We start from the raw sequence: 47,721 nt of genomic DNA, 5'->3' as shown, positions 1-47,721 counted from the left end.
GCCGGCTTCAAATCGGAATGGTGGCCGGTCTTTGATCGGAATGGCGGCCGGCTTCACGTCGGAATCCGCACCGAAGTAAAATTCCCCAGTTTCGCCGCTCAGACTGTCGCGGAGGGGTGTCCATTTTTCGGTGGCCGGCCGCGCGGCCGCGATGGTGGATTTAATGTCGGCGGCGTGATGGAGGCTTTTGATCGCAAGTGTTCGGGCATGAGCTCGGCGTGCTGGCGGAGCCGATAACTCGATCCTTCGATCTGGACGACGACCGCATGGTGAAGCAGGCGATCGAGAAGTGCGGTTGCGACGACAGGATCGCCGAAGACCTCGCCCCATTCGGCGAAGCCGCGATTTGAGGTGAGAATCATTGCGCCCTTCTCGTAGTGTCAAGCGAAGTGAGGATTTGACCCCCTGGGCGAAACGAAGAACTGACCCCCTCATTGTTTTGCAGTTTCGTTGGTCTCGAGCGTCGTTCCGGCCTTCTGCAATAGGTCGGAACGACGCTTCTCGCGAGGCCAGTAGCTGTCACCGCGGATGGTGATCACTGCCGAATGATGAAGCAGGCGATCAAGGATCGCGGTTGCCACCATGGGATCGCCAAACACGCTGCCCCATTCGCCCACCGAGCGATTGGAGGTGATCAGGATCGATCCCCGCTCATAACGCCGCGACACCAGCTGGAAGAACAGATGCGCGGCATTGGCTTCGAACGGGAGATAGCCGAGCTCGTCGATGATCAACAGTTTCGGCCGCGACAGGGTCGTCAGCTGCTTTTCGAGGCAACCGTCGTCATGGGCCTTGGCCAGCATCGCCACGAGCGTGGCGGCGGTGACGAACTGGACGCTATGGTTCTGCCGGATCGCCTCGCGCCCGAGAGCCACCGCCAGATGTGTCTTGCCCGTACCCGGAGGTCCAAGGAACAGGACCGTGTCGCCATGAGCATCCAGCGGCAGGTCGCCAGTTCCCGGATTTGGCGCTGATCCAGCGACGGCTGCGCGTCGAAGTCGAAGCCATCGAGTTCGCGCACAAACGGGAACTGCGCGATCTTGCCTTGCGCCGGTCACGATGCTGCTTGAGATCAAAGGACTTCCGTGCGGAATTCGCCAACACCCTTTGAGCCGCTATGAAAAACGCATAACACGTCCACCACTTCATCTTTCTGAAATCTACCGGGGCCTCATGAACCCCGGCGGATCCAGGTGACGACCAAGTGAGCGTTTGGCAAAAATGCCGTTTCACAGAATGGTCTCGTCATCCTGGGCTCAGCCCGCCGAGCGCGGGATATTGGTGCGACCGGAATAAACGGCGACCGAATGTGAGTTGGATCAGGCTCGGCAAAGCGAGCCGTGTCATGTAGTTTGGGCCCAAGCTTGGAACCGTAGAACCGCATGTAATGAGGGGGAGATCGACTTTGGTTCTATGCTTAAATCGACTTGACACCTAATCCTCCATGTGGACGCTCACCGCCTTCAACTCACCGGAGAAAGCATGCGAAAGCCGCAAACACCTGAATCAAAAACAGGTCGGTCGAAGCGGCCGCTCATGATGCGTGAAATAGCTGCTCACGATCAAATGAAATGAGGGATCACCATCGCGTGAAATGCCTGCTCACAATCAGCGAAATGCGCAATGAGCCGATGGGGCAACGTCTGGGAGGATGCCGCGATGGAGAGCTTTTTCTCGTCGGTCAAGACCGAGCGGACAGCCCGCAAGGTCTACACGACGAGGGATGACGCCAGGGCGGACGTGTTCGACTATATCGAGAGCTTCTACGACGCTCGGCGGAGGCACTCGACACATGTGAGCCCGTCGAATTCGAGGAGAAAGCTATGTTAGAGCTTAACTGCGTGTCCGAGAAACCGGCAGCAGGCCATAGTGCTCCAACAAATTTTCAGGAAGGCAACGGCCCTGAACCAAGGCTCTGAACGTGCGCTCGCACTCACACTAGCGCCTTCTCGGCCGCCGTGGCCATCGATCGAAACTCATGAGCGGTGTGTTCACCAATGAGCTCGAGCAACCTTGACCACGCGGAAAGTCCTTCCGCCAATGAGGCCAACCGGAAGAATTCGTTGGGCGCATGAATATCCTCATCGGGAAGGGCGAAGCCGAACATCAGCGTGTGAACACCCAGCATTTCTTGGAACATCGCGGTGATAGGAATGGACGAGCCCAGCCGCACAAACACCGGCTCTTGGCCGGTCGCCTCGGATAAAACTTTTTTGGCCGCAAGCACGAGGGGGTGCCCGGTAGGCAAGTTGAAGGCGCGGCTCCCAGCTACTAAGTCTGCGATAGCGAGCTCGACATCGGGGGGGCAAACAGCACGGAGATGAATCTTAAGCGCGCTTGATACTTGGATAGGGTCCTGTCCGGGTACCGTTCTCACCGACAGCTTAGCGTGGGCAGTACTTGGGATCACTGTCTTGCTGCCTAACCCGGTGTAACCTCCCCAAATTCCGTTTACGTCCAAGGCCGGTCGAAGCGTCAGCTGCTCACGTATCGAAAAGCCATGTTCTCCGTGGGCGCGCCCTCCAACGTCCTTAACGAAGGCGGCGTCATCGAAGGGAAATCTGGCCGTCTCAGCTCGTGCGTCTACAGAGACGGAAGGTGGGGCCGGTAACAATCCCGGTATCGCGATTGCGCCATCTTCGTGGTGTAACGAAGCGATGATCCTCGCCATCTCATGTGCGGCGTTCCGGATCGCGCCGCCGTACCGACCGGAATGCAAATCTTTGTCAGCGGTGCGGATTGAGCATTCGATTTCAACTACGCCGCGGCAGCCCACATTGATCGTGGGGAACGCCGGGCTCAACCGTCCTCCATCTGCCGAAATCATCCCATCGGCGGCAAGCAATGGGCCGTGTCGTCGGACGATCTCGCAGAGGCTTGCGCTCCCACTCTCCTCTTCGCCTTCAAGAAAAATCTTTATGTTCACCGGACAGTTGCCACGCAAGCGCAAAAAGGCTTCGACGGCATACAGCGCAATGATTGTGGGGCCCTTTACGTCCGAAGCTCCACGCGCATAAAGCTTGCCGTCACGGATCGTGGGTTCGAACGGTGGGGAAACCCACTCATCCAGGGGATCCGGAGGCATCACATCGTAATGGCCATAAATGAGGATGGTCGGCTTGCTAGGAGCTCCGTTCCAAGCTGCATAAACAGCGGGATGGCCGCCGCCGTCGAGAAGCTGGACATCGATCAAGCCCATGTGCTTCAGCCAGTCTAATAGAAACGTTTGCGCGTCACGCATCCCTTCAGGGAAAGCCGGGTCTGTGCTGACGCTCGGCATGCGCAAGAAAGCGCAAAGCCTATCCACAATCTCGTCCTGGCGACCGAGAAGGTCTTGAACGATTGCATCTAATTGCATGGTCATTCTCCCGGAACCGCTAAGACGATTTGTCCTAGAGGTAGATAAAACGTCGCTACGACTGCCTAGCCTCCAAGCAAGATCCACATTTTATATCAAAATATATCTAGTGCAAAGTCTATCCCCCTTAGTGTGGCCAGGATAGATCGCGTTGGGCCGCTCTATGCTCAAAATGTGTCAAGAGCTTGAAGAAGCCGGGCAATGCCGGCACAGTCTATAATCCAATTATTTGACGAATAGCCTGCGTGGCGTCATCGTTAAAGCCTCAAAGCCGCGATCGGTAACGGCGAAGCTCTGAGTGATAGTGATTCCGACATCATCGAGCCATAAGCCTGGCATCAGGTGAAAAACCATCCCCGGCTGAAGAACAGTCTCATCTCCTTTGCGAATGCTGGCGGTACGTTCTCCTGATGCCGGCGGAAACCCGATACCAGTCGGATATCCGATTCGGGAATTCTTTTCGATCCGATGACGAGCGAGTGCTAGACTAAATGCGCTGTATACCTCTGAACACCTTCGGCCAGGACGAATACTTTCCAGGCCGATGTTCAGAGCTTCGACAGCAATTTCCGAGAGATCATGGAAAGCTGTTGACGGTTTACCTACGGCAATCGTACGAGCCAGGTTGACTTGATATCGGTGCCGGCATCCCGACAGTTCAAGATTTACTATAGTGGAATCTTGAACCGGCTCGTCGGTCCAGGCAGCGTGAGGAGCTATCGAACGGTCCCCAATGCACAGATCGGGAGGGCAGCAGGGATAGTCACCCCCAAAATCGGGCGTGCCAGACACTTGTTGGTGATAGATCGCCGCAGCGATATCGCATTCACGCACGCCGGCTTCCACGGTGTCGATCACACGTTGCATCGCCGCATCTGCAAGTTGGCCAGCTTGGCGCATGATTGAGATTTCAGAGTGGCTCTTTACGAGTCGGATCCATCCGACTAGCAGGTCGGCATCGACGAATTCGGCAAATGGCAACGCTCGAGTAAGATCGGCGTGAGCTCGCGCAGAATAGTAATATCCTCCCATCTCAACGCCAATCCGCGCCTTTTCACCGCCAACTTCCTTCACAATACCGGCCATAAAGTCGTATGCTGAAAGGATTGTCGATTGAACATACGTGTCGGGATAACCTCTGATGCTCTCTTCGGTCAGATAGGTGGTCATTGTTGCCGAAACATGGTCTATTAAGCGACCAATCCATATCGGTTCTTTGCGATCAACTGCGACAACCACCATTTGGGGCGTATAGTATGAATACGCATTGTACCCGGTGAGATAATTTTGGTTAGGCGGCTCCGAAAGAAGGAGTATATCGATCCCCCTCTTCGACATTTCATTTTTTACCGCTGCCAATCGAGCATCGAACTCGGCAACGTCGAAATGCAGTTCTTTTATCATGCTGATCTGCGCTCCACCATGGCTTCTTCCCTTAGTAGGCGTCGCCCATCGCAGTTCCTGGCATGGAAAACCTCTCCCTTCCCTCGTTTGAAATTGGCGACACCATTCTGTTTCCGCGCATGACCTCTCGAGTTGGGCCACACCGTTATGGGCTGGCGGATTCAAAGGATGTGGTAGCCCGGAAGTATGCGTCGCATGGATTTGATGGTCCAATATAATGCCCCGAAGGCAGTCATCGCTTTTTAAGATATACGCTGGCGCGGCTTTCCAGATGAAAAGTTGCGGGTCGGCATTGTATTCGCGGATGAAGCGGTTGATCGCATGTGAAGATCGATAACCGAATGGAAGAGCCATGATTGAGCCTGCGCGGCGTGAGTATGGCAAGAAGCCTCGACGGCGATGAGCCAGGAGCAGGATGTTGGAATGAAATGAAAGCTCCAGCGCGGGTGGCGGTCGAGCCAGGCGCGGATCTTGTATTTTGTTGTGCGTGCTTAGTTGCCGGGCTTGCAGGCGATCGATCGACGGCCGTCGCGAGACAATGAGTGCTGGGATCGGTGCCGATCGTGGGCAAGGTCTCAGCGGCGGCGCGGAAGAGCAGGCCGTAGACGAGAGCCTTGGACGGCGGCAATGGGCTCCGGCAGCGTGGAGACGATTGAAAGTATTGCGTGTCGGAAGTTCGGCGCGACGGTCCTCCAGCTATTGCCCTGACCAGCGATTGGCAGCGGGGGCAATGCCTGTCTCGGCAGCTGTTGAAGGCAATGCGCCGGTGACCGCATTGATAACATGCTTCGACGTGTCCGCCGAGCGCGGCGGTCCGGCACAGTTCAATCGTTCAATCGCCGTCATGACGCGGCGCTAGGCGGTCGACAGCGACCCGCCATGCTGGACACGATAGGCCTCGCCGTAGCAGCGGAAGATGTCCGCCACTTCCGGCCCTGAGCGGGCCATGGCCGCGAGCTCAGAAGTATTGCGCTTGGCGGGCGGCGGCAGGGTAGGCGCCGGACGCGGCAAGAGCTCGAAGGGGCTCGAGGTGGCGCAGACTTTGTTGGTGGCAATTCGCAGGTAATGGGCGGTGGTCGCGAGGCTGCGGCGACCGAGCAGCAGTTGAACGGTCCGCAGGTCGGCCCCAACAAATGGACAGCGAAGGCGTGCCTCAAACTGTGCGGCGTGAAGGTTTGGACAATCCGGAGCAGGCCTGTCCCACCGCATCCCTGGTGATCGGCTGGCCGACGCGATCGCCGGGGAGCCACGCCTTTGGCCGCAGTGCCCTGCTCGATGCGAATGACCATTCTCTGGCTGTCGATGTTCGTGGGCTTGAGTTGCACCGCTTCCGAGATGCGCAAGCCGGCGGCATAGCAAGTGGTCAGAATGGCGTGGTGTTTGACGTCGAGGAGGCAACCGAGGAACCGCTGAACTTCCTGGCGACTGAGGACGATCGGCAGCCTCTGCGGCTTCTTGGGAAGCGGGAGGACCTCTTCAGGCGCCCAGTCCCTTTCGAGCGTTGCATTGTAGAGAAAGCGCACCGCCGCAATGGTGGTGTGAATCGAGCCGGGCGACAGTTTCTTTTCGTTGGCCAAATAAACCTGATAGGTCCGAGTATCCTCTGGCCCGAGCAAGTCCGGCGACTTGCCGAAGTGGCGGGCGAGCAGCGACTCGTGTTGCAGATACGACAGCTGGGTGTTGAGCGCGAACTTGCGCACCTGCATGTCTGTGACCCGCACTCCGATCGACCGATGTGTCTTTCCCCGACCTGTCGGCCGCGCGGGAACGCCTTGCGGTGAGGGTTCGCTTCGCCGTTGCCTGTGACCCGAGAAGGGCCTGATTATCCGGTCACGTGACTGGCCTGTCCATACAGCTGGTTCTGGCGAAGCCGTTCGGTCGAGCCAAAGAGCGCGCATGAACATCAGTAGAGGCAACAGCCGCCGTTGTCGCGGCGTCGACACCCGCAAGGATCTCCACGTCGCGGCTGTCGTCGACAAGTCAGGATCGCGTCCTGGGAACGCGCTCGTTCGCGACCACCCGCCAAGGCCACCGGCAGATGCTCGCCTGGATGCGATCCTTCGGCGATCTGCAGCGCGTCGGGGTCGAGTCTACCGGCAGCACAGGCCTCTTTGCGGTTCCTGCAGCCAGTCGGACGTAAAGGTGCTCGAAGTTACAACCCGGACAAGCAGGGCCGCCGTAAACGCGGAGGAACGACGATGTGGATGCGCAGACGCCGCACATGCCGCCTTCGCCGGCAAGCGCACCGTCACGCCCCCAGCCGCGACGGCATGATTGAGGCGCTACGCGTGCTCCTTGCCTGCCGGAAGAGGGCGGTTGACCGCACGGCGCATCACCGTGCAGATGATCCACAATACCATCTTGTCGGCTCCCGAAGGCGTGCGTGAGCAGCTGCGCATCATGACCTGGATGCAGTTGGTGCGGACGCTCGCGGCATGGCGTCCCGACTTGACCGCATACCGGAACGTTGAGGCAGCTTACCGGATCACTCTTAAGTCCCTTGGCCGGCGCTACCTCGAACTGAACGACGATATCTCGATCTGGACACCTGATCGCTGCCATCGTCAGGAACTGGCGCCCAACCTGATCGCGCGCGCAACTCGATCAGCCATGTCGGCTGCGCGCAGCTCCTGCTCACAGCCGCCGGCAATCCCGAACTCATGAGATCAGAAGCCAGCTTCGCCGCCAAGCTCGAAGCCGTCCGCTCCCTCAAACGCTTCTCGCTCGCGAGGTCTTCGCTCTCATCGTGCAGCGCCAGAGGAGATCAACGCCTCAAGCATCGCCGCTTGACAAACACAAGGGCGTCCAGGGTTCGCAATACATCAGCGAGCAGTTCCAGCACCTCATGGCCGATTACGGCATCACCTGTTCGATGAACCGCTCGGGCAACGTCTGGGACAATGCTGCGATGGAGAGCTTCTTCTCGTCGGTCGAGACCGAGCGGACAACCCGCAGGTCTACAGGACGAGGGATGACGCCGGGGCGGACGTGTTCGACTATATCGAGAACTTCTACGACCCTCGGCGGAGGCCTTCGACACATCTGAGCTCGTCGAATTCGAGGAGAAATCTATGTTATACCGTATGTCCGCCACGCAGCGAGACCCAAGTTGCTCGTCGGGGAATACCTGGATGGGCTGGGTTAGTCCTCGTTGCTCGAGGATTGTCAATGACACTTGCAGTAAGGGCCTACGTCGGCATCGAAGTCGCGAAGCAGCGTAACGCGATGGCCATTGCTGATGCAGATCGCGGTGGGGAAGTCCGGTTCTTCGGAGAGGTAGATGCCACAGACGAATCCATGCGCCGTATCATCAGAAAGATCGCCTCAAGACATGCCGATCCCCATTTTTGCTACGGAGCCGGCTCGACGGATTATGGCTTGGATCGATTGATCACCTCGATGGGCTACAGTTGCAGCGTCATCAATGGACGGTGAGCTGCGGTTCTCGGTGAAAATTTTAACCGGTTTCGCTTGAGCCCACTGCTAATGTTTGAAACGCGCGATTGTGCTGCCACTCTTTAGTAAGTTGGCGGAGTGATCGCACTTAGGATTTCGCTTTGCCCGTCGTGAACATTCCGAAATCGATGGGGCAAACGGCTGTCGAAATAGTAGCCATCGCCGGACTGGAGGATTCGCTTTTGATTTCCCACGGACACCTCGATCATACCAGATAGAACCATGCCGGCTTCTTGCGCTGCATGAGTGAATTCCTCCCCGCTATCCGCCCCGGGAGTATACCGTTCGTGCAGCACGAGTAGTTGGCGGTTCGGATGATCAAGCCCGATGACCCGATAGGAAATCGTATTGACCTTTCCAATCTCAACGAGGTCTGCCGACGCGTAGAAAGGTGAATACGGGAGGATCGATTGCAGGTCAGAAAAGAAACCAGTAAGCGTTGTACCAAGCGCATCGAGGACGGCACCCAAAGTATCAATCGAAGGGCTCATTCGATCTCGCTCGATGAGAGATATTGTCGAATGTGATATGCCCGAACGAGCCGCCAACTCTCTAACCCCAAGGTCGCGTCGGCGACGCAACTCACGCAGTTTGCTCCCAATCTTCGGCATTCATCAGCTCCCTGTATGACTTGGTCTGAAGACCATCACACCGTCACAACGAAGGCACCACCAGGAGCCTAACGGCTGACTGAGTGGTGATTATAGTCAACACTTGGTTGGCGGGCAATTGCCGGCTTGCTCGTGTTGTACGATGCTAACTCCATCATCACAAAGAGGTTTTTAATGACGTCGCGTCTTGAAGCACTGAACGGCAGATTTGCCCAGATCAAGCACCCGTGTCGGGGCGCTGTCTCAGATACAGCCCCGGTCGAGAAAACTGTCAGGGACATCATTGCGAACGTCCGCGAGCGTGGAGACGCCGCAGTTCGCGATTACTCGCTTGCCTTCGACAAGTCTGACATCACTAACTTCGAGGTCACAGAGGAAGAGAAGCGGCGGGCCGCTGCCGATCTCGATCCTCAGACCCGCCAAGACACTGAATTTGCCATCGCCAATGTCCGCCGCTTTGCGGAAGCTCAGTTAGGTTCCATTCTGCCGCTCGAAATCGAGAGCCTCCCGGGGGTTCACCTCGGTCACCGGGTCATCCCGATCGAGACTGTCGGCTGCTATGTGCCGGGCGGACGTTACCCGCTTCTATCTGCACCTGTAATGACCATTGTGCCAGCAAAGGTCGCAGGCTGCGACCAGGTCATCGCCTGCCTTCCGCCAAATGCCCATCCAGCGATGATCGCAGGCTGCCACCTTGCCGGCGCAGACCGTATCTTTCGCGTTGGCGGAGCCCAAGCAATCGCCGCGATGGCGTACGGTACTGAGACCATTCCGGCAGTCGACAAGATCGTTGGTCCGGGCAACGCTTTCGTCAACGAAGCAAAGCGCCAAGTGTTCGGCCAGGTCGGCATCGACCAGCTCGCAGGTCCCAGCGAAATCTTCATCGTTGCTGACGAAACCGGCAACGCAGCCACCATCGCAACGGATCTGCTGGCGCAGGCCGAACACGACGTTCGCACCCGTGTTGGCGTTGTGACTACTGATCGTAAACTTGCTGAAGACGTTCTCAAGGAAGTCGAACGGCAGTTGGAAGATCTGCCGACGGCTCAGGTAGCTGGCGCCGCATGGAAAGATTACGGCGAGATCACTGTCGTTGAAGACGAAGCCGCGATGATTGCGTACGCTGATTACATCGCTACGGAGCATCTGCAGATCCATACCCGCGATCCGCATTCTACTGCCAAGAAGGTTCGAAACTATGGCTCGCTCTTCATCGGCGAACTGGCTAGCGTTGTTTACTCAGACAAGTGTTGCGGGACGAACCACACGTTGCCGACCATGGCCGCGGGTCGGTACACGGGCGGTCTTTGGGTGGGCTCCTATGTGAAGATCGTAACTCACCAGTGGCTGGACGAGCGCGGTGTTGCTGCTGTGGCTCCGGCCGCTATGCGCCAGAGTGCGACCGAAAAACTGGAGGGCCACCGCCGTGCTGCCGCGCTGCGGCTTAGCCCGAAGCAACTAGCCCCAGCGGCCTGATGACCGCTTGGGCGATTGGCCATCGCTTCAATAGCGAGCGAGCCACCGCATGCTAAGTTGGACGACCTAGGAGAGGCACAGAGGCAGATGATCTTCACTGCCTCGTTTCAAGAGGAGGCATGCCGTGACTCGCACGCTCGACTTTTCAAAGCAGCCCTACAGCATGCCACAACCACGGGGCATGCGCCCTGACCTGTTCTTGTCCGGAGCTCTTGATCTGGATGCCGACCAAGATGCTTGGGTCCCTCAGGCTGACGGGATCTGGTTCAGACCGCTTCTGCTTTCCGTCAGCGAAGGATATTACGTCAATCTACTTCGAGTGACCAAATCCGGAGTTCTTTCTCGGCACCGCCACAGTGGCCCTGTTCACGCGATGGTGCTTCGTGGAACATGGCGATATCTGGAACACAATTGGACAGCCACGGCCGGCGACTATGCTTTCGAGCCGCCGGGCGAAACTCATACACTCGTCGTGCCTGACGATTGCAGCGAAATGATCACGTTATTCCATGTAAGCGGTGGCTACGTCTACGTCGATCCTCAGGGCGTTCTCCTGGGGTACGAGGACGTGTTCACCAAGCTCGCTTCTGCTTCGCGCCACTACGAAGCGCTCGGCCTGGGTGAGCGCTTCGTAGAGCAGTTTGTTCGTTAGCAACGGCGTCTTCCGCAGAAAATGCGCTATAACTGGGAGAGACCAAAATGAGAATTATGCAATATGGCGTAGGCGCCATGGGTGGGTTGATGCTTGGCCTGCTCGCGAAGCGCAACGACGTATCCATCGTCGGCGTGATTGACAACGACCCGAACAAAATCGGCCGAGACCTTGGCAACCTGCTTCAGGAACCGGCTTTGAGTGGTATTCAGGTATCGTCTCCGGAGGCGACGGACCAAATGAAGGCAGATGTTGCTCTGCACGCGACTACTGCTTTCGCAGCCGAGGCATATCCTATCGTAGCATCGTTGGCTGCAAGAGGCATCAACGTTGTCACTATAACGCAAGAGCTGTTCTTCCCACTCGGATGCAACATCGGCGTGGCGGAGGAAATCGATCGTCAGGCGAAGGCGGGAGGTGCCCGCGTTACCGCTGTTGGTATTAACCCCGGTTTCATACTGGATATTCTCCCGATCTCGGCGTCCTCTCCCTGCTGGGAAATCAACCGAGTAGATGGACGACGCGTGGTCGACTTTTCTCCATACGGGCCGGACGAGATGAGGCACATTGGTGCAGGACTTACCGAGTCCGAGTTTGTACGAGGAGCCGAAGATGGCACTATTGGTCACATCGGACTCTTAGAAACCGCTGGCATGGTCGCGGTTTCCCTGGGTCTTGAAGTTGACGAACTTCAGCAAACCAAGTCAGCAATCATTACTTCGCGCCGCCGGTGTACGTCATTTATCGAAATCGAGCCAGGTCGGGTGTGCGGGTTTCGTCAAGCGGTGGTTGGATTTTCAAAGGGCGATGAAAAACTCCGTTTTGAAATGGTCGGCATATTGGATCCTGACGACCGCGACGAAGCCCTAGGAGACCAAGTTCGCATTAGCGGAATTCCCGCGGTGGACTTGGTAGTGAAGGAGCAAATCTCTCAGCTTGGCGGCCTTGGTACAGCCGCCGTTGCCGTGAACACAATTCCGAGATTGCTGGACGCCACCCCAGGGTTTCACACCTCCCAGCAGTTGCGCACACCGTCAATCTGGTCGAAGTCCGAAATCCATTCGGCCGCGATCCGAACGAATACGATGATCGTTAAGAGCAGTGAGAGGCGGCGATAACGAATCTCACTTGGGAATGGCCCTGCAGCGACGAGACCCTTGAGTGCGCGAACGGCGTTGCCCTGCGGTTCCCCTAGTCTAAAATGTAGCACTCATCGCAGTCCACTGTGTGGACACTTTGCAGCCCGCGGCAGTATTGCCCGAAGAGCGTGACTGTAATGGAAACATAGACCTCACCAATTCGGAGGTGTTCAGCGAGCACTTGCGCCCTTGTCGATGTCCGCGCGCCATGGGAGGGCCACCACACCGTTTTCGGCGTTCTTTCGCCAGTACCTTGTCGAAATCGGCGTTTCCCAGTTCGCCGCTACGCATTGCATCTGCCGAGCCGTGGCTAGCACACTTTGGCAGTTTAGGTTTGACGGCCTCTGCGAGCAGCTTCTCACAGTGAGGACATCTGCGGGGTGGCGGCCGCGTGAAGAGGTCAAGAATGGCTTGTCTAACAGCTGGCCTGCTTGGTTGTTGCGGTGGTCCGCCGACTCTTTTTTTCCGTCCTGCTGTTTTGAGGCGGCGGGCAAGGCGTAGGCGATCAGGGTCATCAAGGCGTGCCGATTCGATCGGCCTTCGAAGTGGTCGAGGCCGAGTTCCGCCTTCGATTGCTGATGTGCCTGCTCACAGACGCACCTCGCCTTGATCGTGGCGGTGAGCATCTTGAGGCTCGCATCGGCCGGTAAGTTCAACACATAGTATTTTTGTATTTTTGCTCGCCAGTCGACCGGCGTTCGCCGACGAGCCAGACCTCTTCGCTTGGCATGGGTTGCATGCGATTGTCGAGCATCCGGTGCTTATGACCGTCCGCAGCGCGGACACGTCGAGCCCCAAACAAGCATGTTAGCCGACCTTTAGTGCCGCGCCGCCAGCTTATCTTGTGCCATCTCTCACCAGACAGCATCACCCCGGCAGAGACCGGCGGCTGGTCCGGGATGTGATATTAGAGGCGCCTGCCGGTGGTCGCGACCGGGAAGATCAGATCAACATCGGCCGGATAGACGTTTTGGCGTCGCGATAATCCTACAGCCCACAGCTTCCACCGCCCATCAGGGCAAATCCAACGCCGGAAACGAACTCAAAACTGGATAGAAACTGGGGGCAACGCCAAAGTTTTCCGCGGTAACATCCCTTGGCTGCCGAAGTGACGTGCTCCCCTGAAATGTCCTCGGTTTGAGGTTAGCCTGTTCCTCGGATGAGGAGACAGGCAATGAAGCGATCGAGATTTTCTGACGATCATCGGCATTTTGAAGGAACACCAGGCTGGGCTTTCGGCGACGGACCTGTGCCGCAAATACGGTGTGAGCGACGCGACCTCCTATAAGTGGCGCTCGAAGTATGGCGGCATGGATGTGTCGGAGGCGAAGCGGCTGAAGAGCCTTGAGGAGGAGAACGGCAAGCTGAACCGTCTGCTGGCCGATGCCATGCTCGACGTCTCGACCTTGCGCGAGATGCTCGGAAAAAACTTCTAACGCCCGGGTCGAGGAGGACCGCCGTGACTTGGGCGATCGAGAACAAGGGCTATTCGCAGCGTCGCGCCTGCGGGCTCGTCGGCATGGAGCCGCGGGTCTACCGCTACCGTCCGTCCCGACCGGATGATGCCGGTTTGCGCAAGCGGCTGCGGGATCTGGCCGCCGAACGCCGGCGCTTCGGTGTCAATGACCGTGGAATCCGGACCCCGCATTTTCGCGTAAAAGGGGCTCTGACGCACTCTCGCTGCGGCGACCGCCTAAGTTGCACCGACGAGGCGCGCCTGGAGCAGATCAATCTTAGCGCGGCCGTACATTTGCCGCTTGATGAGTTTGAGCTTGGTGATCTGGCCTTCGGTCTGGCCATTCGACCACGGAGAGATAATGGCGTTGCGGACTGCGGCGATGTCCTTTTCTACCCCGTTTGCAAAAGAGCTGACAAGGCTTGCCTTTGCGCCCTCGAGTCAAGCGTCCAGTTCTGCGACCCCCTTTGATCGGATCATCTGCTGAAAGTCGTCGATTAGCGTTCGCGCGATGACGAGGTCAGGAACATTGCTCTCGATTGCCGCGATCAGTACAGCGTCCGATTTGGACAGGTCGTCACGCGCCAGCGTCATGAGCCTGGCGATGCTTCGTGCCGAAGGCGTGCGGGGAAGTGCGCTTTGATCGGCCCTTTCAGCAAGGCGTCTGCGCCGCGCCCATTCAGAGACGACGCCGATCTGGCCACGAAAGCCTTTCTTACGCATTTCGCGCCAGAGCGCCGAAGCATTACGCGCGCCTTGGTCCCAGCGGCCGTCAAGCCAGGGAAGCCATTCCTCGAGCGAACTCTGCCGGACGCGGAACATATCGGAGCGCTGACCGCGCAGGACGCAGCGGACGAGCTTGCGGCTATGTCCGGTACGCTTGACGATCTGCTTGATCGGCACACCCTGCTTCGACAATTCCAGAATGGCCTCGTTTGTCTCCTGGCGACGCAGATATCCTTCATATTGCAGCCGCTGAGAAGCTTTGGATCGATGATGGTGCTGCCGACGGTCTTTCGGATATGCCGCATGGATTTGCTGACTGCATCAAGGAAAGCGCGGCTGGCGTTTTCCATCAGATGCCAGCGGTCGGCCACCTGAGCGGCATGAGGCAAGGCCTTGGCGATCGCCTCGCCATATCCGCCACCCCGATCGCGAGCGACAGTCCAATGAAAGGATGGTTCGCCAGCCAAGCCTGCGATGTCGCCTGTTCGCGATCAGGCAGCAATGTCACTGGCCTGCGGCGCTCAAGATCGCAGACAATCGTCCCGTATCGTTGGCCGCGCCGGAACGCGAAGTCGTCGATGCCGATGATAGCGAGCTTATCGCGCGGCTGTTCAGTCCTGCGGCGCACGACACGCAACAGGGTATCATTGCTCACCGGCATCATCAGGCGATCGGCAAAGGCCGCAGCCGGCCTGCCGCCAAGCGCGAGCCCCAAGTGATGAACGATCGTCTCAAGACGTCCGGTCCTTCGCGATAACGGGGCTAAAACATCGGCGCCAAACCGCTCGGCAAAAATGCGCCGGCGGCAAAGAACGGCGTCGCACCAGAAACGGCGAACCGTCACCCGCAAGACAACCCGCCGGCCGGCGATGGGCAGATCGGCGGCTTGCCGCAGATATCGGCTCTGGGTCCGGAGTGAACTGGTCCCACAGCACGGGCACGTTGCCGAAAGCGCCGTAGCGCGCACGTCAAGAAATACACAATCCGTGCCGATCTCAGCATGCTCGACGACGAAGCCCGCCGGCGCCAGTTTCGTCGACCCAAATCTCCGTTCCATCGCGCTGATTCCCCCTCGGAAAAACCGCGACATCAGCCGTCACTGCAGCGAGATTGAGTCTGACCCCTCATTCCATGAAAAATCACACGCTTCGGCTACCGTCGGCTGCACCTGCTCCTGAAGCGCGAAGGCGTGGCGGTGATCCACGTAGGGCGACCGCCGCGAAATTTGCGTGGGTGCGCGCCTTCAGATGCGGCACCCACAATCCGATGGCGGTCGTGCTGGGCAGATGGCGCCGAACAGGTAGGCGCTCTTGTAGCGCTGGTCGGGCTGTCGCGGCCGCGTGCCGCGTCTGGCCCACTGCCGTACAATCCCGTTCTTCTGGCCGATCCTTGCTCCTACTACAACGAGGTGCGCCCGCATGGGGCGATCGGGCACAAGGCCCCGATCTCGTTCTCAATCACGACGGCGCCGCCAGCCCGCCATCGTGAGAAAGCCGGGAAACTCTACCTTCCGGCGGTCCAGATAATGGTATCGGAGCATGCAACCCAGGACTCTCCCTCAAATTGGAGGATATAGGGTCTCAGGTCATGTCCGACGAAGGCCGATGGCGAGCGCCGGCCATCCACTAACGGGTCGCTCCGGTCTTGGAGCCGATTTAGGTAAACCACGAAAGTGCCGTCGGGTTTTGTCGGGTCCGCGACATGGTGGTGCCCAACAAGGGCCCTGCCGTACTCTCGTTAAAGCACTTGAATAATGGGCAAGGCAGTCCTGCTGCACCCCTTATGCGCAAGTGGCGCGACTTTTGCTGCTTCGTCACCGGAAGAGCCGCCAACCGATATGACGTCGCTCAAAGGACCAAAGGGACACAATATGTCAGGGTTGCACCAGACCCACCTTTTACGGGAGGAGGTAGGGCAAGTCCACCACAATGCTCGCCGTCCTCTCGACCTCCGGCAAAAGATCCTCATCATCGGCTGCTACCAAAAACTGACCCGCCAGCCTGCTCCTGATTGCAGCGGCGCAGGACACCTGCCCCGCATCTCGCGTCAAAGGAAGGCTCGGAGAAGTTCGATGACTTGAGAGCGTTCCGTGTCAGTAATTAATTGAGCTTCTATTAACTTCAGGAGGGAACAATGAGTAGACTTCTTGGCTTCTATGTTGATCACCAAATGACTTCGCCTCTGGCAATGGCGCAGCATTCAGCGAAGATCAAACCACTTGCAACAGACTTTGCGCGAAACGGCGTTCTACTTGTCACGACCTGCTTACGAGTTGAGGCCTACGGCGAAGAGCCCGCGCTCAGAAATATTGATAGCAGCACAATGTTTTCTGACCTTCCATTCGAGCACATTGAAGGTGCGGTCCCTATTACTCAGCGTCTGGCTGAGATTGCGTCGGGCGCTCGTTCCCAGATCTTCGGCGAGAATTACATCAGCGATCAACTCGCGAAAGCTATCGAACTTCTTGACCCAAACCTTCCGATTTTCCAGATTGCACGACTGGCAATTGATATAGGTCGCGCCTCGCGAGACCGGCAGGGGTTTATTGCACCGTTCAATTACGATCAGATCGTCCGAGACATCATAGCAGATCGGTTTCAGAATGGAGAGCTACCCGACCGCCTTTACATGATCGGGGCGGGTATGTTGGGTCGCGAGTTGATCAGGAGTGGTGTGGGAGAGCGATTCCGTTCAGCGGTAATCGTAACGCGGAACCCTAAGAACCTTCGCAAACGTCTTCGCCCCTGGACCGACATAGAAGTTTCGCTCATGCGCCCGGCGGAGATTGGGTCCGTTCGTGAACCTCGGTCGATCGTTGTGATCGCAACCGCCGATGTCAATGATGAATATCAAGCCATTCTCGGGGAGGCACTACTGCGGTTGCAGCCGCGCACCATAGTGGATCTGTCGTCAATCCCGGTGCTATCGGCCGCAGCAGTCAGAAAGCTCAATTACGTGAGCATGTACGACGAGGAATTTCTCGGGTTCATCGACAAAAATAATAAGCATCTAGCTCCGCAATTATCAGTCTTGTGTTGCGATATCGAGAAAACACTCAGAACGGCGCAAATGTATCTTTCAGCTACTCTAACATAGCCTGAAGCAGTCCGCATCTGTTCGGCAACGGAGAGAGAGAGAGAGAGAGAGAGAGAGAGAGAGAGAGAGAGAGAGAGAGAGAGAGAGAGGAGCCTGATGGTTCAGTTCCTCCATTCGAAGCCAGATGTCAGTTTCGTCGCGGCGGTCTACAGTCGTGAAGCTAAGATTGGGCGAGATGTTGGGGATGGTCGCAGCATCGGCATCACCGTCCATTCACCTCATCACATCGGTGCCTTACAGCGCCGAAATTACAGCGGGTCCCTCGAAGGAAAGGGAAAAGCCGATAACGAGATTCGCCAGGGGGGATGAATGTCCTTCGCGAGACGAAGGATAAGGACGTGCCGGGACTCATATCGATCGTGAGCACAGGGTGAGAACGCCGTTTAGATTGTCCCTTTCATTCTAACTGACCCATGCCGGGAGGGCTAGCGCGCCGATCCCGAAGAGAAGCAAGGCCCCGCGAAAGACATCAAAAGCCATTGGCCGAGAAAGGCTTGAAGGCGCTTGACTAGAGAAGACCCGGGATTTGATGGGTTGGGTCGAGCCTGAATTTCGTAGATGTATTCAAAGGGCGTGAGGCCGTTTGAGGGTCTTCAGTCGGCGGCCGAAATTATAGGCTGAGACGAAGTCGGCGAGACGGCAGGCGCAGTTGGTCATGGCTCTCGTAGTAGAAACGCTTGATGGTCGCGTCCTTGATCGTGCGGTCTATGCGTTCGACCTGGCCGTTATCCGTTATTTGATCTTTGGTGCCTACTCGTCCTGCTGTTCTTGTTTGAGAGCGGCCTTATGGTGAGCCCATTCGGGACGTGGGGCCCGAGAGCACGAAAGTGCGTGGTGCAGGCCGTCTTTAGAGTCCGTTTTGAAAATCAGGGATGGGCGTTTCTGCGGATAAGATTGCCGCCCGTAGCGACGAGGATCATGGCGTGAGAGACGTCGATGTGCTTCTCTTAGTCGCGCACGAGCCTCCGCCACCGCGTCACCCAGCCGAAGGTTCGCTCGACAAACGTCTGTACAACGTTGCGTGGACTTGGTCATTTTGCTTGGTGATTTTGGGCGGGCTGGGCCATCGAGCGGGGGAACCCGGAAGATGATCTCGATGTGCGCGTCGTCGATTTCGACCCGGCGAACCACGGAGCGGATGATCTGCTGCATGCCGGTCCGGTCAAGGCCGGCGAGCCCTGCTTCGTCGACAACATCACGGTACGGTCGCTGCCGCCCTTGCCGTGCTCGATCCGGATGACCCCGCGTTCGCTGTTGACGTCGCCGACCTTTAGGCAGACGGTCTCCGAGGCGCGAAGGCCCGCGGCGTAGGCCGTCGTCAGCGCGGTGCGTGTCTCCAGGCTGGGCACCGCTTCCAGAAACCGGACAACCTCGTCGGCGCTTAGCACCACCCGCAGGGCAAAGAGGGCTCAACTCGACCATCTCATTGCTCCTGTTCTCGAGATTGCGCTTCAACAGCAGCAATCCTTCAAAACAGAAGCCTCACCCGCAAACCATTTGCCGCGTCAGCGGCTTCGTTGTGTGCCCAGCATGTTCAACCGCTTGGGGGTGAAAGTCCCTTAGCCGACCTGATGGAGGTGAAGGCTTAGCAAAACGCAAGGGCGTTACCGCGAGGTGGTGTCTGAAGGAAGCGTGGAGCAAAACCGGGACCTGACGAACAGAAACCGGATATCAGGCATCCTTGGCCGGACGAGCGGGCAACGTGTCGCGAAGTCCATATCCAATCAACGGCCAGGGCTGTAGATCCGGCAGGTGCGCGGGGAAGGCGATTGAACTTACCTGGGCAGGGCCTGTGTCATGTTCCGACTTCGGACCTGAGGGAACCGCAAGGTGACCTGACCGTGATGCAGGAGTCAGCAGAGGGCGTAGTAGGTATGCTGTCGGCGAGGCTAGTGAGGCACTACAAGGCCGAAAGGCGGAGTAAACGGATAGGCCAAGCTGGGAAACGATGACCGANGAGTTCAGACGTGTGCTCTTCCGATCTTTGCCGGGCTCGGCCTTCTTCGGGTTGGCGCGGGCTTCGCGCTTGGCGAGGCTAGTGAGGCACTACAAGGCCGAAAGGCGGAGTAAACGGATAGGCCAAGCTGGGAAACGATGACCGAAGGCCCGAACTATTAGAAGTGGCAAATAGGACTGGCAACTCATGAGTGGAAAGCGGCAGAGACCCAGTATTCTCTGGCCCTGGAACCGAGGGATCGGGGTGAAGCCGCTGTCAGCGGTCACCAAGGGGCCGAACCACTCGTGGCGAAGTCGGCACGCGAGCCCGGCTTGGACAGAATGCACATTTCGCCGATTGTGAGCAGCCATTTCACGCGATGGTGAGCGCTCGTTTCATTTAATCGTGAGCAGGTATTTCGCGCGATGATGAGCGGCCGCTTCGACCGACCTGTTCATTGATTCAGGTGTTTGCGGCTTCGTCAAGAGCGTGGGCGCGAGCGCGGTGTTTTCGCATGCTTTCTCCGGTGAGTTGAAGGCGGTGAGCGTTGTGAACGAGGCGATCCAGAATCGCATCGCCGAGGGTGCGATCGCCGATGACGTCGTGCCAGTGTTCCACGGGAACTTGGCTGGTGACGATTGTGGATGCGCGGCCATGGCGATCATCGAGGATTTCCAGAAGGTCGCGGCGCTCGGCGGCACTGAGAACCGACAGGCCCCAGTCGTCGAGGATGAGGAGCTGAACGCGTCCGAGCATCTTGAGCAGGCGGCCATAGCGTCCATCGCCGCGGGCCAGGGCGAGTGCCTCGAAAAGGCGCGGGACGCGATGATAGAGCACCGATTGATTGTCGCGCCAGGCTTTGTGGCCGAGCGCAAGGCAAGCCAACTCTTGCCCAGGCCGGTTGCCCCTGTGACCAGCAGGTTCTCATGGCGGTCGATCAGTCGCCGCCGACGAGCCTGGCGAAGACGGTGCGGTCGATGCCGCGCCGGCGTGCGCAAATCGACATCTCCCACGCAGGCGCTCTGGCGCAGCGCGGCGAATTTGAGCCGCGTCGTGAGCCGTTTGGCGTCGCGCTCTGCTTCGCGATCGACAAGAAGTCCGATGCGCTCCTCGAACGACAGGGCCTCGAGATCCGGTGATCGTCGCTGCTCCTCGAAGGCTTTGGCCATTCCGGTCAAGCCGAGTGCGATCAGCCGTTCATGGGTGGGAGGGTGAGCATTGAGATCTCCATGGTTCAGTGGAAATAGCCCTGACCGCGGATGTTGCCGTGGCGCAGGGGGTTGATAGTCGGGCGTCTCGTCGAGGAAAGCGCGATCAAGGCCGTTCTTAAGGATCGAACGGATCGAGGCGACGGAGCGTGCCTTGATGAGGATGCCGCGTTGGCAGGCTGCGTCGACGCGCGCGTTGCCGTAGCTCTTAGTCAGAGAAAGAATGCCGAGACAGGTGCGAAAGCCCTGTTCGGGATGCGGCCGGTCAGCGATGACAGCCTGGAAGAAGGCGGCGGTGGAAGGCCCGATCCTCTCGCCGGCCGCGATCAGTCCCCCGGCGTCCACTTGCCGTAGCGGCGATGCGCGCTCGGCATGTGATCGGCAACGGTCATATGGCCGCGCCCGTTGGGCGCACAGGCGTGGCTGGCGATCCGCTGACCCTTGTGGAATATCTCAACGGTCTTGTCGGCGATGCGCACATCGACGAACTCGCGGATGGAGGTGCGTTCGTAGAGCCGACTGATGCGATGGAAGAGAAGTTGCCCGCCGGATAAGGCTTAAATGCTTATAGGCCAAACCAGCGTCCCGTGAGCATCGAACCCCTCCGAATTTTATACGCCTTGCCACGCTAACGAGTACTCACCGTTGCAACGGCTTGTTCAAATAAATTTACAGAATCTTTGCGAGCGCAAACCGCTGACGATGATATCTTTACCGCAAAGTGTGATGCCAGGCACAGCTAAAGAGCTGCTGCCAATTCACGCTCGAATCCGCAGAGCCGGTAACGGAGGTCGATGCCAATGGCAAGAAGCGCGCTGATCCTGGTCGAAGGTCATAGGGGCAATGGACCGAGATACGTCCAAGCGATCCAGCGTCTTGGTCTCCAGCCAATTACCCTATCGGCTGATCCAGCTCGCTACGACTATCTCGCGGCGGAAAGCGTTGAGGCAATCCGGGTCGATACAGACAATCTCGATGCGCTGATCGACGAATGCTCCCGGCTGCGTGCGACCTATGACATTGCTGGCATTACTGGCTTTACGGACTTCGATGAGTCCGTCTATGCGACAGTTGGCAAACTTTGCCAGCATTTCCATCTACCAGGACCGCATCCCGCATCGATCGAACAATGCTGCGACAAGTTCACTCAACGTCAGCTCCTCGCGGAGGGCGGCGTTCCAATACCTGCTTATCGTCTGGCAACAAATGCGAGGGAGGTTGAAAGCTCTGCCGCGGAGATCGGCCTGCCAGTGATTCTTAAGCCAGCCGCGGGCAGCGGTAGCAGCGGTGTCAGATTGTGCCGTAACATCGATGAGTTGGCCGAACATACGACCAATCTGTTGTGCGAGAAGTACCTATGCCAATCTTCGCCGAGGATACTGGTCGAAGAATTCGCACAAGGCCCATTCTATAGCGCTGACATAATGGGAAATCAAGTCGTTGGGATTGAGGCCGCTGAATTCGATCAGCTACCGAATTTTGTCTTCCGTGAATGCATCTTTCCGGCTCCGCTAACTGACGACGAGTACAAGCACATCGCCGATGTTTCGCTGAGATGTTTGCAAGCTCTTGGCCTCGGCTGGGGGCCAACGAATATTGAACTCCGGTGGACGGCGCGTGGTCCAGTAGTCATCGAAGTGAACCCGCGTCTTCCGGGTGGGGCCAATCCTAAACTGGCTCGGCTGGCGTACGGTGTTGATCTTATCGACGAGCACATCAAGCTCGTCATCGGCGAGGAGTGCGACTTGCGCAGAAGGCAATCGAACATTGCGGGCGCGCGGTTCTTAAATCCTGATCGCGACGGCTTCCTTAATTGGATCAATGGCGCCACTCGCGCGGCTGCCATACCAGGCGTCGCCGAGGTCAAAATTTATGTTGGACCCAAGACGCCGATCGTCAGAAGAGGCGATCACCGAGATACGATCGGACATGTCATCGCCGCTTCAGACAGCCAAGCTCAGACGGAGGCGATACTTCAACGTGCCGTCGACTTAATCGCCTGGTCGATCACACCATTTTCGACCCTTGGCGAACGGGGACAATCAGTGCCCCGCAATCCCTGCGCACTAGCGGAGGTGTCGCCAGACAAGGGATGATCGTCGCCGAAACTTGGTGGCGATCGAGAGCGGGAGACGCAGGACCCCGCGTTCACCATCTCTTCGGCAGGCGACCGTCGTCATTGGAGGTTCGTGTTGCCATGTTCAGCCATGTCCGCTTGAAGACATCCGCGTTCGGAACCTGACACACTGAGGCGCAAGTATTCGCCGGCGCGGCGCGTAACTCATGGATTTGCGCCTTTTGCCGACACAACCTTTCGGTGGCACGTCGATTGCAAGGGACACGGTAAAGCATCCGTTACGACCAAGGGGTCTCGCACTCTCCAGCCGAGGGGGTCTACATGAAAGTTGCGCGAACGGTCCAAAACAATGCGGGACGCTGCACCGTGAGCGCGGTCCCGCCAATCGAAGCTTTGCCGCGTCCGTCGAGGGTGCCGCTGTCATTCCCCCAGCAGCGGCTTTGGTTCCATTCTCGTCTGGCGGGCTGCAGCGGAACCTGTCACATCCTGATGGGGCTTCGGCTTCGCGGCGAGCTAGACGAGGCGGCCTTACAGTCGGCCTTGAATGGGTTGGTGGCGCGTCATGAGGTACTGCGCACTACCTTCGGCGTGGCGGACGGCGAGCCATTCCAGCAGATCGGGCCGGCGGACATCGGCCTGCCTCTGAAACGGGAAGATCTGACGGCGGCAGCTGACGTGGAGGCGGCGCTCGCGGATTTTATGCGTCATGAAGCGCACATGGCGTTCGACCTGGAGACTGGGCCGGTGATCCGTGGACGGCTAGTGCGCCTGGGGGTGAAAGACCAAGTGCTGCAGATCACCATGCACAACATGGTCTCAGACGACCGGTCGCGAAAGATCCTAACACACGAGGTCAGCGAGCTTTACGCCGCGGCCCGGGAGGGCCGCGCCGATCGGCTAGCGCCGTTGCCGCTGCAGTACGCGGACTACGCGGTTTGGCAGCGCCGTCGGCTGGCCGGCCGGGTGTTCGAGCGTCAGTCGAAATACTGGCGCCGGACGCTAGCGGGCGCGCCAGCCCCACTGAATCTGCCAACGGACCGGCCGCGTCCGGCCCAGCAGGACCACAGCGGCAGTTACGTCGAATTCGTGCTGCACAAGCCGCTGACGACGCAGCTCAAGACGATGAGCCGACGTCATGGAACGACACTGTTCGTGACTCTGCTGGCGGGCTGGGCGCTCGTGCTGGCGCGGCTGTCGGGTCAGGGCGAGCTGGTCATCGGTACCCTGAGCACCAACCACACGCGCTCCGAGATCGCGGGCCTGATCGGCCCCTTCATCAACACCTTGGCGCTACGGATTAGTCTGTCGGATGACCCAACGCTGGCGAAGTTGCTGGAGCGGGTGAATGCGGCCGCGCTCGGAGCACAGGCGAACCAGGATCTGCTGTTCGAGCAAGTGGTGGAACTCGTTAACCCGCCTATAGCTCACACACCGATGTTCCACCTCATGCTTGCAGAGCAAAACAATGAGTCGACGCATATGCCGGGGCTCGAACTTGAGCACATCCGCGTTGACGATCGCGTCGCGCGACATGATCTTGCGCTTGATCTTACTGAGATCGGCGAGGCGATTCGTGGGAGGTTAATCTACGCAACGTCGCTGTTTGAGCGGAGCACGGTCGAGCGGTTTGTGGGGAATTTGCAGCAGGCACTGAGCCAGATGGCGGCTGACCAAGAGCAGCGGGCCTGGTCGGCGCCAATCCAGTTGGGGGCAGAACGTCGTCGTCTTCCGATGAAGGCCAACTTGATGGAAGCGACCTATCCGCAGGACCGCTGCAGTCACGGGCTAGTTGAGACGAGGGTCGAGCGGGATCTGGAGGCGATCGCGGTCGTCTACGAGGACCAGGGCTTCAGCTGTCGCGAGCCAAACGTGCCAACGACCACAGCGTCGCCTGGCGTTTGTCCGCCTCAATCGTCGCCCACCGGAACGGGCCCGGGGTCCCGGACTGCGATCATGAATTTCATCGAGGGGACGCGCGTTGTTACCGAGGATGAGCTACAAGCCAACAGCATCACGCGTTATCATGTCACGCAATTCTATCGTGAGCAGATAGCCAACAGTGGTTATTACAACCAGCTCAAGAATATTGTGGAGCCCTCATTCGACGAGTTCGATAGTCCCGGCAATCTGGATACGAGTGGCGAGCACGACAACACCGTCGTGCCCGGACTTCAGCACAAGTACGCCCAGACAGGGTTGATGTTGGTGACAGACCGTTGCGCGTCATATTGTCGTTACTGCTTTCGCAAACGAATCGTTGGGAAGGATTCCGATGAAATCCCGACTGACTTCGCCCAGATCACACAGTATATTGCGGCCCATCCTGAGATGACGAACGTATTATTATCGGGAGGCGACCCGTTCGTGCTCAGCACCGCCAAGCTCGAAAAGATCCTTGATCATCTGCTGCCGATTCCACATTTGGATTCAATTCGATTTGGCACAAAACTAGTCGCTTACGAGCCCAGGCGGTTTGAGGATCCCGCTTTGCCGCGTTTGTTCCAACGGATCCATGAAGCGGGCAAAGCCGCAGTGATCGTCACACATTTCGACCACATCGGTGAGATCTCGGTCGACGCAGAGCGCAACATTCGCTCCCTGCGCGCTCAAGGCGTGCAGTTCCTCAATCAATCCGTGCTTCTCGCGAAAGTCAACGATGATTCCAAAATCTTGGCGGCGACCTTCGCCAAATGTCACCAATTGGGTGTTCGTCCCTATTATCTCTTTCAAGGCAGGCCGGTGAAAGGCGCATCTCATTTTCAAGTTCCACTGCGGCGCGGACTGGAAATTGCGCATGGCATCAACCAACGTCTCAGCGGCATACAAAAGACATTCAAATACATCATGTCCCATTACACAGGAAAGATCGAGATCCTCGACCTTGGAGCCGATGGACGCGTGTATATGCGATATCATCAGAACAAAACTCCGGGAAAGATCGGAAGGATCTTCTCCCGCCCGCACCAAGAGGGTGCCTGCTGGTTGGACGATTTGCCTGAAGGATAAGCATCGGAACGCGCAAGGCCGATTGCCAATAGAGCGAGTGGATAGGCCTCGCCTTTCACATGATGCGGAAGCGCTAGCTCGGGGGTTCCTGAATTGAGTCCAATGCCTACAGAATCCGCAATATGACCAGGCAGACTTGGTTTGGAACAGGGACCGCTGAGGCAAGACAAACCTCAAGGCTTTCGACGGCAAGTCGGAGCAAATGCAAAGCGCTGCGCTCTTCGTGCTTGACCGCCACATCACGTCGCTCTTCTTTCGATACGCGAACAGGCTCGGCAGGCCGGCGTACAACCTGCAACAATGATGCGTCGTTCGAAGCATCTTGGCCTGGTGGGTGAGGATATCGAAAAGTGTACGGCGAAGCGTGCCAGGCTGCTGGTGCTGAATCTGCTAAGAACATAGGAAAATATGGTCAGAAGTACAGATGAAGTGTGATCACGCGCTTTCTAAAGGAAATACTCAATTCATTGGCAAGGCGGGTTGCACAGCTTGCGAAGCCTCGATTCATCGATCGAATGGTGACAGCGGCAGCGTCGCTGGCCAAGGCCCACAGGATTTACTGTGTTGGACTGCGCTGCAGTCACGCCGGGGCCTGGCAGTTAAATATATTCCCAGGCTTGTCGGCGGGAAATCGGTGCTTCTCGATAGCATCGCCGGTGGCGGGAGCAACGCTTTCGCACGAGCTGGTAAAGTTGAGGTCCCGCTTATCGCGAGCGTCGTACGCGCGCGTGCTCAGCACGGCGACCTGCGCCCCGCTATGGCGGACGATGAAACCCCAATTCATATCATATGCCTGAGCCAGCGTGCGTCGTCCCGCCCGGACAGCATCCGCACATCGAAGTTGACGAGCTTCGAGAGCAGTTCCTCACAAGGCGTCTCCCATATCGCCCGCGACGCAGTCTCAAACGCGGTAAAGGCCAATAAGTGTTACCAGAATATTTCATAGGCGGCGTGGAACAATTCACAAAATATTTCTTTTAATGATCGTAGCAATATGCAACGGTTAGAAGTCAAAGTAGAGGATAAGCATATGGCAGACCAAGTGAGCAGATCGACTTCCATCTCGGAGCTCGAAGACTACTTCAGCGAAGATTACTTTCACTTTGGCGATGTGGTAAATCCACCAGAGACAAGTGACAGAGAAGCGGGAGTAATTTGGGAGCTTCTGTCTCTTAGACAAGGCAGTGCAGTTCTTGAACTTGGGTGCGGTTATGGGCGGATTACCAACCGGTTGGCTGAAAAAGGAGCGCGTGTAGCCGGACTTGACATCTCGCCAACTTTGCTAAAGAAAGCCGAAGCGGATGCTACTAAACGCAAAGTAAAGGTTGAGTATGTTCTTGGTGATATGCGATCGCTTCCTTGGAGAGATCAATTTGACGCGGTGTTTCTGTGGTACACGACGTTTGGCTATTTCGAGGATGAAGACAATGAGAGGGTTCTTTGTGAAGCCGCTTGTACACTTCGAAAGGGCGGGCGTCTTCTGATCGATCACTCCAATCGCTTCGCTTTCCTGCGCCACAAGTCACCAATCTACGTTGCGCAACGTAACGACGATCTAAGGATCGATATCATGAGTAACGATGTGCTCAACGATCGTCGGAACATCGAAAGGATTATCGTCCGCGAGGGATGCGTTAGACGAACCCGCCTTTCTTTCAGGCAGTATGGATTTTCTGAATATGTTCGCATGTTACGACGCACGGGGTTCGAGACTATTAAAGCTTATGGGCAGGATGGTGGAGTTTTTACATCCGATAGCTCGCGCCTCGTTGTTGTCGCTTACAAATAATACCAACGGTTCTATAGGTTTTTCGGGGCGAGTCACAATTTTTGAGGCTTGCGGTACGGACAACTCTCGAAAAACCTTATTCTTCCATTCATGGCCTCGTGGATCGCCATTTTTTCAATCTAGGAGAACGTGGCAATGCCCGCATTCACTCAGCAGGAATATCGCGAGCGCACGACACGGCTGCGTCAGAAGATGGCTGAGCGCGGCATCGATGCACTGCTTGTCTTAAGTGAATCGAACATCAACTGGCTTACCGGTTACGAAGGGTATTCTGACTACGTTCCGCAACTCGCTCTTGTTAGCCAAGACGAGGAGGATCCGTGGCTCATACTGCGCGAGATGGACGTTCTGTGTTGCCCGCTCAGCTCGTACCTGCCAGAATCACGTATCCTTAGTTATCCAGAAAGATACATTACTTCCGGACAGCTCACGGCATGGGAGCCCATTGCTGACCTTGTTCGTGAGCGCAGCAAGTCGAACCATATTGGGGTCGAACTCTCAGGCAAAGTCCTTGGAGTGAAGGGCCATGCCGTTTTGAGCAAGAGTTTAGGCGNACCATATTGGGGTCGAACTCTCAGGCAAAGTCCTTGGAGTGAAGGGCCATGCCGTTTTGAGCAAGAGTTTAGGCGTCTCGGAGTTCATCGATGCCGATGGGATAGTCGCCGCGTTGAAGTCGATAAAATCACCTGCTGAGCTGACCTACATGGAGCAAGCCGGCAAGATCGTGGATAGGGCAATGCAGGTCGGCAGGCTCGCCATCTCTGTCGGCGCCCGAGAATGCGACGTAGGCGCTGCCGTGAATCATGCACTGTACACGGGCACTCCGGAATTTGGGGGCTGGACCTCCCGCAGTCCAATCTCCATGAACGTAGGCTCCCCTGCGAACGCGGTACATCTCACTTGGACTGATGGGCGTTACAAGATGGGCTGTCAGACGAATTTCGAGCTCGGCGCCTTCCGTCACCGATATTGCTGCGCGTTGGCGCGAACGGTTTTTTTGGGAGAGCCAAACGCGAGATCGCGGCACGTGCACCAAGCGTGCGTTGATGGTTTTCTCGCTGCCTTTGAGGCCATACGGGCTGGAGTGAAGTGCAGCGATGTGGAGCGAGCTTTTCGTCGCGAATTTGGACCTCGAGGCGTGCGAAAAGAATCCAGAATTGGATACTCAATAGGCATCGACTGGGTGGAAGGCGGCCCGAACTTCCAAGAGGGAGATGAGACCGTGCTTCAGACCAATATGACCTTCCACCTCCTCATCGGTATCTTTGAAAAGACCGATGGTTACATCTTCAGTGAGACCGTCCGCGTGACCGATGATGGCGCGAAGTCGCTGAGCAATATGTCACGCGATCTGCTGGTAAATTGCTGACTTAGGTTTGCGATGCAGGCGGAGCGCCAAACGATGCGGCGGCATGTAGCACCACCAGGCTACGCTGAGGTTGTGACCTCTGACATTTGTTTCGCACGGGCGACCTTTTCGACTCCCTTGCCTGCAGACTTGGTCCACAAAGGGCTTGAGGTCGGCATTGTGGTTGTCCAGGTATTCGAATTGGCGCTTATAGACTATCAGCTGCAGATCGGCGCGGAGTTTGCTTTTATCGGTCAGCCAGAGAAGCGCTCGAACTCTCGCGATGATGAGGTTGCGTCAGGCACGACCCTAAATGGGGCCCCCTCGACCATGGCTTCAAAGTCGCGAAGATTTCGGCAATACCACGGGCGCTCTGCATCGGTTATACCGTCTTCGACGTTTGGGCTCTCGCCTTGGCAAAGCATCTGAAAGCGAGATGGCACCATCCGGAACATTATATTGGCGAACCCTAAACCAAGTGCACATACTTGGCGGCTAGCTGATCGAGCTGCATCCACCCGTCAACGCTGTCCAAAAATCGAGCGAAGTGAAGTGCACATCAAAGACGTCCTTCTCGCGCCTGGCAACGGCGCATTTTTCTATGACGATCAGGAAGCTATCAGGGCCGGCGCAATCCATGACGGTTTCATCTATGCTGGCGAACCGATAACGCCCGGGTTCACCTCCATTCGAGTTCCGGCCTCTTCGCTCAGCGTCGGACTTGCTCTGATCGACGACACTGTTGTTTGGGGAGACATGATGAACGTCCAGTACTCCGGCGCTGGTGGACGCGATCCTCTGTTCGACACCAGTCAAATCTCAGATTTAACCTCTCGCGTCGTGGCGCCGCGACTTCTTGATGTCGATGCCTCTCAGTTCCGCGATTCTTGCACGAAGGTTTTTGAACCCGTCGAACGTCAGCGGCTACCTCTAGCTGTTGAGTATGGCGTCAGCCAAGCTCTTCTTCGCGCAGCCGCCCATTTTCAGCGCAAGACGATGGCGGAGATCATATGCGGGGAGTTTGGTCTGCAGCTGCCGACGCGCCGCGTCCCGATCTACTGCCAGAGCGGCGATGCTCGCGAAATCAACGTCGACAAGATGATCCTGAAAGCGGTGGATGTGCTTCCCCACGGTCTGATCAACTCGCGGCAGAAATTCGGCGTCGGCGGCCAGACCTTCATGGAGTTCGTAAAGTGGGTTGCGGCACGCACGGGCGAGATCGGCCTCCCGGGCTATCAGCCGGTGCTGCATTTCGATGTGTATGGCTGGATCGGTCTGGAAATCGGCCTGGCGCCGCAAAGTATTGCCGACTTTATCTGCAAGGTTGCCGAGAGCGTACCGGGTTTCACTCTCAACATTGAGTTCCCTGCCGATTTTGGTTCGACGCAAGCTCAAATTGAGAACTACGCCGAGATCGTATCGATTTTGGACACCCGGGGCTCCAATGCTCGCATTGTCGTAGACGAGAGGTGCAATACGCTTGAGGATATCCGGCTCTTTGCGGAAGCGAAGGCCGCCCATCTCGTCCAAATCAAGACCCCGGATGTCGGCTCAATTGCCGATACGGCGCGCGCCGTTCTCATCTGCAAGGCGAATAAGGTAGGGGCATATGTCGGGGGAAGCTGTACTGAGACGGATCTCTCCGCTCAAGCTACTGTCCACGTCTCGGTGGCAACCCAGGCCGACATGATGCTCGCAAAGCCCGGAATGGGTGTCGACGAGGCATTTTCCATCGTCGGGAACGAACAGAACCGGTTGCTGGCGATGTTGAACCGTCGTCGGACTCAAAACGAAAACGTTGGATGAAGAGCACGGTGTCGCATGCAGAACTCTCTTGAGGGAATCATCGTCGTAGCCGTGGAGCAGGCCGTGGCTGCGCCTTATGCATCATCTCGTCTTGCGGACGCCGGCGCCCGGGTTATTAAGATCGAAAGGCCTGAAGGGGATTTTGCTCGAAACTACGACAATTTAGTGCGGGGGCAAAGCGCCTATTTCGTCTGGCTCAATCGGGGTAAGGAGTCGGTTTGCCTGGATCTGAGATCGGAGGCGGACCGCCACGTCTTAGAAATGCTCATTGCCGCTGCTGACGTCTTCATCCAAAACCTGAAGCCGGGCAGTATCGAAAAACTGGGTTTCAGATCTGCTGATCTGCGTCGCCGATACCCGCGGCTGATCACCTGCGACATCTCCGGTTTTGGGGAGAAAGGGCCGTATTCCCACTTGAAGGCTTATGATCTCATCGTCCAGGCCGAAACAGGTCTATGTGCGATCACCGGCAACCAACAAGGGCCCGCACGTGTAGGGGTCTCGGTTTGCGACATCTCGGCAGGCATGACGGCACATAGTGCCATTCTTCAGGCGCTGTATCACCGCGAGCGGACAGGTGAGAGCACCGGCATACAAGTTTCGCTATTCGATTCCATTGCCGACTGGATGAACGTACCGGTGCTGCAGCACGACTATAGCAGTTACGAAACGGTTCGCGCCGGAGTAACCCACCCGTCGTTAGCCCCTTATGGTGCCTACCGCTGCGTCGACGACACGGATGTCATCTTCTCGGTCCAGAATGATCGGGAATGGGTGAACTTTTGCGAGAAATTCCTGAAGAAGCCCGAGCTCACACGCACACCAGGATTCGCCGATAATATGGAGCGGCTCGCTAACCGGGTACGTCTGGATGAGATCATTCAACGACGTTTTTCCGAACTGTCCTGCGATGAAGCCATGCGGGAGCTTGAGGCCGCCGGCTTGGCATATGGCCGGCTGAACGAAGTGGTGGATGTTTCAAACCATCCACACATTCGCAGGGTCGAGGTTGGAACACCCGAAGGAACCGTCGAGACGATAGCGCCGGCGGCGATTTTCAACTCCGAGCACCCCTCACTGCGCCCCGTTCCGGCTCTAGGCGCTCACACCGAGATTGTCCGCGAGGAGGTTCTGGGGCGTTTGCGCGAGAGAGCTGCGTCAGCGTGAGCGCGCATGTAGGTAAGGTCAGTGCACTCAGGATTTACAGAGAGCGTGTATACCTCGGATCATCTCAGCGCACACGCCGCCCAGTTAGCTCACTGCCACCGCCCTCAATAAAATCGGCCGCAGAGGCGACTCCATGATCACGGACACCGTTCCGGCCGTTGAAAGCGCGACCTCTGTACCCCGCTGGAGATCCCTGCTCTTCGTTCCCGCTCACATTCCGCGCTTTGTGGAGGCGGCCCATGAGCGCGGGGCAGATGGCGTCATACTCGACCTCGAAGACTCCGTTCCGCAGGATCGGAAGGCCGAGGCACGGCGGCAGCTTCCTGAATGCGTGGCAAAGGTGGGCCGGAAGGGCAAATCGGTTTTGGTCCGCGTGAATCGTGGTTTGCGCGCCTTGGCGGCCGATTTCGATGCAGCCGTGATCGCTGGGGTTGACGCACTTGTTCTTCCGAAGACGGATTCGGCAGAGTGGATATTAGAGGTCGCGAATGCGGTTTCGGAACTTGAACGAGAAAGAAATCTTGCGCTGGGACGCATCCGGTTCCTTGCCCAGATCGAGACCCCGGGCGCCTTGCAAAGGCTCGCGGCCATTGCGTCAGCGCATCCAAGGATGGTCGCAATGGCGCTTGGTCCTGAAGACTTCAGTGCATCTGTTGGCGGCGCCCCGGAATTCGACCTTCTCTTGACGCCGAACCTTTCCGTTCTGTTTGCCGCCCGTGCCGCCGGGCTGCTCCCGCTAGGCTTGATAGGAAGCATCGGCGAGTTTTCGGACACTCATAAACTTCGTGAAGCCGCGGCGCATGCGCGGCGCCTTGGCTTTGCCGGAGCTTTGGCGATCCATCCGACACAGGTGGCCATATTCAATGAGGCTTTCTCGCCAAGCGAACAGGAACTCGAGTGGGCCCGTTGTGTCGTCGCGGCGGAAAACGATGCCGCCACGCGTGGACTCTCTGCATTCTCATTGAATGGTAAGATGATAGATCCGCCAGTGGTTCGGCGCGCCCACGAGATACTGGCTCTCGCCAACAATAACTGACCTGCCTTTAATCAGTAGCCGGACAGGCGCTGGTTTTCGATTCTTGGCCCGACAGTTTTTTACTTGTCGACCATCTCGTTTCGAGATAGATATGACGCACTGGGGATCGTGCCCGGTTGGATTTGCTCATCGTGGACATCAGGCAGTTAAGATACTTTGTCGGCGTAGTCGAGGCAGGCAGCTTCACGAGGGCAGCTGCGATCCTGCACATTGCTCAAAGCGCTCTAAGCCTGCATGTGCGTCAACTGGAGGAAAGCTTCGGCACCCAGCTGCTGGTACGCGACAGGACCGGCGTTAGTGTCACGGCGTCCGGTGCAAAATTGCTTGAGCGCGGTCGGAGCATCCTTAAGGAAATTCAACTCACTGAGACGGAACTGACCAACACGGTGGCTGCTCCTTCCGGAGAGGTGACCATCGGCATTCCGTCCGGAGCCGCTCGCGTCCTTAGCGGTCCCCTGCTTGAATCGGTAAGAAGCGAATTGCCGAGGATCTCGCTTAAGATGATCGAGGGCATGACGGGACCTCTAGAGGAGTGGATGGCTGCTGGCCGCTTCAATCTGGCTGTCCTTTACCGAACTGCCGAGAGTGTAGGGCGAATGACGGTACTGGCACGGGAAGAACTTTGTCTGGTGGTGCCGCGGGGTGAACCGCCTTTCGAAGATTCGATACCACTCGCCGACCTGCATGCGTTTCCGCTGGCGGTTCCGATGCGCAATAACAATCTCAGGCGTTCGGTGGCTGATGTCGTTGCGCAGCACGGTTGTGTGCTCGACGTCAGATTCGAAGTCGACTCCCTTTCCACGATCATCAATATGGTCATGGAGGGAAAGGCGTATTCTATCCTGACCCCGTCGGCCATTCAGAAAGAAGCCTCTCAAGGGCAGGTCCGAACAGTGAAAATCATTGATCCCGTAATTACCCGATCCGTTGTCCTTGCCGTCAACCCGAAAGATGAGCGCTCTCCAGCCGTCTCTGCCGTCCGTAAGCTGATCCCCCAGGTCGTAAAGACTTTGATCGAGAGCAGGCACTGGTCAGCCACGGTTCCAGACCGGACTTAGGGAATCCCCAAGCAAATTCTCCTAGCGCCATGCTCTTCGCGGTTGCTTGAGTGGTGTCAATCTGGATTCGAGATGGTTTTGGGCGACATTTGATATTTGACCGCATGCAACTATCGCGATGAAATTGCAGTGGAGCAAGACACGGTTCGGATATCGGCCGTTCCGGCACTTGGCAAATTCACGAAAGCGGAGCATGCGATGTCCAACACCACGACCTATCAGCTGTTCATCAACGGCAGATGGCGAGCCGGTGGTAGCGGAGCCACTCTGCCGGTAATCAATCCGGCGACGGAGATGGTATTTGCCTCGGTGGCCTCGGCGACGATACCGGATCTGGATGAGGCCCTCGCTTCGGCAGAGCGCAGCCGCAAGGCCTGGTCCTCACGGCCTGCAAAAGATCGTGGCGAGATTCTCGTAGCAGCCGCCAGGATTCTGGCAGCGAAGGTTGAAGCGGCAGCTAGGGACCTGTCAGCAGAACAGGGTAAGACGATTGCCGAAGCAACAGGCGAGTACGCGCGCGCTGTCGAAACGCTGGAGTGGAACGGAACGCACGCCGAACAGTTGTCGGCCCCTATTCCGATGGGCCCGAACGGGATGATCGTCCCCGAGCCACTTGGCGTCGTTGCTGCCTTTACGCCTTGGAACTATCCCGCCGTTCTCATCGCCCGCAAACTCGCCCCCGCTTTGGCGGCAGGCTGCCCCGTGATCCTCAAGGGGGCTGAAGAGACACCAAGCGCGGCTGTCCATTTCGTCGAAGCCTTGCAAAAAGCGGGTATTCCGGACGGCGTGGTCAATCTCGTCTTTGGCGTTCCGGTGCAAATTTCCCGGCATCTCCTCAGCTTGCCGATTGTCAGGGTCTTGACATTTACGGGCTCTACCGAGGTTGGAAAACAGCTCGCCAAGCTCGCCGCGAACAACTTGCAGCGGTGCATCCTCGAACTCGGTGGGCACTCCCCAATCGTTGTATGCGAGGATGCCGACCTGGCCACGGCCATTCCGGCAATTTCGGAATACAAGTTCGAGTGCGCTGGCCAGAGTTGCAATGCGCCGAGCAGGATCCTCGTCGCGCGGCCTCTCTATGAGGAATTCCTGTCCGGGATGATCGAGGTCGCCCGCAAGATCAAAATCGGTCCACCGGACGACCCGGCGACGGAGATGGGGCCGATGGCAAATGCACGGCGAATCGAGGCCATGCAGCGTCTGGTTAAGGATGCGGTCGATCGCGGTGCCGCCGTCGAAACCGGTGGCACCCGCCTTGGCCAGCCGGGTTTTTACTGGCCCCCAACCATCCTGACCGGCGTGCCAAAGGATGCGAAGGTGCTTCATGACGAGCCGTTCGGACCGATCCTCACCGTGGCGCCGTTCGACACGATCGAGGAGGCGATCGAAGAAGCCAACGCCACTGACTATGGCTTGGCCGCCTACTTCTTCACCGGTGCTGACGATACCAAACGGGCGCTAATCGGCGGTCTTTCGGCCGGCGCTCTTAGTGTAAATTATCTTAAAGGGGTTTCAGCAGATGCGCCGTATGGAGGCGTTAAACAGAGCGGGTATGGATATGAAGGAGGGGAGCAGGGGGTGCGGAGCTTCCAGAGCCTGAAACTGGTCAACGGGTTCGGTTCATTCGGATGAGATTTCGTGAATAGGACAAGATCGACCATTGCCGAGGAGGATATCACAAAGAGCGTCGCAGACGCCCTTCAGTACATCTCGTATTACCATCCTCCCGACTATATCCGGTACCTTTCGCAGGCATACACTCGTGAACAGAGCCCGGCGGCGAAGAATGCCATCGGGCAGATCCTTCTGAACTCCCGCATGGCGGCCTTCGGACGTCGTCCGATCTGCCAGGACACTGGCCTGGTGGTTGTCTTTGCAAAGGTCGGCATGAACGCCCGCATTAAATCAACGGCCAGTTTCGCTGACTTGGTGAATGAGGGCGTCCGTCGGGCATATCTTGACCCGGACAACCCGCTTAGGCCATCGATCGTCGCCGATCCGCTCGCCGGACGGATCAACACCCGCGACAACACGCCGGCGGTCATCCACGTCGACCTCGTGCCCGGCAACCAGATTGAGATCACGATCGCCGCAAAAGGCGGCGGGTCGGAAAACAAGGCACGTTTCACCACCCTGAACCCCAGCGCGTCCGTTGCCGACTGGGTGGTCGATACTGTTTCGACCCTTGGCAGTGGATGGTGCCCGCCCGGCCTGATCTCGGTCGGCATCGGTGGTAGCGCTGAAAAGGCGATGCTGCTGGCGAAGGAGGCCATGAACGAGCCCATCGATATGTCGGAACTGATCGCCAGGGGGCCGTCAAGTGCGGAGGAGGCACTGCGGGTTGAGCTTTATGAACGAATTAATGCGCTAGGCATCGGCGCTCAGGGGCTAGGCGGCCTTACGACAGTCGTTGACGTCAAAGTTGCTACCTATCCAACCCATGTGGCGTCCAAGCCTGTGGCGCTCATTCCGCAATGCGCCGCCAACCGGCACTTGAAGTTTATCTTGGACGGCACAGGACCGGTACAGCTCGAACCGCCCGACCTTTCCGAATGGCCCCAGATCAGTCATGAGGGCTTGCACACGACCGGCGTCCGTCGGGTTAATCTCGATGCGCTCTCGAAGGAAGAGACGGCATCGTGGCGCTGCGGGGAAACCCTTCTTTTTTCCGGAAAGATGCTGACCGGCCGTGACGCCGCCCACGAGCGGATCGTCGACCTAATCGATGCCGGCAAGCCGCTCCCGGCCGATCTGCGCGGACGCGTGATCTACTACGTTGGACCAGTCCGCGCGGTGAGGGATGAGGTCGTCGGACCGGCTGGCCCGACAACCTCCAGCCGCATGGACGGTTTTACTGACAAGATCCTCGCCGAGACTGGGCTATACGCGATGGTCGGCAAAGCGGAGAGGGGCCCGGCGGCCATCGAGTCGATTGTCAGACACAGAACGCCCTATCTCATCGCAGTGGGTGGCGCTGCGTACCTGATTTCAAAATCGATCAAGGCGGCGCGGATCGTTGCCTTTGAAGACCTGGGCATGGAAGCCATCTATGAATTCGAGGTGCAGGACATGCCGGTCATCATGGCTGTCGATGTTGAGGGAAACTCCATTCACAATTCCGGGCCCCTTGAGTGGCGTAAGCGCATGGCGGCCGACAGCATCGCCCGCAGCATCGGCGTTTGAGTCTTCCGGCTGGGCGATCCGGCCAGGCTCAATGTCGCGACATCGGGCCGGGCCGGACTCTGGGGCCGTAGCGGCAACATGGGCGGCATTTGCGGTGCCTAGGCTCCTCGGCGAGCCAAAGGAGAAAGGCCTTCAATTCATCTCGAAGCCAAATGCGCCGATGTAAATACTGCATGGACCATGCCGTCCACCCGATCGATGCTCGGGAACTGTCGAGGGTGCCAATCAGGTAAAGTAGCGGAGATTCAAAAAATGCGCTGTCTATTTCGACGAGGTCTCTGCCGAAAGGCGACTAGACCTCTCCAGTGCGTCATCGCCCCGTTAGCGGCGGGGCGATAGCCAACTGCTTCTAAAGCCTTTCCATGGTTCGAACTCCCTCACCTGACTTTCGACAACCCCACTCTGGTGCATTGCGGGCCGAGAATGGGTGCCGTCCACTACATTTGTTCGCGTCAATTAATGATAGAATTGGTTGGCACTGATTGCGCTGTCGACCACGGCTTGAGAGCAAAGGTCATGAAGTCGAAACCCGACCCTGTGCGACTAGACGCTTGGGACGTCCGGATTCTCTCAGAGATTCAGTCAGACGGTCGGATTTCGAAAAGCGAGCTCGCAAAGCGTGTTCATCTTTCGGCTTCGGCCTGTTCGGAGCGGCTTCGTTTACTCCAAGCCGCAGGGATCATTGAGGGGTTCTACGCGCGATTAAGTCCAGCCCTCGTCGGGGGCATTGTTTTTGTGATGGTGGAGGTGGTTCTGGATCGACACCGTCTCGAGGACCAGCGACACTTCGAGGCTGCGATCCAAGACATCCCGGAAATCCTCGACTGCTGGGCTATAGGGGGGCGGATCGATTATCTGATGCGCGTTTCATCCCCTTCTATGGCTGCGTATCAGGATTTTATGGAGGGACTGCTGCAGGCAGGCTTGGGGATCGATCAATACTACAGCCTTGTCGTGACGAAACCAGTGAAATCCAATTCACCGATCCCCTTGTCCGCACTGAGACAACGGTAAACTCCCGAAGCCTTGGTATCCACGGCAATTGGTGCCGATTCCGTGCTTTCGTCGGCTAAAGAGGTGCATTCCAGCGAAACTCGAGGCGTGTTTGCCGGTATGCTAATGGCTAAAGAGGCGGCTGGCCGAGTGTCCGCCGACTGATCGCGAGGAGAGGGGCGATGCGCTTGAGCAATCTGGGAACCGAGCAACTCCGGGAGAAGGATCGAAGCTTCGTCTTCCATCCGTCCACGCACTTAGCCAAGCACAGTCGCGGCGAAACGCCAAACCGGATCATGGCCGGCGCAGAAGGCGTTTACATTTGGGATACGGATGGCCGAAAGAGCCTTGACGGTTTCGGCGGGCTCTACTGCGTGAATATGGGATATGGATGCACGGAGATTGCCGAGGCTATCGCCCGGCAAGCGCACGAGCTGCCGTTCGCGCATGTCTATGCCAGCCAGGGCACGGAGCCGGTCGCGCTTTTGGCGGAGGCCGTGGTCGAATATTTCGGGCAGAACATGCGAAGGGTCTATTTCGGCCTTTCCGGCTCCGACGCCAACGAAACCAACATCAAGCTAGTGTGGTACTACAACAACATTCTCGGCCGCCCTGAAAAGAAGAAGATCATCTCGCGGCATCGCGGATATCACGGGTCCGGGCTGGTCACCGGAAGCCTGACAGGGCTTCCCTTTTTTCACGACTTCTTCGACCTGCCTTTGAATTTGGTGCGCCATACGACGACGCCCCACCATTACCGCCAGGCGCATGATGGCGAAAGCGAGGAAGCGTTCTCCAGGCGCTGTGCCAACGAACTTGAAGCTCTCATCCTCGCTGAAGGCCCGGAGACGGTTGCAGCCTTTATCGGAGAGCCGGTACTTGGGACCGGGGGCATCGTTCCACCCCCAAAGGGATACTGGACCGCAATTCAAGGGGTGCTTGATAAGTACGATATCCTTCTTATCGCCGATGAAGTGGTCTGCGGCTTCGCGCGAACCGGTGAGAAATTCGGTTCCCACCTCTATGGCATGCGTCCGGATTTCGTAACCATCGCCAAGGGCTTGAGTTCCGCGTACCTCCCCATCTCCGGGTCAATTATCGGCGACCGCGTCTGGTCGGTCTTGGAACAAGGAACGGAGAAGCACGGCCCGCTCGGCCATGGCTGGACATATTCCGGTCACACACTTTGCGCGGCGGCCGCGCTTGCCAATATTAAATTGCTAAAGGAAAGAAACATCCTGGAACATGTTCGGGATGTCGGACCCTATTGGCAAGCCCGTATGAAAGCCGAACTGGAGCGACATCCCATTGTCGGCGAGGTTCGCGGCATCGGCATTTTATCCGCCGTGGAGCTGATGCGGGATCCGAGGGGCCGGGTACCATTTGAACCCGGACTTCAGGTCGGCGTGCGCGCCGCCGCTGCTCTGTTTGAAAATGGTGTCATAGGCCGCGCCATGCCGCATGGCGATATCCTCGGCTTTGCCCCACCTCTGATCATTACCCGAAAAGAGATTGACATCATCGTCGATGCGACTGCGAAATCAGTCGATGCGACCTATCGCGCGCTGAAGGCTGAGGGCGCGGTTTGATGCTGCTCGCCAAGGCCGACGAGCTTGCCGCGTTTCGCCGAACCGACGGCGGCACTCGTCGTTTCACTTGCGGGCGCCTATGCGCTGTCATCGCGCCGGCGACCCCGTCGGGCAAGAATGTGGGGCCGCGCGTGGCGGCCCTGCTCGATGCCGCGCAGGCGTCGGAGATCATCGAAGTGGTCTCGCCTGACACGTTCAAGCGGCCGATCTATGCCGGCAACGCCATCCAGACGGTGCAGTCTACCGACACCAACAAGGTGATCACCGTGCCCACCACTTCGTTTCCAAGCGCCTCCCAAGGCAATGCGGCTGCCGTCGAGAATATCTCGGCGGCAGCCGACCCGGGTCTCTCTATTTTCATCGAAAACAAGCTCTTCGAAACTGACTGTCCGGAGTTGATCTCGCCCAAGATCGTTATCTCCGGTGGCCGTGCGCTGTGCTCCTCGGAGAAAATTCCAGGAAGTCATCCCGCCCGTCGCCGACAGGCTCGGTGCCGCCGTCGGCGCTTCCCGCGGCGCGGTCGACGCCGCCTACGCGCCAGAGACCGGCATGTAGGCCAGACCGGAAGGTCGTCGCGCCCAATCTCTACACCGCCGTCGGCATCTCCGGTGCCATCCAGCACCTTGCCGGCATGAAAGGACTCGAAGGCCATTGTCGCCATCAACAAGGGACGAGGAAGCTCCAATCTTCCAGGTCGTCGCCGACTACGCCTCGTCGGCGACGTTTTCGTTATCCTGCCCGAGCTCTCCAGATCGAATTTGACCCAGGGTACAATGTCTCAACTCCAGATCCTAACTTTAACCTGCGATGACCGTCCCGGCATCGTCGCGGCCGTTGCAACCGAACTGGCTGTGCTCGGTGCCAACCTTGCCGAGAGCAGCCAGTTCTGGGACCGCACCAGCAATCGCTTCTTCATGCGTCTGGCCGTTGAAGGAGACGAGTCGCTTTCGACCGCCTCAATCGAGCGTGCGCTCAAACCGGCAATCGACCGCTTCGGCTTGTGTCTTCACACCGTCGATGCGCGCCGTAGGCCGAAGATCATCATAATGGTATCGAAATTCGACCATGCAATGCTTCATCTGCTTTATCAAATCAAGGTCGGTTGGCTGAAGGCTGACGTGGTGGCGATCGTATCTAACCACGAAGACAGCCGTGACGTCGCTGAGCGGGAGCGGGTCGCCTATCATTACTGGCCGGTATGCAAGGACAACAAGACCGAGCAGGAACAAAAGCTGCTCGGTCTTGTAAGCGAAACTGGCGCGGACCTCGTGATCCTGGCGCGATACATGCAGGTCCTGTCTGACGCCGTGTCAACGTGCCTATTCGGCAAGATGATGAACATTCATCATTCCTTCCTGCCCTCATTCAAGGGCGCAAAGCCCTATCATCAGGCGTACGAGCGCGGAGTGAAACTTATCGGCGCTACCGCGCATTACGTGACGCCCCACCTCGACGAAGGTCCAATCATAGATCAGGAGGCTGAGCGCGTAACGCATGCGATGAGCGCGGAGGATTTCGTTGCGACGGGCCGCGACATCGAAAGCCGGGTCCTTGCACGGGCCGTCAAGCTGCATGTGGAGCGGCGGATTATGCTCAACGGAAATAAAGCAATCGTGTTCTCAGCTTAGCTGAGAACGCCTCAATGTGAAAATCTGTATCTTCGACCAATCACAAAGGAGAATCGACATGGCACGGCCCCCAATCCCCGGCAATCCAGGCCACACCCCGCCGGGCCCCCCCGACTGGGTCCCAGGCCCGCCAGATGGCGTTCCGGGTCGTCCGCCCGGCGTTCCGCCTGGCCCCAAGGACCCACCTCAGCTGCCGGATCGTCCAGTAGGATGACCTGGATAGGCTACGGCGATCTGAAAACAGGTATGCTCCCCCACTGGGAGCATACCTGTGTCGGACGACTGGATTTCGAACTCCGTGACCTGGCATTCTTCGCCCGAGACTCGCTGCGAATAGACGAAGACCAACTGAAACAGGGGGTGCTCAGCATCAAGTTCGAATGGCCGCTGGCATCCGGGGAAGTCTGCCAGCTTCGCGCAGTTTTCCCCGACAGCTATCCCTTCGTGCGCCCGCAAGTCGCCCTTCGAGGAAACCCGGAAACTTTTCCGCACAAGCATTGCTCACCGACCGACGGCAACCTTTGCCTGTTGGGCCGTGACACAGGACTGTGGTCCATCGAGTGGACATTGGCGAAACTTCTGGAGAAGCAACTCGCCAACGCTCTGAATGGTACGGGCATGGAGGATCCACAGGGCGAACCGATGGAATTCTGGTGGAACGCCTTCGCCCCGGCATTCGATGGCTATGTCGACGGCAGCTTTATGTTGATCGACACTGCCTGGAATGTAGGAGCTGAAACAGAGGGCACGTTGCGGGCGTCTTACTCCCTTCAAAAGATGGACGACAAAATTAGATTCCAGGGTGTGGTCGAGGAAATCAAGGCGAAGGACGGGTCCGTTCTAGCTGCGCGGAAATTTCCGCTTCCTCCCGGACTTCAATTGAAGAAGGTCACGGGCATATTTCCGTGGAGGCGCGTAGGTCGTTTCGCGCCGCCATCGCCCGAGGGTTGGCGGAAGGCGCAGGGCCAGCTTACCTTTGGAGGCCACGTGATCAATAGTGGCTCGCCCGCTATTTCGATGTCCGTCACGGTCCAATCGACGGAACTCAGCCACCGTGTTGACGGCGACACCTGGCTATTTCCACTGCGTTACGGACCAGCAAAGTCGTTCCGGGCTGTGAAGCAAGGACAGAGAGGGACCAGCCCCTCCATGATCATAGTTCCCACGCTCCGCGCCGGGGCCACAGACATCGGCGCCCGAGTTCCATCGGTCGGCATCTTGAAGGATAAGGTGATTGCCATCTTCGGGATGGGAGCTATTGGTGCCCCAGTTGCGATCGAGTTTGCCCGCAACGGCTGTTCCCATCTCACCGTCATCGACCATGACATCGTCGAACCAGGAAACTCGATCCGATGGCCGCTTGGTGCGACGGCCTGGGGAATGCGAAAGACGACCGCCGTCAAGCACCACGTGGAATCCGAATACCCGAGCGTCGAGGTCGAGGCGATCCATCACACCGTAGGCATAGCCACGGCGGCCGACGGGAACGGAGGAGACCATTCAGTTCTACCCCCGATTTTTGGGAAGGCGGACATCGTCATCGATGCAACGGCCTCTTCCGGAATCTCACGTTTGCTGGCCGATCACTGCAAGTCCGCCGGCAAACCGATGATCTCTCTTTTCGGGACGCTCTCTTTGAAGGGGGGCGTCGTTGCGGCCTATCAGCCGAAATCCGGCTGTCCAACCTGCCGCGAATTTGCCTATGCGAAAGGTTTGATCGAGAAAGCTCCTGGGTCAGGAGAAATCTCCGCGCTAAATCAGCCGGCTGGATGCGCCGAGTTGACCTTCACTGGGGCTTCATTCGATCTTCATGAATTATCGCTGGAAGCTGTCCGGTTGACCGTGGACATTCTCTCGCAGCCAGCCGAGTTCAAGGAATCCTTGGTTCACACCCTCACATTGCATGACGGCATCAAGCGGGTGCCGCCGTCTTGGCGGGTGGATGGGTTGCCTCCCATGAAGGAATGCGGATGCAACCAATAGTGTGGGTGCCTCGGGCGATCATGCAGGACATGCAGATGGATGCCGACCTCTGGTATGATCGGGAAACGGGTGGGACCTTCATGGGGTATTGGGCCGAAAGCAACGTTGCCGTCATAACAGCAATGATCCCGGCCGGGCCCCGAGCATCTCACGAGCGAAGCAGCTTTCTCCCTGATCAAAGCTGGCAACAGGCGGAGATTGCGAAGCACTATGAGCGTTCCGGGAGGTTGGACACGTATCTCGGGGACTGGCACACCCACCCCGATGCCGTTTCGAACCGCCTGAGCTGGACGGATCGAGTATGCCTGAAAACGATCATAAAAACCCCGACGGCGCGAAATCAAAGGCCCGTCATGATGCTCATGTGCGGCAAACCGGGTGAGTGGTCTTTGCACTCCTGGTTCTGCCAACTGCGGACCAAGTTATTTCTCTTTGAATTCCTGGATGAGAGAGAAGCGACTATCGAAGCCTACACGAGTCCCTCTTCTGAAACAGGCGAGGAGATCGTAAGAGCTTAATCAAAGTTCTGGCCGACACAGGATGAGGGGGAGATGAATTTTACGCATTGCGATTTGGGGCAGTGTTCTCGCGGTCAGAGGGCCGAGATCACGTTCACGTCGGGAGCCAACCTAAGGTTGCTGGATTTGACGAGCTGCAGCAATTACGGGCGCGGAGAACGACCTCAGTATATTGGCCGGCTTGCGAAGCAGCCAGTCCGCCTGCAGGTTCCCAAGTCGGTGCATTGGCATGTAGCCGTCGATATGCAGGGGCTTGAAGGCGGCACTTGTTCCAGCATCAGGAAATTGCCCGGGCGCCTCTACCCGAATTGCGCGAAGCTCTGTGTTCTGTTCCGTCCCTGGTCAGGGATAGTTCGCCGCGGGGAACATCCACAGACGGGAATCGCCAGTACGAGGTGTTCATCTCCCATGCTTCCGAAAGATAAGGATGATGTCGTCCGTCCACTGGCGCTGAATGATGGACTCGCAGTCTGGTCTGACGGATTCGAGCTTCGGATCGGTAACAGCCTCAGGCGGATCGATCAGGGATTAGCGAACAGCCATTTCGGCGTGGTCGCTTTGTCAGAGCCGTTCGAAAGGCTGGACGAACTACGAACTCGACGGAATCGCCGCTCGTCTGTCAAACGGGAGCAACAGCTTCTACCCACCTGGCATAAGTCGCCCAAAGCACTGCTACCAACACGCCTGACGATTTCCGACCTGATCACGTCGGTTATAGCTGCATAGGAATACAATGGTCGCGTTGCCGATCACCGGTCGAAATTGTCAAAGACGAACACTCGCACGGCCCGTCTTTTTGTTGGGTTCGGTAACCCAATTTCGGCCCGCCCGCTGCTCTCCACCAATGCGCTTCGCACTCTCGAACTGCTCCATCAGCACCTTCTTGTGTTGGGAGGCTGCCGTAGCATTTCGGACAAAAAACGTCTGAGATCGCCGCGTAGCTACCGCTGGCGAGCTAACAATATGCGCGACCGTCGCGGCATTTGTAAAGAAGGTCAGCCCGGCCAGTTTGAGAGGTCGGCTTACGATGGGGTCTACAGGCCGGGTGGCGCACAGCAGAGAGATGAAGGGAGTGAGTCAGGACAGGAGGAAGAACAATGAGGAAGGACATGCGAATTGTCTTCGAGACATTCCTGGAAAAGTTGTCGGTAAGTGTCGATGAGGGTGATTTTCGCGGAGCCTTGGCCGATGTCGCCTCAGGTCTGGATCTATTCACCTTTGCCTACTTCTCCTTACCGCCGTGGTCTAATGGCAAGCCCATGCTGATCTCGAATTATCCGGCGCTCTGGACAGCGCGCTATCTTGAGAACCGGTATCAGAATGTCGACCCAGTCATTTTACGTGCAAGCTATGGCGAATCCACATTTCGATGGGGATTTGACCTAAAGAGTTTTGATCTGTCCGCGCCTCAGCTTAGGTTTTTCGAGGAAGCAGCGCAGTTCGGCATCCGCTGCGGCGTGACGATCCCGATCATTGATGGCCGCGACAATTTTGCGGCTATGACCTTTGCCGCTGACAAGCCCGATCCTGCATACTTTCGCGTGGCCGATCACTACGAGCAAGGTCTTCCGTTTTTCGCGAGCTGTTTTCATACGTTCGTCCGCTGCAGACTGTCGGGCGATCGAAGAGTTGGCGGTGTGTTGTTGACGCCGCGTGAATACGAGTGCCTGCAGTGGGCGGCGCGCGGCAAGTCCGCCCGAGATACAGGCGGCATCCTGGAGATCTCGCGGTACACGGCTGAGTTCCATCTGGCAAACGTCCGCAAGAAGCTTGGCGTGACAACCACCCGACAGGCGATTACGCGTCTGGCGGCTTCAGGCTTTTCGCTTCCTGATAAGTCGGCTTGACCTCCGGAACTGCACAGGCTGCGCTTTCGCGAAGGATCGTCTCCAATGGCGAGGAAATGTTTCCCGCCATTGGAGGCCTTTGATGATCCAGCTTATTGCGCCTGAGTGCTACGACGACTTTGCTGACGGACTGCATGCAATGCATCGGCTTCGATTTCGCGTCTTCAAGGAACGCCTAGGCTGGGACGTGCAGGATAATGGCGGCTATGAAATCGATTCCTTTGACGCGCTCAGACCGCACTACCTGTTGTTGCGCGGTTTCGAGGGCCGGGTGGAGGGTTGCGTTCGCCTTCTGCCCTCAGCGGGCCCGACCATGATTCGCGATACCTTTCCGATGCTGTTGGAAGGAAGGGCTGCACCTGAGGATCCGAGCGTGTGGGAAAGCAGCCGTTTTGCGCTCGACATAGCTTCATCTGGGCAAAAGGGGGCGGGTGGTATCGCTCTCGGCACATATGAGCTCTTCGCCGGCATGATCGAGTTCGGCCTCTCACGCCGGCTCAGCCACGTCGTCACGGTCACCGACTTGCGCATGGAGCGCATTCTTCGTCGCGCCGGCTGGCCCCTCGAGCGGATCGGCAACCCGCACACGATCGGCGCGACACGCGCACTGGCGGGCTACCTCGAAGTGTCGAGAGCGACACTTCATGCGGTGCGACAAAACAGCGGTATCGACAGTCCGGTGCTATGGGCGCCGGTGCTTCGCCGGGTGGCGTGAATGTGACGCCCGGCAGGAGAGCACAGTCATGTCCACGTCTCTTGCGACGGACGCCGATCTGCCCGACTGGTGGAATGATAGGTCATACGGCTACGCCGCTCAGCTGACGCTGCGTGGCTGGGCTTGGGAGTTTTTGCGGCGCAATCCGGTATTTCAGCATGATGTGCTTGCTGCGCGCCGGCAGGCCAACAGTTTGCCGCATGGAACCACCGTCGAGGTGATCGCGTCGGCCGGCAACCTGTCGCGCTGGGGTGTTTCGTTTCGCTGAATCTTACGGGCGCAGTGCGACTGTGTTTTGGTGTCCCCGCCGGTGTCCAAGCGTGTTGCCTGTCATTGCGGAACGGCGATTTGCGTCATCGACGATATCGTCGTTCGAGCTGGCGGCATTGCCATGTCGTGCTGCAGTCCTGCTGATGCCCGACAAGAGCCAGGAGGTTCTTCTTCGCGATGCGGAGCGCAGCCTCCAGCTTGCTGTTTCGGGAGCGGATGTCCTGCATCCTGTTTACCTCCGCACCGAGGCGATCTGGCCGGCAGCACTTTCGAAGCATCGTCTGTTAGCGCTGGAGTGCCTCAATGCCCTTTGTGCCTATGGAAAACTGCCCGCGCGCTTGTTTCCGCCACAAAGACGCGGGCCCCGATTGAACTTCGTCCTCCGCGCGCTCGATGGCGCGCTTGCCGGAGCATCACATCGCGAAATCGCCGAAGCGCTCGTCGGCCAAGCGCGCGTCCGGTCCGACTGGAAGGATCCTCAAGATCACCTGCGCGATCGTATCCGGCGCGCCGTCTCACGTGGCCGTGCGCTAATGAACGGCGAATATCTGAATTTCCTTCTTTGAAGAGCATGAGATCCGCGCTGTGCGTCAGCCGGCGAACAGTTCCTTGTAGCCGGTCGTCACCATCCAATTAGCACGGTCGATATGGCTGCGGAGGGCCTTTTTGGCGCGGACCGGTTCAATGGACGGGTCAATGCCGAGAATGCGATGCGCCATCTCCTCCTCGCTGGCATTGTCGGCGCAGGCGTCGAGAATCCTCAGATAGATCTTGAAATGCTGCCGGTCATAGCTCGTGAGGCTCTCCGACCAAGGGACCTCGTCGCGCAGTGTCGAGCTTTGAGTCCCGTCTGTTCCCGTTGATCCATTCATGTCTGCCGCGAACCTCGCATCTTGATCGCTGGATTCAAGACAGCATATCCCAAAATGGGATAATCCGGAACCGGGATTAGTGGCTGAGACGGTCTTTACCTGACCGGTTCTCCTACATGCCCAAATCACTTCGATCTCCCCGCCACCAGCGGTTTCTGGCCCAGCTGATATCGCTGCGCGAGGCCAAAGGCATGACTCAGGCGCAGGTGGCTGAGAAGCTTGGCCGGCCGCAATCCTTCGTGGCCAAGTATGAAGGTGGGGAGCGGCGTCTCGACATCATTGAATTTCTCGACGTAACCGCAGTGCTTGACGCTGATC

Annotated in this window: 31 protein-coding genes and 17 pseudogenes (1 of these 48 cut by a window edge); 32 read left to right on the top strand and 16 right to left on the bottom strand. The window is 57.7% G+C overall.

Features of this window, described 5'->3' with window-relative positions; translation table 11 throughout:
• Positions 1–98 precede the first annotated feature (98 nt).
• A pseudogene (locus tag X760_RS75250) lies at positions 99–377 on the bottom strand (ATP-binding protein); the annotation flags it as partial.
• 54 nt (positions 378–431) lie between these two features.
• Positions 432–1,042, bottom strand: a pseudogene (gene istB / locus X760_RS66090) (IS21-like element helper ATPase IstB); the annotation flags it as partial.
• A gap of 575 nt (positions 1,043–1,617) precedes the next feature.
• Here istB (X760_RS66090) and X760_RS0139180 point away from each other — a divergent pair.
• A pseudogene (locus X760_RS0139180) lies at positions 1,618–1,791 on the top strand (IS3 family transposase); the annotation flags it as partial.
• 142 nt (positions 1,792–1,933) lie between these two features.
• Here the strand turns inward: X760_RS0139180 and X760_RS66085 are convergent.
• From X760_RS66085 to X760_RS66075, 4 genes and pseudogenes are all read right to left on the bottom strand, one after another.
• The gene (locus X760_RS66085) at positions 1,934–3,358 is read right to left on the bottom strand and encodes a M20/M25/M40 family metallo-hydrolase (RefSeq protein WP_023721494.1); all 1,425 of its coding nucleotides are present in this window, start codon (positions 3,356–3,358) and stop codon (positions 1,934–1,936) included.
• Between the two features lie 225 nt (positions 3,359–3,583).
• Positions 3,584–4,762 carry a Xaa-Pro peptidase family protein gene (locus tag X760_RS66080; RefSeq protein ID WP_031194682.1) on the bottom strand — a complete coding sequence of 393 codons (1,179 nt, stop codon included), beginning with the start codon at positions 4,760–4,762 and terminating at the stop codon, positions 3,584–3,586.
• 712 nt (positions 4,763–5,474) lie between these two features.
• Positions 5,475–5,582, bottom strand: a pseudogene (locus X760_RS78195) (transposase zinc-binding domain-containing protein); the annotation flags it as partial.
• Between the two features lie 152 nt (positions 5,583–5,734).
• Positions 5,735–6,468: pseudogene (locus X760_RS66075) on the bottom strand (site-specific integrase); the annotation flags it as partial.
• Between the two features lie 190 nt (positions 6,469–6,658).
• Between X760_RS66075 and X760_RS78190 the strand changes: the two are divergent.
• The 3 pseudogenes from X760_RS78190 to X760_RS77345 form a co-directional block, all read left to right on the top strand.
• Positions 6,659–7,446 (top strand): annotated as a pseudogene (locus tag X760_RS78190) (transposase); the annotation flags it as partial.
• Between the two features lie 122 nt (positions 7,447–7,568).
• A pseudogene (locus X760_RS75240) lies at positions 7,569–7,801 on the top strand (IS3 family transposase); the annotation flags it as partial.
• 129 nt (positions 7,802–7,930) lie between these two features.
• A pseudogene (locus X760_RS77345) lies at positions 7,931–8,185 on the top strand (IS110 family transposase); the annotation flags it as partial.
• Between the two features lie 95 nt (positions 8,186–8,280).
• Here X760_RS77345 and X760_RS66060 read toward each other — a convergent pair.
• The gene (locus X760_RS66060; RefSeq protein WP_023721488.1) at positions 8,281–8,829 is read right to left on the bottom strand and encodes a cupin domain-containing protein; all 549 of its coding nucleotides are present in this window, start codon (positions 8,827–8,829) and stop codon (positions 8,281–8,283) included.
• Positions 8,830–9,003: 174 nt separating this feature from the next.
• On the opposite strand from X760_RS66060, the gene hisD reads away from it, so the two are divergent.
• The 3 genes from hisD (at position 9,004) to X760_RS66050 (ending at position 12,075) form a co-directional block, all read left to right on the top strand.
• Positions 9,004–10,305, top strand: coding sequence for a histidinol dehydrogenase (gene hisD, locus X760_RS66055; protein WP_023721487.1), 1,302 nt, complete (start codon positions 9,004–9,006; stop codon positions 10,303–10,305).
• Between the two features lie 181 nt (positions 10,306–10,486).
• Positions 10,487–10,957 carry a 2,4'-dihydroxyacetophenone dioxygenase family protein gene (locus X760_RS75235; protein WP_084642920.1) on the top strand — a complete coding sequence of 157 codons (471 nt, stop codon included), beginning with the start codon at positions 10,487–10,489 and terminating at the stop codon, positions 10,955–10,957.
• A 47-nt stretch (positions 10,958–11,004) separates the two neighbouring features.
• Positions 11,005–12,075, top strand: a complete 1,071-nt coding sequence (locus tag X760_RS66050) for a hypothetical protein (protein WP_023721485.1) — start codon at positions 11,005–11,007, stop codon at positions 12,073–12,075.
• Between the two features lie 191 nt (positions 12,076–12,266).
• Here the strand turns inward: X760_RS66050 and X760_RS77340 are convergent, their stop codons facing one another.
• Positions 12,267–12,722, bottom strand: coding sequence for a hypothetical protein (locus X760_RS77340; protein ID WP_198030536.1), 456 nt, complete (start codon positions 12,720–12,722; stop codon positions 12,267–12,269).
• 548 nt (positions 12,723–13,270) lie between these two features.
• Between X760_RS77340 and X760_RS75230 the strand changes: the two are divergent.
• A pseudogene (locus tag X760_RS75230) lies at positions 13,271–13,714 on the top strand (transposase); the annotation flags it as partial.
• A gap of 75 nt (positions 13,715–13,789) precedes the next feature.
• On the opposite strand, the pseudogene X760_RS75225 reads toward X760_RS75230, so the two are convergent.
• Together X760_RS75225 and X760_RS76605 are read right to left on the bottom strand one after the other, a co-directional pair.
• Positions 13,790–15,335 (bottom strand): annotated as a pseudogene (locus X760_RS75225) (ISL3 family transposase).
• Positions 15,336–15,551: 216 nt separating this feature from the next.
• A pseudogene (locus X760_RS76605) lies at positions 15,552–15,671 on the bottom strand (IS630 family transposase); the annotation flags it as partial.
• A 740-nt stretch (positions 15,672–16,411) separates the two neighbouring features.
• On the opposite strand from X760_RS76605, the gene X760_RS66025 reads away from it, so the two are divergent.
• On the top strand, positions 16,412–17,374 hold the full coding sequence (locus X760_RS66025) for a hypothetical protein (RefSeq protein WP_023721481.1): 963 nt from the start codon (positions 16,412–16,414) through the stop codon (positions 17,372–17,374).
• Between the two features lie 508 nt (positions 17,375–17,882).
• On the opposite strand, the pseudogene X760_RS76600 reads toward X760_RS66025, so the two are convergent.
• From X760_RS76600 to X760_RS75215, 5 pseudogenes are all read right to left on the bottom strand, one after another.
• Positions 17,883–18,101: pseudogene (locus tag X760_RS76600) on the bottom strand (IS3 family transposase); the annotation flags it as partial.
• A gap of 139 nt (positions 18,102–18,240) precedes the next feature.
• A pseudogene (locus X760_RS76595) lies at positions 18,241–18,375 on the bottom strand (IS5/IS1182 family transposase); the annotation flags it as partial.
• A gap of 186 nt (positions 18,376–18,561) precedes the next feature.
• Positions 18,562–18,762: pseudogene (locus X760_RS78185) on the bottom strand (tyrosine-type recombinase/integrase); the annotation flags it as partial.
• Between the two features lie 1,010 nt (positions 18,763–19,772).
• Positions 19,773–20,479: pseudogene (gene istB / locus X760_RS66015) on the bottom strand (IS21-like element helper ATPase IstB).
• Positions 20,480–20,544: 65 nt separating this feature from the next.
• Positions 20,545–21,003: pseudogene (locus tag X760_RS75215) on the bottom strand (transposase); the annotation flags it as partial.
• 315 nt (positions 21,004–21,318) lie between these two features.
• On the opposite strand from X760_RS75215, the gene X760_RS66010 reads away from it, so the two are divergent.
• The 22 genes and pseudogenes from X760_RS66010 to X760_RS65910 all read left to right on the top strand — a co-directional run bounded on the left by X760_RS66010 (position 21,319) and on the right by X760_RS65910 (position 47,097).
• Entirely contained in the window at positions 21,319–22,614 is a 1,296-nt protein-coding gene (locus tag X760_RS66010) for an acetyl-CoA carboxylase biotin carboxylase subunit family protein (RefSeq protein WP_023721478.1), read from the top strand.
• Between the two features lie 302 nt (positions 22,615–22,916).
• Positions 22,917–25,601: a condensation domain-containing protein gene (locus tag X760_RS75210; protein ID WP_084642916.1), complete on the top strand. Its 2,685-nt coding sequence runs from the start codon at positions 22,917–22,919 to the stop codon at positions 25,599–25,601.
• Positions 25,602–26,631: 1,030 nt separating this feature from the next.
• A complete protein-coding gene (locus tag X760_RS65995) occupies positions 26,632–27,390 on the top strand; it encodes a class I SAM-dependent methyltransferase (protein ID WP_031194679.1) in 759 nt (252 codons plus the stop codon).
• Between the two features lie 135 nt (positions 27,391–27,525).
• On the top strand, positions 27,526–28,083 hold the full coding sequence (locus tag X760_RS75205) for an aminopeptidase P family N-terminal domain-containing protein (RefSeq protein WP_084642914.1): 558 nt from the start codon (positions 27,526–27,528) through the stop codon (positions 28,081–28,083).
• Complete coding sequence (locus X760_RS65990) at positions 28,058–28,759, top strand: Xaa-Pro peptidase family protein (protein WP_156948187.1); 702 nt, start codon at positions 28,058–28,060, stop codon at positions 28,757–28,759. Before X760_RS75205 ends, X760_RS65990 begins: the two co-directional genes overlap by 26 nt.
• 531 nt (positions 28,760–29,290) lie before the next feature.
• Complete coding sequence (locus tag X760_RS65980; protein WP_023721470.1) at positions 29,291–30,544, top strand: methylaspartate ammonia-lyase; 1,254 nt, start codon at positions 29,291–29,293, stop codon at positions 30,542–30,544.
• A 15-nt stretch (positions 30,545–30,559) separates the two neighbouring features.
• Positions 30,560–31,711 (top strand): CaiB/BaiF CoA-transferase family protein, encoded by a 1,152-nt coding sequence (locus X760_RS65975; protein WP_023721469.1) that lies wholly within the window; start codon positions 30,560–30,562, stop codon positions 31,709–31,711.
• A gap of 133 nt (positions 31,712–31,844) precedes the next feature.
• Positions 31,845–32,747, top strand: a complete 903-nt coding sequence (locus tag X760_RS65970; protein ID WP_023721468.1) for a CoA ester lyase — start codon at positions 31,845–31,847, stop codon at positions 32,745–32,747.
• Positions 32,748–32,878: 131 nt separating this feature from the next.
• The gene (locus X760_RS65965) at positions 32,879–33,805 is read left to right on the top strand and encodes a LysR family transcriptional regulator (RefSeq protein ID WP_023721467.1); all 927 of its coding nucleotides are present in this window, start codon (positions 32,879–32,881) and stop codon (positions 33,803–33,805) included.
• 198 nt (positions 33,806–34,003) lie between these two features.
• Positions 34,004–35,437 (top strand): NAD-dependent succinate-semialdehyde dehydrogenase, encoded by a 1,434-nt coding sequence (locus X760_RS65960; protein WP_023721466.1) that lies wholly within the window; start codon positions 34,004–34,006, stop codon positions 35,435–35,437.
• Between the two features lie 6 nt (positions 35,438–35,443).
• The gene (locus X760_RS65955; RefSeq protein ID WP_023721465.1) at positions 35,444–36,988 is read left to right on the top strand and encodes a fumarate hydratase; all 1,545 of its coding nucleotides are present in this window, start codon (positions 35,444–35,446) and stop codon (positions 36,986–36,988) included.
• A gap of 516 nt (positions 36,989–37,504) precedes the next feature.
• Entirely contained in the window at positions 37,505–38,002 is a 498-nt protein-coding gene (locus tag X760_RS65950; RefSeq protein ID WP_023721464.1) for an Lrp/AsnC family transcriptional regulator, read from the top strand.
• A 161-nt stretch (positions 38,003–38,163) separates the two neighbouring features.
• Positions 38,164–39,570: an aminotransferase gene (locus X760_RS65945; protein WP_023721463.1), complete on the top strand. Its 1,407-nt coding sequence runs from the start codon at positions 38,164–38,166 to the stop codon at positions 39,568–39,570.
• Between the two features lie 21 nt (positions 39,571–39,591).
• Positions 39,592–40,325 (top strand): annotated as a pseudogene (locus X760_RS65940) (FAD-binding protein); the annotation flags it as partial.
• 18 nt (positions 40,326–40,343) lie between these two features.
• Entirely contained in the window at positions 40,344–41,198 is an 855-nt protein-coding gene (purU, locus tag X760_RS0139125) for a formyltetrahydrofolate deformylase (protein ID WP_031194685.1), read from the top strand.
• A 210-nt stretch (positions 41,199–41,408) separates the two neighbouring features.
• A complete protein-coding gene (locus X760_RS65935; protein ID WP_023721462.1) occupies positions 41,409–43,181 on the top strand; it encodes a ThiF family adenylyltransferase in 1,773 nt (590 codons plus the stop codon).
• Positions 43,163–43,699, top strand: a complete 537-nt coding sequence (locus X760_RS65930; protein ID WP_348633249.1) for a Mov34/MPN/PAD-1 family protein — start codon at positions 43,163–43,165, stop codon at positions 43,697–43,699. Before X760_RS65935 ends, X760_RS65930 begins: the two co-directional genes overlap by 19 nt.
• 33 nt (positions 43,700–43,732) lie before the next feature.
• Positions 43,733–44,425 (top strand): DUF1883 domain-containing protein, encoded by a 693-nt coding sequence (locus X760_RS79180; RefSeq protein ID WP_084642910.1) that lies wholly within the window; start codon positions 43,733–43,735, stop codon positions 44,423–44,425.
• A 371-nt stretch (positions 44,426–44,796) separates the two neighbouring features.
• Positions 44,797–45,546 (top strand): LuxR family transcriptional regulator, encoded by a 750-nt coding sequence (locus tag X760_RS65925; RefSeq protein WP_036245514.1) that lies wholly within the window; start codon positions 44,797–44,799, stop codon positions 45,544–45,546.
• 82 nt (positions 45,547–45,628) lie between these two features.
• On the top strand, positions 45,629–46,261 hold the full coding sequence (locus X760_RS65920; protein ID WP_023721459.1) for an acyl-homoserine-lactone synthase: 633 nt from the start codon (positions 45,629–45,631) through the stop codon (positions 46,259–46,261).
• A 28-nt stretch (positions 46,262–46,289) separates the two neighbouring features.
• Positions 46,290–46,529 carry a DUF6499 domain-containing protein gene (locus X760_RS65915; protein ID WP_023721458.1) on the top strand — a complete coding sequence of 80 codons (240 nt, stop codon included), beginning with the start codon at positions 46,290–46,292 and terminating at the stop codon, positions 46,527–46,529.
• A gap of 145 nt (positions 46,530–46,674) precedes the next feature.
• Complete coding sequence (locus tag X760_RS65910; protein WP_023721457.1) at positions 46,675–47,097, top strand: DUF2285 domain-containing protein; 423 nt, start codon at positions 46,675–46,677, stop codon at positions 47,095–47,097.
• Between the two features lie 24 nt (positions 47,098–47,121).
• On the opposite strand, the gene X760_RS65905 is transcribed toward X760_RS65910, so the two are convergent.
• The gene (locus tag X760_RS65905) at positions 47,122–47,403 is read right to left on the bottom strand and encodes a DUF2285 domain-containing protein (protein ID WP_023721456.1); all 282 of its coding nucleotides are present in this window, start codon (positions 47,401–47,403) and stop codon (positions 47,122–47,124) included.
• A 116-nt stretch (positions 47,404–47,519) separates the two neighbouring features.
• On the opposite strand from X760_RS65905, the gene X760_RS65900 reads away from it, so the two are divergent.
• Positions 47,520–47,721: the 5' portion of a helix-turn-helix transcriptional regulator gene (locus tag X760_RS65900; protein WP_023721455.1), read on the top strand. It continues 32 nt past the right edge of the window; the window shows 202 of its 234 coding nt (coding positions 1–202); the start codon lies at positions 47,520–47,522; the stop codon falls past the right edge of the window.

The organism is Mesorhizobium sp. LSHC420B00, from assembly GCF_000503055.1.
Lineage (GTDB): Bacteria > Pseudomonadota > Alphaproteobacteria > Rhizobiales > Rhizobiaceae > Mesorhizobium.
This window is presented reverse-complemented; position numbering and strand designations above follow the sequence as displayed.

What these genes read in the sequence shown, in the direction of transcription:
- X760_RS66085 (WP_023721494.1), bottom strand. Translation starts at nt 3,358, where the DNA reads ATGCAATTAGATGCAATCGTTCAAGACCTTCTCGGTCGCCAGGACGAG.
- X760_RS66080 (WP_031194682.1), bottom strand. Translation starts at nt 4,762, where the DNA reads ATGATAAAAGAACTGCATTTCGACGTTGCCGAGTTCGATGCTCGATTG.
- X760_RS66060 (WP_023721488.1), bottom strand. Translation starts at nt 8,829, where the DNA reads ATGCCGAAGATTGGGAGCAAACTGCGTGAGTTGCGTCGCCGACGCGAC.
- hisD (WP_023721487.1), top strand. Translation starts at nt 9,004, where the DNA reads ATGACGTCGCGTCTTGAAGCACTGAACGGCAGATTTGCCCAGATCAAG.
- X760_RS75235 (WP_084642920.1), top strand. Translation starts at nt 10,487, where the DNA reads ATGCGCCCTGACCTGTTCTTGTCCGGAGCTCTTGATCTGGATGCCGAC.
- X760_RS66050 (WP_023721485.1), top strand. Translation starts at nt 11,005, where the DNA reads ATGAGAATTATGCAATATGGCGTAGGCGCCATGGGTGGGTTGATGCTT.
- X760_RS77340 (WP_198030536.1), bottom strand. Translation starts at nt 12,722, where the DNA reads ATGCTCACCGCCACGATCAAGGCGAGGTGCGTCTGTGAGCAGGCACAT.
- X760_RS66025 (WP_023721481.1), top strand. Translation starts at nt 16,412, where the DNA reads ATGAGTAGACTTCTTGGCTTCTATGTTGATCACCAAATGACTTCGCCT.
- X760_RS66010 (WP_023721478.1), top strand. Translation starts at nt 21,319, where the DNA reads ATGGCAAGAAGCGCGCTGATCCTGGTCGAAGGTCATAGGGGCAATGGA.
- X760_RS75210 (WP_084642916.1), top strand. Translation starts at nt 22,917, where the DNA reads ATGAAAGTTGCGCGAACGGTCCAAAACAATGCGGGACGCTGCACCGTG.
- X760_RS65995 (WP_031194679.1), top strand. Translation starts at nt 26,632, where the DNA reads ATGGCAGACCAAGTGAGCAGATCGACTTCCATCTCGGAGCTCGAAGAC.
- X760_RS65975 (WP_023721469.1), top strand. Translation starts at nt 30,560, where the DNA reads ATGCAGAACTCTCTTGAGGGAATCATCGTCGTAGCCGTGGAGCAGGCC.
- X760_RS65970 (WP_023721468.1), top strand. Translation starts at nt 31,845, where the DNA reads ATGATCACGGACACCGTTCCGGCCGTTGAAAGCGCGACCTCTGTACCC.
- X760_RS65960 (WP_023721466.1), top strand. Translation starts at nt 34,004, where the DNA reads ATGTCCAACACCACGACCTATCAGCTGTTCATCAACGGCAGATGGCGA.
- X760_RS65950 (WP_023721464.1), top strand. Translation starts at nt 37,505, where the DNA reads ATGAAGTCGAAACCCGACCCTGTGCGACTAGACGCTTGGGACGTCCGG.
- X760_RS65945 (WP_023721463.1), top strand. Translation starts at nt 38,164, where the DNA reads ATGCGCTTGAGCAATCTGGGAACCGAGCAACTCCGGGAGAAGGATCGA.
- purU (WP_031194685.1), top strand. Translation starts at nt 40,344, where the DNA reads ATGTCTCAACTCCAGATCCTAACTTTAACCTGCGATGACCGTCCCGGC.
- X760_RS65935 (WP_023721462.1), top strand. Translation starts at nt 41,409, where the DNA reads ATGACCTGGATAGGCTACGGCGATCTGAAAACAGGTATGCTCCCCCAC.
- X760_RS65930 (WP_348633249.1), top strand. Translation starts at nt 43,163, where the DNA reads ATGCGGATGCAACCAATAGTGTGGGTGCCTCGGGCGATCATGCAGGAC.
- X760_RS79180 (WP_084642910.1), top strand. Translation starts at nt 43,733, where the DNA reads ATGAATTTTACGCATTGCGATTTGGGGCAGTGTTCTCGCGGTCAGAGG.
- X760_RS65925 (WP_036245514.1), top strand. Translation starts at nt 44,797, where the DNA reads ATGAGGAAGGACATGCGAATTGTCTTCGAGACATTCCTGGAAAAGTTG.
- X760_RS65920 (WP_023721459.1), top strand. Translation starts at nt 45,629, where the DNA reads ATGATCCAGCTTATTGCGCCTGAGTGCTACGACGACTTTGCTGACGGA.
- X760_RS65915 (WP_023721458.1), top strand. Translation starts at nt 46,290, where the DNA reads ATGTCCACGTCTCTTGCGACGGACGCCGATCTGCCCGACTGGTGGAAT.
- X760_RS65910 (WP_023721457.1), top strand. Translation starts at nt 46,675, where the DNA reads ATGCCCGACAAGAGCCAGGAGGTTCTTCTTCGCGATGCGGAGCGCAGC.
- X760_RS65905 (WP_023721456.1), bottom strand. Translation starts at nt 47,403, where the DNA reads ATGAATGGATCAACGGGAACAGACGGGACTCAAAGCTCGACACTGCGC.